Genomic DNA, 57,671 nt, shown 5'->3' on the forward strand with positions numbered 1-57,671 from the left:
ACTCCCTTGCACGTCTTGCATTGTTTCTGGCAGTTGGTGATGACCGATTTCTGGAGAGGGCAAGTTATAGCACGGTTACTACTGTGGGGCCTGGCATTTCTTTTGTGGTTCAACATGAAATGATCATTAGAGAATCATCGTGAGATAGCTAAAGAATTTCACAACTTGCCGATTGAAATATGAGAGGAATTTGAAATGGTGAATAAGCAGGCTGAGAAAAAAACATCTCTGGATGACGTGCGTGAAAGAGCAAGAAAATTGGCCGCACTTCTAGATGGGCCCGCAGATAAGGAGAGTGGGTCATGTAAGCCTGAACACCCTAGACCTCAGTTTGCTCGGAAGAATTGGGTCAATCTCAATGGTCAATGGGAATTTGAGGTTGACCCTGGAGACTCTGGCCGTGAGCGGGGTTTGCTGGATCGGCAGTTAGCTGATTCTATCGAAGTCCCATTTGCGCCTGAGTCGAAAATGTCGGGAATTGAAAACACTGATTTCTTGAACGCGGTCTGGTATAGAAAAACGCTGACAGTTCCATCCGAATGGAAAGACGATGATATCCGACCGGTTTTGCATTTCGGAGCGGTCGATCACGATACGACGGTTTGGGTTAACGGAGTCGAGGTGGCACGGCATCGGGGCGGCTTTACACCATTCGACGCAGACTTGGATGGTGTGGTTGGTGCCGGTGAAGAGGCGACTGTTGTTGTTCGAGCTCGCGACTTACGCGGCATGCCTCAGGCTCGCGGAAAGCAGGCTACGTGGTATGACTCGACACACTGCCAATACACGCGTACGACAGGAATTTGGCAGACTGTTTGGCTGGAAGGCGTCCCGCGGGAGCATATTAAGTCAGTTAAGGTGTTTCCGAATATGGGAACGCAGAGCTTTGAAGTGACAGCTTCAGTTTCGAGGAGCGTATGTGATGGTCAACTGAAGGTCGTTGTGAGTGAACCTGAGGGAGACTTTGTCGCGTCGGCCCACGTAGCAGTTGGGAAGGATCTATCTCCAAAAGTCGTAGTGGAGATTCCTGCTGAAAAAGTTCGTATATGGGGACCGGGAGATCCAGAACTATACCGACTGACGATACTGCTGGCAAACGAGGACGGATCGATCAGGGATGAAATTTCGTCGTATTGCGGTCTTCGTTCTATCTCAATTAAGGGCAACGAGTTCCGGATAAATGGGAAGAAGATTTTCCAGAGACTGGTCCTGGACCAGGGATATTGGCCAGATTCCTTGATGACTGCACCGAGTGATGATGCAATTGTCGAAGATATTCAACTGGCTCTTTCTGCCGGGTTTAACGGTGCGCGGCTTCATCAAAAGGTTTTCGAAGAGCGCATGATGTTTTGGGCCGATATGTACGGCTATCTTCTCTGGGGAGAATTCGGAGACTGGGGAGTTTCTGGTCGAGGACCTCTTGGATACAATCAGGAGCCTACTGCGTCGTTCGTTACGCAATGGATTGAAACACTTAACCGGGATATTTCACACCCAAGTATCATCGGATGGTGCCCATTAAATGAGACGCACCAAGTGCTGCATGACCACATCACAGTGCTGGATGATGTCACGCAGGGAATGTACTGGGCCACAAAGCTGGCAGATCCGACTCGCCCCGTGCTTGATGCATCCGGGTATTCGCATAGAGTCCGCGGCGCAGATATCTATGATTCGCATTCTTATGAGCAAGATCCTGCAGCGTTTAAACGTGAACAAGCAGGTTTGAAAGACGGAAAACCGTATGTCAATCGAGTGGTCTTGGAAGACAATACGATGCCCTTTGCAGATGGGCGTTTTTCGATTGATTACGACGGCCAGCCCTTCTTCGTGTCGGAATTTGGCGGCATCTGGTGGAATGAGGAAGAGGCAAGAAATCGACGAGGAAACAACGATCAAGCTGAATCGTGGGGCTACGGAGATAGGGTGAACAGTCTGGAGGAATTTTACGAACGATTCGAGGGATTAGTACAAGTTCTCAGCTGCGACAGCAACATGTTTGGGTACTGCTACACCCAGCTGACAGATGTTTTCCAAGAGAAAAACGGAATCGTCAATTTCGATCGCACGCCCAAATTCGATCATGAAAAGTTGCGTGCCATTCAAGAAAGAACGGCAGCATATGAAAAAGAGTGAGGCCACCGGAACCTTTGAGGTTATAGGACATTTTCTGTTGCTTTTGAGTTCCACGCGTTGTGGTGGGCGTATCGGGGGACGATCAGTGCCCTGTACTGGAGTGTCCTAGATTTCGCTCTGCTCCTTATGGGGATGCCTGGATGGTGGCACGGCGCTGAGTACATTTTCATGATTGGACGGTGTCCATCTTCGGATTGGTCAGATGACACGCGACCAAGGAGTTTTCCCGGATTGGCCCTCAGCCGGGAAGGTAACATGAACGTGACAGTTCGCAACCCAAAGCCACTACTGAGCCTGCCCGCATGTCCACTGCGCATGGCCAACAAGGGGAGCCCGACATGAGCATGCATCATCTTGCAGGCGTTCTCGTGCTGGCAGGCGGAACCGCAGCCCGCATGGGTGGAGTGTCCAAACCGGACGTGATGGTCGCGGGAAAGAGGCTTCTCGATCATGCGCTTGCCGAAATCAGCCGCACCGCCCCTCGCGCACGCATCGTCGTCGTGGCGCCCCCCGAAGTGTCAGTGCCGCCCAGCGTCATTCGCATACTCGAGGATCCGCCTTTTGGCGGGCCGCTGGCCGGTTATGCTGCGGGATTCCATGCGCTCACGATTGACGAGGGCGCCCTCGTGGCATTCATGACGTGTGATGCACCACTGTCGGCGCGATTAATCCCGGCGCTGCTAGAAGCGTTCGAAGCAGAATCATGCGACGGTGCAGTACCGGTTCAGCACACGCCAGAAGGCGACATTCTGCAACTCACCCAGGGAATCTATCGATCCGAATTCCTGCAAGATGTCATGCGCGATCACGTGCGCAATAAGTCCTTGCGGCGAGCGTTTTCAGATGCGCATCTTGTCGGCGTACCGGATCAGTCGCAATGCGGGTTTGACGTGGACACGTGGGAAGAAGTCGCAACGCTCGAAGAATACCTGCTTTCCGATGACGGGCGGGAGGCGCGGTCTGATCTTTGATGCCGAACAGACTGCCTTAGTTGTGCGCAAAGAGTTCGCTGATCTGCGCTGCTAAACTAGGCTCCTTACACTAGGTGCATTGCGGAGGAGGTTTCTTGAGCATCGCATTGAATATGCCACTGATGCAGGCACGTCTTGATCCGGCAAAGCGCCCGGATGTTCCCGTGTTACTCGATCAGTTTGGGCGAGTCGCCAGAGATCTACGCATCTCGGTAACTGACAGGTGTAATTTGCGATGCCAGTACTGCATGCCTGCAGAAGGTGTGGAGTTTTCTTCCCCTGACCGAATCCTCACAGATGATGAAATCAAACGGATGATCCATATTGGCGTTCAGCAGTGCGGAATAGAAAAAATACGCTTCACCGGCGGCGAGCCGTTGATGCGCCGCAGCCTGGAAGAACTTGTGTCATACGCGGCGAGTTTGTGTACCTGGAAAGGGACGCGGCCAGATCTATCCATGACGACCAATGGTCTGGGCCTGACGCACCGAGCTGAAGCGCTGGCGCGCGCCGGCCTTCAGCGAGTCAACATTTCAATGGATTCGGCGACTCGCCAGGGCTATCGCATGATGACCCGACGGGACCGATTCGATGATGCGGTTCAGGGAGCTGCTGCGGCTGCCCAGGCCGGCCTTCGTCCAGTCAAGTTGAACGCGCTGCTGATGCCGGGTGTGAACGAGGATCAGGCGCCAGAGCTGCTTCGGCATGCGCTGCGTAACGGATACGAACTGCGTTTTATCGAATTCATGCCTCTTGGACCGCGCGGATCGTGGAAGTGCGAAGATATGATCACTCGCGACGACATTCTGGACACATTGCGCCCACACTTTGATTTGGCTCATCGGTCCGATCGGGAACGAGGAGCCTCCCCGGCAGAAGAGTGGGATGTGATGTCAGGTGCCGATCACCCAGGCGGCAGATTCGGCATCATTGCGTCAGTGACACGACCTTTCTGTGGCGAATGTGACCGCACACGCCTGACCGCAGATGGGAATATCCGAACCTGTCTTTTTGCCCGCTCAGAAACTGATGTGCGCACGATGATGCGCACAGGCGCCACCGACGAGGACATCGCGCAGACGTGGCGACTTGCCATGTGGGGTAAACAACCGAGTCACGGGATCAATGACCCAGACTTCTTGAAACCGCGCCGCCCCATGAGCGCGATCGGAGGATAAATGACTCGAGCTCACGTCACGTACTTCGCTGGTGCAGCAGAAGCAGCTGGCACGCGCACCGAAACTGTTGACGTGCCGCAGTCAATAGACGCGGCCGAATTGCGGGCCTGCTTAGCCGTAGGAAAGTCAGCGCATTTTGCAGACCTCGTCGGGGTGTGTGCTCTGATTATCGACGGCCAGACCATCAGCGAGGCGGAGCGTTGTCAGCTCGGAGACAACATTCAGATCGAAGTGCTGCCACCATTTGCCGGCGGATAATTCTGACTCCGCGCCACGGGCGCAGCTGTTGGCACACGCACGCCGTCAGGATTCCGGTAGCTCAAGACTTCGCGCCACGTGCGCAGCTGTTGGATAGAGCGAGGACGGGACCTGTGCGTCACGCGCGCAGCCTTCGCACCCTACGTTCCCTATGCGCTGCCTGTCCACTCGTGTGAGCCGTCGACAAACTCCTGCTTTTTCCACACCGGCAACTCGGCTTTGACCTGTTCAACCGTACTTTCCAGCAGGGCGAACGCCTCGCGCCGGTGCGCCGCCGACGCCGCAGCCGCAAACGCCACGTCACCCACCTCAAGGTGACCATAGCGATGCTGAATCGCCAGCTTGATCGCACCTGACCCGTGCGCACATCTTCGGGCAATCCGTTCAATCACCATGCCGGCATCGGGATGCGCTTCATAGTCAATCGACACAACGCCCTTGCCGTCATCATGGTTGCGCACCCGGCCATCAAAAAGAACCACGGCACCAGCTTGAGAATCGCGCACCGCTTCCTGCAACGCTGTCACATCGATAGGCTGATCCGTGACTTCTGCGATCACAACGCGCGCATCTGAACCGTCGCTGACCCCGCGGCTCTGGATCGCATGGGTGGCACGCTGATGAGCCGACTGGCCGATCTGCTCGGCGGGCGCCGTGTGGTCAGCGTCAGCAAGTTGCTCGGTGATGTGTGAGATCAGCGGACCGACTACGGCCACAGCATCGCGCACTCCGTCCGTTGACCCAGGAGCGTTGACAACGAAAGCGCGCCGCCCCTCACACTCGATGACGCCTGACACCCCGCGTGACAACGCGGCAGCTGGAACCTCCGGATTGGAACGCAAAGCCGCCTCGATGCCCTCGGCCCGCTTCGACAACAGTGGCATGGTCGCCTCGGGAGTGACGTCACGCGTGGAAAAGCCTGTGCCGCCCGTGGTGAACACGATGTTGGCTCCGCCGGCAACAGCATCCCTGATCGCGGCGGTAATTGCGTCAGCGTCGTCAGGGACGATCACCACACCGCTGACTTGCGCATATTCGCTCAGCAGTTTCTGTGCGAGCGGCCCGGAACGGTCGGTTCGCACTCCGGCCGCAGACCTGTCAGATATCGTGACCACCGCAACATGAGGCATGAAGGCAATCATACTCACGCGCCTCGAAGAGGCCAACAACCCGTCCGTCGGGCACCGCCGCTCCGCGTTTTCTTACGCGCATGTCCGAGGGCGACTGGTCTGACATGGTAAGCGTTGCAGCGCCAGCTCATCAGCAATTCGACTCGCGTACAGTAGGTGGGTGATGATCACACCGCTTGGACGAGCCGGCACGGCACTGACCGACGAACAACGCGAACGCTATGCGCGCCCGATGTTGCTCGACGGCATGGGAGAAGAAGGCCAGCGCCGACTGCTGGGCACGTCGGTTTTGGTGATCGGGGCCGGAGGGCTCGGCTCGCCGGTGCTGATGTATCTGGCAGGTGCCGGCATTGGTCACATCGGCATCGTGGATTCCGATGTACTGGATACGTCGAATCTGCATCGCCAGGTCATTCACTCCATGAGCGAGCTCGGACAAGCGAAAACAGACAGTGCAGCGCGACGGATCGCTGATCTCAATCCGGACGTGGACGTGACGTGTTACCACCTGCGTCTGACGGCTGAAAATGTTGATGACCTGTTCGAGCCATTCGACATCATTGTTGACGCCACGGACAATTTCGCCACCCGTTACCTCATCGACGCGGCGGCCACACGCTTGGGTAAACCTGAAGTGTGGGGATCCGTGCTGGGAGCTGCCGGGCAAGTCTCAACTTTCTGGAGCGGTCCTGCTGCGCGTACAGCGGGCGTACCCGTCGAGGTTCGCCTCACTGACCTGTATGCGTGCGCGCCGCGAGAAGACGTGGTCGCAGAGGGAGCGAGCTCGCCTGTCATCGGTCCGATCACCGGGATGGTCGGATCTCTTATGGTAGGAGAGGTGACTAAACTTGCCGCCGGATACGGGCAGCTCCTGCTGGGGCGTGTCGCGTTCATCGACACAGCTGCGGGGCAGCTACGGGACATGACATTTAAGCGGCGGACTTCAACGCGCATCTCCGGTCACCCGGAGTAAGCCTGAAATGCCGTAAGGAACCGCACGCGCAGAGGAAAGGAACAAGCAGATGAAAGACGTTGCCGATCATTATCGCGACGTGATGGCCTTGGGCGCGCCTCTTCCGGAAAGTACTGTTCCCATCGACGAAGCTCTGGGGCGAGTTCTGGTTGAGGACATCCGCGCACGCTTCGCCGTCCCACCGTTCACAAACTCCGCGATGGACGGTTTTGCCGTGCGTGCTGACGAGGTACGCGAGGGCCACGCACTGCGTGTCTCAGACGATATTCCCGCCGGCCGCACTGATATTCCAGTTCTTCCCGCGGGCTGCGCCATACGCATCATGACAGGTGCGCCGATGCCGGAGGGCGCCGACGCCGTGATCCCGGTTGAAAACACACAGAACCCCGGAGCCAATATGGCGCCAGATCCGCCCGCCCGGATTGTTCCAACCGCGACAGTTCCTGCAGGCGCAAATGTGCGCAGACGCGGTGAGGACATCAACGAGGGCGACCTGCTCTATCCTTCAGGAACGCACCTGACCGCAGCTCACCTGTCCGCCCTCGTCTCTGTGGGATACGGGCAGGTGGCGGTACGTTCACAGGTGCGTGTCGGAGTGATCACGACGGGGGAGGAGCTGCGCGAGGCTGGAGCTGACCTTGCCCTCGGACAGATCCCGGACTCCAACTCAATCCTGTTGGCAGGCATGGTCCGTGAAGCCGGTGCGGTGCCGTTGGTCCGCGCATTCCACGCCGATACAGTGGAAGATTTCATGAGGGATCTGCAGGATATCCTCGACCAGGTTGACCTGCTCATCACGGCAGGCGGCGTTTCGGCCGGCGCGTTTGACGTGGTCAAAGCCGCTTTGCGGGCATACGGCGTGGAGTTCGTGAAGGTGGGGATGCAGCCGGGTAAACCCCAGGGATGTGGTGTGCTCGAGCCTGCGGGTCATCCCGCGCGCCGCATCCCGATTCTGTGCCTGCCTGGCAATCCCGTCAGTGTTTTCGTCTCCTGGCACCTGTTTGCCGTGCCGTTGATGCGCGCGCTCGCCGGTGAGCCTCCCGTCGATTTTGATGCACTGTTTACCACGGTTCGTGCAGGTACCGGTTGGTCACGCAAACCTGGCCGCGTACAGTTCCTGCCGGTCACTGCCCGCGAGCGGGAGGTGATGATTGGGGATAGCAACAGGGACGAGCGTGGCACTGTCACACCTGATGGCGTGCTGATCCACCCGTCCAGCCACGGCGGCTCGAAGTCTCATTTTGTGGCCTCCCTTGCCGGTGCAACCGGTCTGGCGCGCGTGCCGGCTGAACGTGCGAAGGTGGAGGCTGGCGATCTGGTTGATGTGATGTGGTTAGGGAGGGCGCGATGAAACTGACGCATCTGAATGAAGACGGCAGTGCTTTCATGGTGGACGTCACCGCCAAGAAGCCAACCGTTCGAGAAGCAACAGCTATTGGCGAGGTTGAGTGCTCACCGAAGATCATGCAGACGCTGCGCGACGGAACCGTCCCCAAGGGCGATGTGCTGGCAGTGGCGCGCATTGCGGGAATCGCGGCGGCAAAGAAGGTGCCTGACTTGCTGCCGTTGGCTCATGTCATCGGCGTGCACGGCTGCGAAGTGGATCTTGAACTGGGCGCGGACCGGGTGCTGATTCGCGCAACGGTCCGAACTGCAGATCGCACGGGAGTGGAGATGGAGGCGCTTACCGCTGTTTCGGTGGCCGCATTGGCGATTATTGACATGGTGAAAGGCGTTGATCGTTCAGCCAGAATCACCAACTGCCAGATCATCCACAAGGCAGGCGGGCGGTCGGGCGACTGGTATCGCCCCGGATTTGAGCCTGACGCTGGCTGAACGATAGTCGCTGGGTCGTGCGACAGGCAGCTAGCCGCTGACCCGACGGACGTTCAAGCAATGGCCGGACGCCAGTTGGCTGGGTATTGGAGGGCCCAACGCCCCGGCTGGACGCTCAGGAAGCGGAGTCGACGGATTCTGCACGATCGACACGGCCGTGGCGAATCAGCACGTTGAAATCAGCGAGCTGTTCGGCATCCTCTGGATCATGCGTTACCAGCACGCCGGTAAAGGGAGAGGTGCGCATGCGGCGTTCCAGCTCAGTGCGCACCGACTGCGCTGACCGCTCATCCAGCCCGGCCATTGGCTCATCGAGCAGCACAATGTCCGGATCCAACGCCATGGCGCGGGCAATGGCAGCCCGCTGAGCCTGGCCTCCCGACAGCTGCGTGGAACGACGATCCGCCAGTCCATCCATTCGCACCGCCCGCAGCTCAGCCATTGCGCGCCTGCGTGCATCGGCGCGCGACGCTCCGCCCGAACACAACCCGAACTCCACGTTCTTAAGCACACTCATATGCGGGAACAGCAACGGTTTTTGCTGCAGCAGGACGATCCTGGGTGACGGCTTCGAAAACGTGACTCCACCGCTGGACGCAGTCACTGTGCCAGAAATCAGCCCCAGCAGCGTCGATTTGCCTGAACCGTTCGGCCCCATGACGGCCGTCATCTGACCGCCGGGAATGTGCACCTTCAGCATTACTCCACGTTGAGCCACTTCCGCATCGACATCGATGTCCGTGCTCGATGAGGGACGCGCAGCAGTGGCAGTGGCCGAATCCACCTTGGAGTGGTCAACGCTGTCCGTCTTGTTTTCGTCGGGAAGAGGAGTGTCGAGGGCATCCTCGTCAATTCGCTGCGCGTGATCGCTGTATGGTTTCCGCTCGGTTGCAGGGCGGCCACCGGGAAGGTGCACAGCGAGGAGATTCGCTCCGAACAGAATGACGATTGCCATGGTGAGAAGGACGACTGACAGGGCGAGCGCTTCTTCTGTGGAGGACTGACGCTGCAGGTAAATGGCGAGCGGCATGGTTTGGGTGGTGCCCTGCAGCGAGCCTGCGAATGTGATCGTCGCACCGAATTCGCCCAGCGCGCGAGAGAACGACACGGCAGCTGCTGACAGGATCGACGGGAACATGACGGGCAAGGTGACGTGGAAGAACGTACGGGTACGCGAGGCGCCGAGCGCGCGGGCGGCTTCGTCGTATTCGTTTCCACGGGTGCGGATCGCACCCTCAAGAGAGGAGATGAGGAACGGCATGGCGACGAAGGTCTGCGCCATGATGACCGCGATGGAGGTGAAGCCGATTTCGATGCCGATCACCGACAGGTGCTGGCCGAGCAGGCCACGCCGCCCCCAGGTGAGCAGCAGCGCCAAGCCAGCCACCACCGGCGGCAACATCATCGGCAGGGTGACGATTGTGCGCAGCAACCGCGCCCACCACACATCCGGCAGATTCGCCAGGACGAATGCGAGGGGAACGCCCAGACACACGCACAGCGCGACCGATACTCCGCACGTTTTCAGTGACAGCCAGAGGGCATCCTGAGAAATATCAGTGGAAATGAAGCGGCCAAAATCAGTCCACGGCGTCTGGACAAAGATCGTGAGCAGCGGGAATACCAGGAACACCGCGGCCAGGATCCCCGGTGCCGTCAGCCACGGCGCGTATTTCAGTTTCACGAATGCCCCTTACGTGAGTGTGGCCCGCCGAAGCGGGTCACACATGGATGTCGGTATGTACTGCTTGCTTCGTAGTCGGAGCAGTGAATCCGTAGGCGTCGAGGACCTGCTGACCCTTGTCGGAGAGGATGAAGTCGATGAACGCCTGTCCGCCTTCCTTGTTCTTCGCACTCTTCGTCAGAGCCACGCGGTAATCGTTGACAACCTGATCGGCGTTCACGATCTCAATGACGTCAACCTTGTCTGATGACATGGCATCGGTCTTGTACACGAGTCCGGCATCAGCTTCACCGGTTTCAACCTTGGCGAGCGTGTCGCCTACGTTCTGCTCCTCGGACACGGCCTGGAAAGTGACGCCGTTCTTTTCAGCCAGAGTCTTGGTGGCGTTGCCGCATGGGACGCCCTCGGCGCACACCACGAGCTTCTTACCTTCGAGCGCCTCAGTAGTGAAGCCTTCGACCTGGCCGGGGTTGCCCTTGGGAACCACCATGACCAGCGTGTTGGTGGCGTAGGAGGCATCAGCTTCGACGTCGCCATTTTCAGCGGCCTTGTCCATGTTCTTTTGGTCGGCGGTGAACAATGCGTCGGCGGGGGAGCCCTGGTGAATCTGGTCGACTAGGTTCTGTGAGCCGTCAAAGCTGAACGTCACTTTCGAGCCTGGGTTCTCCGCCTCGAACGCTTCACCGAGTTCGGTGAAGGACTTCGTCAGAGATTTTGCGGCGAAAATAGTGATGTCACCGTAGTTCTGACCCTCTGACGCGGAAGCGGCCTCGGAGCTTTGCGAAGTTTCTGACTGAAGGGCAGCTGCGGGTTCGGACTGTTCAGATTCTGTTGAGCCGCCACCGGAGCATCCTGCCAGTGCACATGCTGCCGTTGCCAGCAGCGCAAAACTGGTACCAAATTTGCGAAGCATTGTTCATCTTTTCATTGCGGCATGGCCGCGAGCGAGTTACGTGACGATCGCGACGTTCGTTGCTTTGATCTGCGCACGCGCGATGACGCCAGGTTTCAAATCGAGGTCTCGTACTGCCTCGGTTGAAATCAGTGACACGACTCGAAAGGGGCCACACTGCATGACGACCTGGCTCATGACTTTGTCTGATTCGACTTCCAGAACCAGGCCTTTGAGTAGGTTACGGCTCGACGCCGTGTGACTACCTGACAGGTTGTTAGTGGACATCAAATAACGCGCCAACGACTCGCCCGTGATCTCACGGGGTGACGAGCCTTCGGCTGATTCGATGCGTCCATCGTCAATCCATCGACGGATCGTGTCGTCAGAGACTCCCAACAGCTCTGACACTTCCGAGATACGATAATTCATCTTCATCATCCTATCGGGTAATAGCGGAACTATCTCGTCACTAATGCCGCATTTGCGGAAGTGGTACGGCAAACCCCCGCATTGCGGGACTCTACAGGCTAGACGACCATGCGGCTCAGATGCCGCGCAACTGCGTGCGCACGTCCTCAGGGAAGGTTTCCCGCACGTCGCGAGGAATCGCGGCATCAAAGGGGTGCGCCATGCGGAATGTGCACAGCGCGCACAGAGCGCCCTCCGACGCGGGATGCAAGTTGTGGCATTTTGTGCACGGCGTCAGGTCAGTCTGCTCGCGTCGCTGTTCGTCTGCTTCGAAAGGTGCGAGAAGCGCCGCGCCCTGCTCGTCCTGAGTGGTGTGCGCGGGACAGTAATGGACAGCGACCTGGCATGCCGGACACAGCGCCGAAAAATCGTGGAACGCCTGAGAGGCATCGATGCCTGCGGACTGGTTGACCTGACAGTGAACGACCTGAGCCGAACATGTCGAACAGCGCAGCATGTGCACCCGGTCGGTATCGGCGAATACCGCGGGCCGGACGATGGCGCGCTGGTCAGCCAACTCATGGAAAGCTTCGAAGCTTCTCCACTCGTTGCTTGCTGAGATTGTCAGCGCCGAATCCGAGGGCACAGGAAGCAGGGCACGTCGGGGCATCTGCACGTGTGCCATCCAAGTGACACGTGGACGATGGGCTGCGCGCCGGGGAGTCTTATAGGCGCCGAGCAGGTCACCGAAAATGTTGCGCAAATGCTTCAAAGTGTCCTGGCACTGCGATGGGTGCTCCGAACAGGGGACGAAGCGAACAGCCTCGGCACCTTGGACCAGCAGCTGTGCTGTATCAGAAGCGGTCACGGTGTGTAGGCAGCTATCCCACACCAGCGCCGCATCTCCAGAGCTGATCGGGGGAACCGCCTCATGGTCACACACCAGCACCAGGTGGTGCGCCGGATCGAAGGCGCCGAGCCACCGCAGCACCGCCTGCATCGCGCTCATGAGATGTCGGTTTCGCTGGAAGTCGCCTGGCCTGGATCCGCGTGCACGGCAAAATCGGCGAGCGCCACGCTTTCCTTGAGCATCCCAGTGAGCAGAAGAGCCGCCGCACGATACGTCGCAGTTGCGCACTGTGTGCGGATCCCGTGAATGACACGCGCTGCAAGTGGGCCCAGGTGGTGATCGAGAAAATCGCCAAGACTGTGAGCCTGCTGCGCGCATGCGGCGGCGTCGCGCGTGCGCCACGCCAGGGCAAGAGCAGTCGCCAGGTGCCCGGCGAAGGCGACCTCCACGCCCACGTGATCAAGAGGCACATCGCGCAACATGACGGTCGGGAATTCGTGGCGGGCATATAAAGCGTCGAGGTCTGCGCACGCGTTACGCTGCGCCAACCCCGCAGCGCGTTCCGTCATCGGGATGGGGCCGCCAAAGCCCAGAACCAGCAGATACTCATCGCGAATCTGGCGGGCACTCTCATCGGCAGCGGCAAGTTGTCGCGCCGCTTCCAGTGAGTCGTCATCTCGCAGCGGCCACAACCGCAGCATCTCGGGGTTCGCAACGTTATGCAGAACGCCTGTCTCGGGTGTGGATGCGAAGAGCATCGACAAAACGGAGGCGGCTGTGCCCACTCGTGTGCCCCGGCTGATCACATCGGATGTGTCAGGCGCGCTCAACGGATCGAAAGCGGTCATCACAGGTCGCTCAGCCAACTGTGTGAGGCGGAGTGCGACGGTGCCGGCTGAATCTTCACCGGCACCGGGCCACCGCTTCGCTGTGCGTCCTGGCATGCAGTCAGGTCGCCCTCGTGCAGGGCAGCCTCATCCGGCACATAGCGTTCGAGAGGATGACCGTCATCTTCAAGAGCCTGTTTCCACTGCTCGAGCGTGCCACCGGTCAGCTCGATCAGGCCGCGTACCCAACGTGTCCGGGCAAGCTCGACCGCACTTTCCAGCATCTGAGGCGCCCACTGTAGCAGGTGCGTGTACGTAAAAGATGCGGCAAGGACGAGGGCGTCTTCTGCCTGATCACTGTCGCCCTGTTCAAGGTGATCGAGCACGACCAGCAGCGCTTTTGATATGAAGTCGAGCTCAAGACCGATGTGGTCATCGGGTTCTTTGCCCAGTCGTGGCGCCTCATAGCCCAGAGCCGCGTAATACTGACGCACCTGCAAAGTCTCCACGCCAAAGATCAGGCCGTCAGTGCCGCGGTGAACAGACTCGTAGGGTGGGATCTGTGCACGCGCGGAGATGCCGTAGAGCGCATCCTGATCCGACCAACGCGAATACTCATCTTCGTTACAGCTGGTACGCAGCAGGTCAATACCCGTTGCTGAAGCGCCGCTGGCAGGCAGGGGCCAGTCGCTAAGCATGCCTCGAATGCTGCGTGCCGTCGTGTCGCGCGCCGGCACGCGGTGCAGAGCGCCAAGTACGGAAAAGGCGGCGCTGAAAGCGTCGAGTGAATCAGTATCAAGCATCAGTGTCTTATCGTGGATGAATCAGCGTGTCGGATACGTCATGTTATCCGAAGACGGTGTTGATTCCGACTCGGACGAGCCCTTCGTAGTGCAGACCGCGGCCGAGTAGCTCGGTCAGAACGGCCAGGACGAAAGCTCCGGCAAGCAGCCACACCAGCGGCTTGGACGGGCTGGTTGCCTTTTCCAGTTGTTTGCGCACAACCAGCACAATCAGCACGACCACAACGGCCAGTGACACCAAGCGTATTGCGAGGTATCCGTGTGAGGCAATGTGGTGAGCGACGGTGCGTTCCACTTCGCTGCCTAATCCCAGAGACGTCATGTAGAAGGGGTAGGCGACCATCAGGACGATCCCGGCAATGGCTGCGATCGCGGTGGACAGGCGCATGGAACGCTGCGCAAGTGTCACGGTTTCATCGGAGAGCTGGCCGTCAGGGAACACGCCACGTTTGACGATATCCAGCACCTTGGTCATCAGGCCTGTCTTCTTGCCGGCGCGAGCCTGTGGCGCTGGCTGCGTGGCTGAAGAATTCGGTGAAGCGTCGGTGATGGGTGAGTCGACTTCGTCAATGAGGACGGACGAAGTGCCGGCGTAGGCACCTGCACGAGCTGGCTCGCGGACTTGCTTGCGTGCGGGGGCGGCGTTGCCGGACTGCATACTCCATGCGATGAACAAGGCTAGCGCAACAGCGAGGGAGCCGGTAAAGAACGCTGAGGAGAAGAAGGAAACCCACGTGAAGATGTTGTGCCAGGCGGGAACCGTTTCGGTGAAGTAGTAGACACCCGTCATAGAGATGATCAGAGCCAGACCGGCAAGTGCGGTCAGTCCTGCGAGGGTGTCTCGGGCAGTGCGGCTGAGGATGTTGAACCATTGAGCGATCGCGAAACAGGCGCCGAGACCGGCGTACAGAACCCCGGAGATGAGTTCGCGCGAGAGCCACGAGGATCCGATATGGAGCAGTGTGAAGGGCGCATGGAAGGGATCATTGAGGTGGAAGAACGCCGCGAAGAAACCGAACAGCAACAGTGGGCCGGCCGCATACATGCCGGCATTCGTGATGCGGTCAATCGTGGTGTTACTCATGCCTGAGCGCCGTCCGATCAACTGAATGAGGCCGAGAATCCAGAATGCTCCGACCGACATTTGAGCCACGACAGTAAATATGATCATGGGGAGTTCGCCGATGTGCATGATGCTCCTTCGTGCCGATGTAACGGGCCTAGATCTCTTCAGGATTCTGGATCATACCGGTGCCTTCATCCCACTTTTGGGCATCACGGTGCGGTTTGATGACCAGGTGCGGTTTCGTGATCGACGGATCCGGCAGGGGTGCGATACCTGATTCGGACCCGAACTCCTTGCGCAGAGCTTCGATCGGTCCCCATCCGAGCGCGCGGGTCGGGCAGGCGTCGACACATGCCGGGTTCTGACCCTGCTCGCGGTAGTCATAGCACAGGTCGCACTTGGACATGTGACCGGTGCGTGAATCGAGCTGCGGCGCGCCGTAGGGGCATGCCCATTGGCAGTATCGGCATCCCACGCACTTGCTCTGATCAACGTAGACGGTGCCGTCGTCGCGTCGGCTCATCGCAGTGGTGGGGCATACGCGCATACAGATCGGGTTCTCGCAGTGGTTGCACGAGATGGAGGTGTAGTAGCTGAATACGTTGGGCGTGAACGTGCCGTCCTGCTCGTTGGTGCTCCACGTGCCACCGGTGTATTCGATCACGCGGCGCCAGTTCATGCCGACAGGCAAGTCATGTTTGTCCTTGCATGCGATCTGGCAGGCTTTGCACCCATTGCACATGTTCTGATCGAAAAAGAATCCGTAACCGGCGTCCTTTTGCGTCAACGGCTGATCAACCGTGTCGTGCCTGCCTGGCTGTGGGATCGCGTCCTGATCCATCGGTCCTCCTCGTGGCGATCTGTTCAGTACTGAACGGTCAAGTCTGTGAAAATCTGTGGTTGGCGGGTCGTGGGGCTTGTGCGGAGCCGCCGCTTATACGGGCAGCCTCACGGGCGTTGTCGAAGCCGGCTTCGCGAATGGCAGCGTCACGTCCATGTGCCTCACACCTTCTCCACTTGTGCAAGATTCGTGTGCTGACCGTTGCCCTTCGACAGGGGAGTGGGGTGCTGAGATGTCAGAACGTTGACTGCACCGCCGTGATCCACACCGTTCTCGTCCCATTCAACCCATGCGCCCTGCGGAACAGAGACAACGCCTGGTGCGATGCGCGCTGAAACGAACGCCTGCGTCTGGATTGTGCCGCGATCGTTGAAGATGCGGATCTGGTCGCCGTTTGCGATCCCTCGTTTGCGGGCATCCTGAATATTGATCCATGCCTTTTGCGGGTGAGCCTCGCGGTTCTTCGACAGGTTGCCGTACGTCGAGTGCGTACGTGACTTGTAGTGGTGTCCAATGACCTGCAGCGGATACTTCTTGTTGGTGCGCGCCTCCTCGACGCCCTCACGAGTGGGGACGTATTCGGGGATCGGAGTCAGTCGGTCACCGGGTAGTGGATCGGGGAACTCCCACGTCTTGGCCATCTCGGCCAGCTGGCTGGAATACAGTTCGATCTTGCCCGACGGCGTCTCCAGCGGATTGGCCTCCGGATCTTCGCGGAACTCCTTGAGGGGCACCACATGTTCGTCGGGGTTATAGCGGTAGACGCGCATATCGCGCAGTTCGTCGAATGTCGGGAACTGCGGCTGATCCTTGCGTGTCATCTCGTGAACGTCACGCGCCCAGTCTTCCGTGGTTTTCTTGCCGTGCGCGAACTCTTCACCAATACCCATACGTTCGGCGATCTCCGTGGTCACCTCGATCGAGCTGCGAGCTTCATACAGCGGGTCGATAGCCTGTTCGACCATAATTTCGTAGGCGAGCTCACCGGTGTATTCGCTGGGAACCAGATCCCATCGTTCAGCAGTGGTGGTATCAGGCAGCACCAGGTCGCACAGTTTCATCGACGCTGTCATCTGGTTATCCATCCCGACGATGAACTCGCACTTGGTGTCATCGTCAAGGATTTCCCGCGTGCGATTGATGTCGCCGTGCTGCGAGGAGAGCATGTTGGAGCCGTACACCACCATGAACTTGATGCCGACATCGAGCTTGTCCTTGCCGTGCACACCATCTTTGAGAGCCGTCATCTCCGGTCCGTGGTCAATCGCGTCGGTCCACTTGTAGCAGCTGATCGACGTTTCCACCGGGTTCGTCCCGTCGTCAAGCCACTGGGACAGTGGCCAGTAATAACCGTCACGCCCGCCGGTACCGCCGCCGGGAATACCGACGTTGCCGGTCACGCAGGCCAGCAGATAAATCGAGTTCGCCTGGTTTTCACCATTGGCGTGGCGTTGCGGACCCCACCCCTGGTTGATGTTGACGGGCGTGGAAGTGGCCACCTCACGTGCAAACTTGCGGATGGTGTCGGCCGGGATCCCCGTAATCTGTGCGGCCCACTCCGGAGTCTTTTCAATCCCGTCTTCGCCTTTGCCTTCCACATACGAACGGTAGGAGGCGTTCTTCGGGGCGCCCTCGGGCATGTGCTGTTCGTCGAACCCGATGCAGTACTTGTCGAGGAAAGCCTGGTCGTGCAGGTTTTCGGACAGCATGACGTGCACCATTGCAGCGACGAGGGCGGCGTCGGTTCCGGGACGGATCGGGATCCACTGATCCGCAATCAGGGAGGCTGTATCGGAGTAGCGAGGATCAACCACGATGATCTTCACACCAGCTTTCTTCGCACGCGTTGCCGTGTAGGCGATGCCGCCGCCTGACATTCGTGTTTCCAGAGGATTGTTGCCCCAGAACACGATGAGTTTGGAATTGTCGATGCAATCTTCGATCGAGTTGGAGATCTGCTCATCGGGTGAACCGTACACGTACCTTGTGCACTGAGAAATCTGCAGGTAGGAGTAGTTTCCGTAGTAGTTCAGGTGGCCGCCAAGCAGATTGAACAGGCGGTGCCAGCCTCCCGAATAAGCGACGAGGGCGTTCCACACTCCTGATCCATAGTTCTTGTAGATCGCTTCGGGGCCGTAGGTGTCATAGGTGTAGCGCAGTTTCTCAACGATCAGGTCGATGGCTTCGTCCCAGCTGATGGCTTTGAACTCGCCGTCGGAGCGCTTGGCTCCCACGCGCAGCAGCGGTGTCTTGATACGGTCGGGGTTGTAGATACGCTCACGCATGTTGCGGCCGCGCACACATGCCAGGATATTGCGGTTCATCAGTGTCTCGTCGCCGGTGTTGTCCGGCAGGACGCGAACGACCGTGCCGTCCTTGACCTGGAGGCGTAGTGGGCAGCGCGAACCGCAGTTGACGATGCATGCCGACGAAACTGTCTTGTCGACATCCAGGCGTCCCGTGCCGTTGGGGACGAGTGTGCCTGAATCGTCTGTGTGGGAGTACTGCACGTTGGAGTTTGAACATCCCACTAGACCGACGCTGGCCCCAGCGATTGCCGACCACTGCAGGAACGAACGTCGGGACGGTCCCGACGCGGTCTTGACTGCTTTCACTGCAACCCCTTTGTCTCACTAGCTGACACCTGTCAAATAACGAATAATCCAATTATGCCTGAAGACTGCGAAATGCCTGATAATACGCCATTCGAAGTGGTGAATATGATGGCATCTGTGTTGCATAAATGGCGGGGCGTTTCCTAGGTGTTTTTCGGCGTGTGTAACCCCCGACGAAGTGGTCCCCGTTGACGCCATTGCCGACATGGCGGACCACGGAGTACTTGATCGCCTTGCCGCTCCTGCTGAGCACATCAACCCATGTTGTCGGGAATTGTGTATGGTCACTTAAAAGCGCCTGATGCGCAATCAGGACCGAGGTGCCAAGGAGGATGCGTGAACGCTACTGGTCGTGCTTCAAAACAGCGCAGTCCTGAAGAAGACCCTCGCTATCAGCGCACCCGCGCTGCTCTAGTTCACGCAGTTATCGAGCTGGCTCGCACCACTCCTGCGGACAAGATTACGGTTTCAGAGCTGACAGCACGCGCCGGCGTCGCGCGGCAAACCTTCTACAAGCATGCGTCCACACCAGCTGACCTGCTGGCGAATTATCTGATTGACCAGCTCCAGCCTGATTTCGCCGACCTCGCCACTTTGCTGTCGTCGGTGACACAGGATCCGCGCCAACGCCTGACTGACGTGTATGTGCGGATGATGAGCACAATCAGCCAACAGCCCGAGATCTATCACAAGATTTTCGCCACCAACGCGCCTTCGGTTGTGCGCTCACTGTTCGCGCAGCGTCTGGAAGAAGTTTTCAGCCAGTATGTGACCGATTTTGCGCAACGCCTGGAATGGAACGCGTCGCAACTGTGGATCGAAATGGCTGTTTCCCAGCAGCTTCACAACATGATGGCGATGATTACGGCGTGGCTGCGCACAGGAATGACGGCGAACGCTCAGGAAGTGGTCGCCACGTATCTGACGCTTGCACCGCCGTGGCAGCTGGTGCATTTCTCGGAAAGTGGGAAAGCGCCCATGCCGCGTCGCGGATTCATCGACGAAACGGCGTCGAAAGCTGAGGACGAAACCTGAGACCTTACTTCATCTGCCAGGTGTCGGCCTGCTCGGCAACCGCGCGCGCAGCCTCAGCTGCATCCACGCCGAGTTTTCCGGCAGCGTATCCGACCAGGAAATTCGTCAGCGGAGCACCTGGACGGCTCGGCCCGTGTGCAACACTGCTGGTCATATCCAGCAAAGCCTCCTGAGCACCAGGAAGCGGGTTGTCTTCAATTTTGAGGGACTCAGCGACGTCCTTCAACCAGGCCGCCATTTCAGGGCTCTTTGCAGCGTCTGCCATGTCATCTCCTCCGGTAGCGGATGCCGATCAGTCGGCACCGATTCAATTGCTCAGTGCGCCATGTGTGACCTACGGTCAGTCTACGCGTTTGCGTGGAATCCGCCGTCTGCGTGGGAGTGAGACGCCCTCGCCAATGTCGTTGGAGGACTGGGCGGATGGACGAGGGCGGAGCTTGCGGCCGTATTTGATGTAGCGCTCGCGAATCCAGCACACCAGGACGGCAAGCAGATACAGCGCGATCAGCACCAACGCCTGGATTGTCATCGGCCACGGGCTGGGGAGTGGATTGGCGATTGCGGCGAACACAAAACAGATCATGGTGACCCATCGCCATGCGCGCAGCATTGCGCGAACCGGCAGCAGGCCGAGGAAGTTGAGCAGAACCAGGACCTCCGGGAACAGATACGACAGGCCGAAAATGATGACCAGGCGCATGTAGAAGCTGACGTAGCTGGAGGCCTGCAGCAGGGATACGCCGCCGTCGGGTATGAAGGACTGCAGGATATGGACGGCTTTGGGCGCCACCCACACGCCGGTTGCAGCGCCCGCACAAAACAGTACGACGCCGACCAGGCCGAAGACGGTGATATAGAGTTTTTCGCGTCTGCGCAGGCCGGGAGCGATGAAAGCGCCGATCTGGAAGATCCACCACGGGCACGTGATGATCGTGCCGATCCAGATCGCAACCTGCAGTTTCAGATCGAACGCAGCGCCGATCGTGTGGAAGTTAATCTGGGTGGTCGCCGAGTCGAGAGCGCGCAGCGGCTCTGTCATGAACGCCATGACGGGGTCATACAGGTACCATCCTGCGATGGCTCCCAGGACGATTCCCACCAGCACCATCACAAGGCGTTTGCGCAGTTCACGCAGATGGGCGCTGATGGGCATCCGGCCTGCGGGATTGGACTTCTTCATGCCCGCAGCTCGGACCTAGTTCTGGGAGGGCGCTGGGCTCTCAGGCGTGCCGTTGTCTGGCTGCTGGCCGGTTTGCGGTTGCTGAGATTGCTGCGGGTACTGCGGCATGGGAGCCTGCGCAGATGTGCCGTGCTGCGGAGCCTGCGGCTGCTCGGCCGGGGGCTGCTGAACCGGAGCCTGCGGTTGCGGAGCCTGGGACTGGGGCTGCGCAACCGGCGTGGAGCCATCGTCGTCAGACAGCTCGCGCATCTCTTTCTTGAGAACCTTGGCTGACTGCCCGATCGAGCGCGCAATATCGGGAAGCTTCGAGGCGCCAAACAAAATAATGAGAACGACGATGATGATGACGATGTGGCTGGGCCTCATGGCGTACCTCCAGTGGGATTATCTGCATCCAATTGCTGTATTGAAAGTTTCGTGTCATTGGTCGAGGGCGTCCCATCCGGCACGGACTGCACGGCGTCCTTGAGTGAGGTGGCTGACAGGCCTGCCTGCTTCATCCACTCGTTGATTTCGTCTTGGACAGCTTCTCGAACCATCTGTTTGGGGGAGTACTGCGACAGGTCAAATTCGCGTAACATCTGCAGATTCTTCAGATCCTGAGGCGTCAAGGCAGATGATTCGCTTAACGCGTCGGCTCGAAGCCGGGCCGACCACTGCCGAAACATTGTCAGAGCCTTTTTCAAACCATGCAGAGCCTGTGCCACCGATCGGGGTCCCAGCAGCAACGCCGCCAGTAGTAAAAGAATGACGAATTCAGCTCCGTTGATCCCGAACATGGCACACCCCCTTCAGCTTCTATCCGTTCAGTGTAGACGGTTAGGCCATTTTTCAGCGCCTCAAGACAGCCCGCATTGTGGTCGATGCTCGTCATGAATTAGGTCACGGGCCACGGAACTGACACACTGTATCCATGAAAGAGCACGTATTCACATATGACACCACGTTGCGTGACGGTGCCCAGCAGGAAGGCATCAGCCTGTCAGTTGCTGACAAGATCGAGTGCGTGCGAATTATGGATCGCCTGGGGATCGACTTCATTGAATGCGGATGGCCCGGAGCGATCCCGAAAGACACCGAGTTCTTCAGGCAGGCAGCGCGTCTTGACCTGTCACATTCCTCCCTCGTCGCGTTCGGAGCAACGACGAAAGCCGGAATGAAGGCCAGCAAAGACCCTCAGATTGCGGGGCTCGTTGACAGCGGCGCCAGCGTCATCACTGTCGTTGCCAAATCCGATCCCAGACATGTCACCAGTGCTTTGCGCACAACGCTAGAGGAGAATCTGCGCATGGTGCGCGACACCGTTTCCTACCTGTCGTCACCCGACGCGGTGGGGCGTCCCATCACCGTTATGGTCGACCTGGAGCACTTCTTTGATGGCCTGGCGTGGGACTCACGCGAACGATACCCGATTCAGGTCATGATCGAGGCGGCACGTGCCGGCGCGGCAGCCGTCATTCCCTGCGACACGAACGGCGGAAATCTGCCTGCCACTATTGCGCAGATGATTGAACAGGCTCGGGACGCCCTCGTCAATGACGGACATGAAGATGTGGTGCTGGGAATACATGCCCACAACGACACCGGCTGCGCAGTGGCCAACACGATGGCAGCTGTCGGGGCAGGCGCGCGACAGATCCAGGGAACCATCAATGGTTACGGAGAGCGAACCGGGAATGCAGACCTGCTGACCTGTCTCGCAAACCTGCAGCTCAAGATGGGGTTTGACCTGCTTGGTGACCACGCGCTGACGCACCTGACCTCAACGGCACGCAGCATCGGACACATCGTCAACATTGCGCCGTTCTCGCGCACTCCATACGTGGGGGCTTCCGCCTTCGCGCATAAGGCTGGACTGCACGCATCAGCCATTCGGGTCGATCCTGACCTGTATCAGCACATCGATCCCGAGCAGGTAGGCAACGGCATGAGAATGCTGGTATCGGAGATGGCGGGACGTGCATCGATCGAACTGAAAGCGCAGGAACTGGGCATTGACCTCACCAGTCCTGACGTTGCCACACGACTGGCTCGCATTGTGAAAGAGCGCGAAGCGGACGGCTATATGTACGACGGCGCAGACGCCTCCTTCGAGTTGCTGCTGCGCAACGAGGTTGGAATGCTGCCCCCGTTCGTGGACGTTGAATCGTGGGACGTGTCGACGGGTCAGCGACCTGCTGAGGGACAGCCGCTCTCGAGCACACGCGCTACCGTCACGATCCGCACCCACGCGCGCTACATCCACACCAGCGAAGGAAATGGTCCGGTCAACGCCCTTGATCGTGCGCTGCGCGCCGTACTCACACAGTACAAACCGGAAGCCGCGGTGATTGAACTGAGTGACTTCAAGGTGCATATCCTCGACCAGCATCACGCCGGGACGGCCTCAACGATCCGCGTCCTGATCACCATGAGTGACGGGGAGCGCGAATGGTCCACAGTTGGAATCGGCACCGACATTATCGAGGCGTCATGGGAAGCACTATTCGACGGATACCGCTGGGGACTTCTGCCGCGCTGAGTAAATGACCGGTTTCGCTTTCCGGTTGCCGAGCGTGGATCGCTCCGAACAGCGACAATAGAGACATGCATGGAGAATACAAAGTTCCTGGAGGTAAGCTCGTCGTCCTCGACGTGGAAGTCGACCAGACGGATTCGGACGCCATACTGCGCGATGTACAACTGTCAGGAGACTTCTTCCTGGAACCAGACAGCGCACTGACGCGTATGCGCGATGCCCTGGAAGGCGCCCCAGCCGACATGAGCGCGGCACAGGCCGCTCAGCGTGTTTCTGAAGCCCTGCAGCCCAGCGACAACCTGCTGGGCATCACTCCTGAAGGCGTTGGCATCGCGTTGCGGCGTGCACTGGGTAAAGCACTGAGCTGGGATGACATTGACTTCGACGTCATCCACGGGCCGGTGGTACCTCCAATGGTCAACGTCGCGATGGACGAAACGCTTGCTCAGGATGTCGCCGAAGGGCGCCGCAAACCGTTCATGCGCATCTGGGAATGGGACGATCCGGCTGTTGTGATCGGATCATTCCAGTCCTATGCCAACGAACTGTGGCAGGACGGTATCGACAAATACGGCATTACAGTGTGCCGCCGCATCACCGGGGGCGGCGCAATGTTTATGGAAGCCGGCAACTGTGTGACGTACTCGCTTGTGGTTCCCACCGCCCTGGTCGACGGACTCTCGTTCGCCCAGTCATACGAATTCCTTGACCAATGGGTGATGGAAGCCCTCGAAAAGGTCGGCGTGAAAGCGCGGTACGTACCGCTCAATGACATTGCGTCCGAGGAAGGCAAGATCGGCGGTGCAGCGCAGAAACGATTCGCGAACGGCTACATGGTGCACCACGTGACGATGTCGTATGACATTGATGCAGCCAAGATGCTGGAAGTGATCCGCATCGGCAAAGAAAAGATCCACGATAAGGGGACGCGTTCAGCGGTCAAGAGAGTCGACCCTATGCGCTCGCAGACCGGTAAGGCGCGCGAAGACATCATCGATGCGTTCCTGGGGCATTTCCGCGACAAGTACCACGCGACGGACGGCGAAATCACGCAGCATGATATTGAGATCGCTGAGAACCGGTGCCGTACCAAGTTCGCGACCCACGAGTGGACGTACCGTCTTCCGTAAACTGTCACTATGTACTACCAGTGTGTGCGGTGCAGCAGCACCGCGGAGGCGACGCCCGCGACCTCGATAAAATGTCGATGCGGCGGACTGTGGGATCTGCACGGCGATCTGGAACCGTTCGCGCTCGACACCGTGGATTCCTCGCAGTGGTCACAATTCCGGTATCGTGCGTCGATGATCGGAGTTGGGTCAGATGATTCCACATGGCAGCGCGTCAGCATGGGGGAGGGGATGACCGGCCTCGTCTTTATTGACGAGGGTGTCCTCGGCAAACTGGAATACGCCATGCCGACCCTGTCATTCAAGGATCGAGGGGCGGCCGTGCTGATCACGTGGTGCGCTTCGGTTGGAATCACGCGCGTGGTGCAGGATTCAAGCGGAAATGCCGGATGCGCGATCGCAGCCTACGCTGCACGAGCGGGGATGGAGTGCGAGATCTTCGTGCCGGAAGCGGCATCCGACAAGAAAATCGCGATGATTGAATCCTTTGGCGCGATGGTGCACATTGTGAAAGGCTCGCGCGATCATTGCGCAGATGTCGCGCGAACCTACGTTCGGGAGCGCGATGATGCGTTCTATGCGTCGCATGTTTTCAGCCCCTTTTTCTATGAAGGCACGAAGACCTATGTGTACGAGATCTTTGAACAGTGTGGCGGGAGGCTTCCTGAGGTCCTGCTCATTCCGGTTGGCAACGGCACGCTACTGATCGGCGTGGTTAAGGCGCTTGAACATTTGATGACATCAGGATGCATCGATCATTTTCCGCACATTGTGGCGGTGCAAAGTGAGCGCTGTGATCCGCTGCGCCGTATGGCGGCAGGTGAGGATCTCAGCGATTTCCATGCCACAGCGACGCTTGCCGATGGAATCGCAATTGCAAGGCCTGCACGGGCTGAGCAAATCATGAGATATGCGCGCGCCTGCTCGATTGAATTTCTTGCCGTACATGAGCAGGACATTGTGCGTGCACACAGCGACCTTGCGCACCGCGGAATTTACTGTGAAATCACGTCAGCCGCCAACTATGCGGCATACCGTCAGTATGTCTCGAGTGGTCGAGGTCCGGCTTCATGCATCATTCCGCTATGTGGTTCCGGTGTGAAAGACCACGATCCGGCAGCAGGCTAGTCGCGACGAGGGCGCGGGCCGAACACGTCGGTTCCGATCCGAACGATCGTGGCACCTTCTGCAATTGCCCACTCCAGATCGCGTGACATCCCCATCGACAATTGCAGATCAGGTTCAGGTACACCCAGCTGCCAGGAGGCGGCGTCGCGAATGTCGCGCAGCAAGCAGTATGAGCGACGCACGTCAGATTCGTGATCCGAATTCAGTCCAACCGTCATGAATCCTTCGAGCGTGAGCGCGCTGGACAATTCGATCGCATCCAGCAATGCTGGAACATCGTCAGGTCGGCACCCGCTCTTGGAGTCTTCACCAGACACGTTGACCTGGATAAACACGGGGCGCAGCCCGTTGGCACGTTTATCGAGGTGATCGACCAGACGCTGCGAATCAACCGTTTCGATCAAGTCGGTGCAGGCCAGCGCCTGGTTAATCTTATTGGTCTGCAATGAGCCAATCAGATGAATGCTGGCGCCCGGAACAGTGCGGATCGCCTCCGCGGTAGCGCGGGCTTCCTGAACGCGATTGTGTCCGAGGAGGACAGGCAGGCCTGCCTCGTACAAAGCACGAGCCGCAGCCTGGCAGGTTTGTGCGTCCTGGGTCTTGACAGCAAGCTCGAGTGTCGCAGTATCGGATCGGCCTGCAGCTTCGCAGGCACGGTCGATTCTGTCGCGGACTCGGGCAATGTTGTCGTTGATGCTCACTTGGTCGATACTACGCACTTTGTCCTCGCTATGTAGCCGGTTCTGTTGGAGAAGAACGCCGTGGGACAATAAAGGAAGCAGATAAGGTAAAATGAGCGGGTTTAACTCTAGGAGATCACAGTGCGCACACTCTTGAATATCATCTGGTTCCTGTTGGCCGGTTTTTGGCTCTTCCTCGAATACATCTTCTTCGGCATCATCGCGTGCATCTTTATCATCACGATCCCAGCCGGCGTGGCATGTTTCCGTATGGCGTCCTACGTGATCTGGCCATTTGGCCGCGAGGTCGTCAAGCGGCCGGACGCCGGCGCAGGCTCAACATTCATGAACGTCGTGTGGTTCCTCGTGGCAGGACTATGGCTCACCATCGGACACATCACCACCGCAATCGCACAGTTCGTCACCATCATCGGGATCCCGCTGGCAATTGCCAACCTCAAACTCATCCCCGTGACATGCTTCCCCTTCGGCAAAGAGGTCGTCGATTCGCCTGACGCGAGCATCATCTGACGATGGCGAAGAAAAAGCATCACGGCACCGGCCCGACGCGAGCTGTCGAGGAGCTGACGCAGGCAGGAGTCAACTTCACGCCCCTGCACTATGAGCACCACGCGTCGGCAGCCTCATATGGAGGAGAAGCCGCCGACCAGCTTGATCTGCCGGCACAGCAGGTCTTCAAGACCCTCATGGTGGAAACTTCCGACGGTGAGTTCGTCGTGGCGGCGATTCCAGTAGACCACCACCTGTCACTCAAACTCATTGCGCGTGCAGCGGGCGCTCGCTCGGCAAAGATGGCAGATCCTGCTGTCGCGCAGCGCCGAACCGGGTATGTGGTCGGTGGAATCTCCCCGCTGGGACAGACCACCCGGCACCGCGCCTTCATCGACGAGTCAGCGCTCGCCTACGATGCGATCGCGGTCAGCGGCGGCAAACGCGGATTTTCCGTACTGGTTGCCGCCACTGATCTGGCAGAACTGACAAAAGGCGAATTCGCTCCGCTCATCGCGCTCGACTAGGCGGGCGCGATTCCCGTTGCCCCGCGCCGCTGAGATGCTCAATCCCTGAGCTCCGGAGCCCTGACCTACTGGGCAAGTACGTCACGCAGGTGACGCAGACGCTTGAGCGAGGATTCCTTACCAAGGATTTCCATCGACTCAAACAACGGGGGAGACACCTGCTTGCCGGTCACAGCCACTCTCATGGGTGTGAACGCCAGGCGCGGCTTAATTCCCATTTCATCGACGAGGGCCGAGCGGAGCTTTTCTTCCAGCTTTTCCGTCCCAAAGTCAGCCTCAGTAACCTTTTCGCACTCCTCGATGGCACGGCTGAGGACATCTGCCGCATCATCTTTGAGTTTGCCCTGCGACTTTTCATCGATCTGAAGATCTTTGTCAGCCACAAACAGGAACCCGAGCATGCCGGACGCTTCAGAGAGCACCTGAATGCGTGTCTGGATGAGCGGGGCAGCAGGAACCAGGCGGCGTTGTTCCTCATCGGTGAGTGCATCGAAAGTGTCCGCACTGACTACGCCATCGCGATGAAGGAACGGCACGATGCGGCGGGTGAAATCGTCGATGTCGAGCATGCGGATGTGCTCGGCGTTGATGGCGGTGCACTTCTTCTGATCGAAGCGCGCCGGATTCGGGTTGACATCTTCGATGTCGAACGCCTCAATCATTTCCTCAGCGGAGAAAATGTCATTATCCGGGCTGATCGACCAGCCCAGCAATGCCAGGTAATTCAGCAAGCCTTCACGAATCATGCCGTTTTCGCGGTGCAGCAGCAGATTCGACTTCGGGTCACGCTTGGACAGCTTCTTGTTCCCTTCACCCATCACATAGGGCAGGTGGCCAAAACGCGGCGTGAATGAGGCGATCCCCAGCTCCTCAAGTGCACGGTAGAGCACGATCTGGCGAGGAGTTGACGAGAGCAGATCCTCACCGCGCAGGACGTGTGTGATCTCCATCAGTGCATCGTCGACAGGGTTGACCAGCGTGTACAACGGATGACCGTTGGCACGAACGATGACATAGTCAGGAACCGAACCCGCCTTGAAGGTGATATCGCCGCGCACCAGATCCGTGAACGTGATGTCCTCATCCGGCATGCGCATACGCAGAACAGGTTTGCGCCCTTCAGCACGGAACACCTCTTTCTGCTCCTCGCTCAGATCACGGTCGAAACCGTCGTACCCGAGTTTCGGATCTCGGCCAGCGGCACGGTGACGTTCCTCAACTTCCTCGGGCGTTGAAAACGACTCGTACGCGTATCCGCCTTCCAGCAGTTTCTGTGCGACGTCACGGTAGATGTCCATACGCTCTGACTGACGATAGGGCGCGTGCGGCCCGCCCTTACCGATACCTTCATCCCAGTCCAGTCCCAACCATTCCAGGGAGTCGAGGATCTGCTGGTAGGACTCTTCGGAGTCACGCTGCGCGTCCGTATCTTCAATGCGGAAGACGAACGTTCCGCCGGTGTGACGCGCATACGCCCAGTTGAACAGGCAGGTGCGTACCATTCCGACGTGCGGAGTGCCAGTTGGTGAAGGACAAAAACGGAGGCGAATATCGCGCCCAGTTGCATTCGTGACAGTCATAGTGCTGCCTATTCTACCGTTGAAACGGTGCCCAGGAAAATACCAGGTCACCGGTTGCGGATCGTCCTTTATGCCTGCGATGTGCCAGGTATGGAGCGGCGCCCTCGTATCATGTAGACCACTGCGACGATCACAGCCAACAAAATGAATCCAACGACCAGAGCCTGGGCTGAGGCGAAGCCGCGGAACCATTCGCTGGGCGTATGTCCCACAGCAGCTCCGCTGGCGAAGAAGACGGCAGTGACAACAGCATTACCGATGGCAGTCGTGATGCGCTGGGCGGTCTGGACCATGCCACCGGCCGTACCTCCGTGAGCCGCCGGAACTTCCAGCATGGACTGTGTCTGGTTGACCGAGCCCATCATGCCCAGTCCGATACCGACGGGCGTGATGGGCAGAGTCAGCCATGCCGGGTGCCACCCCAGATTGGCCACACCGTACGCTACAGCGACGGTGGCCAGAACCGAGCCGATGACGATCAGCAGCGCGACGACCTGCAGCACGCGACCCTTCTCGATCGCGTGGCGTGAAGCGAACACCGCGAAGTAGGCTGAAATCACGGCGTTGGGTAGGCCGATCAGGCCGGTGAACAGAGCAGTCTGCCCCAGTCCCTGCTGTACGAACAGTGCGATGAGCACGAAGATGGAGGTGGAGCCCAGGAACTGCAGTGCGGAGATTGCCGTGCAGTAACTGAATGAGCTGATCTTGAACAGTTTGAGGTTCACCATCGGGATGCGGCCGCGGCGCTCGTAGGTGTGTTCCCACCACACCCATGCAGTCAGAACAAGCACGGCGGCAGGCAGCAGCCACATTCGCCAGGACGCGTGCATCGTAAACGGCATCATGATCAGGAATACGCCTATGCACAGTGTGATCATGCCGACAGGGTCGAGATCCAGGGTGCGACCGCGTCGCTTCGAAGCAGGACGCCCCGCGACAATTTCCCGACGGCGGTACTCTTCGCGTGCTTTCTTGCGATTCGGGCCGATGGTGCGTCGCTCCTTTGAGAAGGCCAGCCACCGGAAGGCAAGGAAAAGTCCGAGCAGGCCGATTGGAGTGTTGATCGCGAACGCGTAGCGCCACCCTGGATCATTGCCAAAGATCGCTACCGTAGCGCCGGAAATTAGCGGTCCGGCTGCAACCGATGCAGAAATGGTCAACCCCATCAGGCCGAAAGCTTTGGCGCGCGCACGTCCATCGAAGTACTGCTGGATCATTCCGTTGACCTGAGGCGAAAATACTCCCGCTCCCACCGCCTGAAGAATCCGCATGGCGTTCAGCATGACGGTGTCAGTTGCCAGTGCGCAGGCCAGGCAGCCAGCGCTGAAAATCGCCAGCCCGATGACGAACATCATGGAGCGTCCGACAAGGTCACCGATACGTCCTGCGGGCACCAAAATGATGCCGTAGACCAGCGCGTAGCCAGCCAGCACCCACTGAATGCCTGACGAGGTGGCTCCCAACGTCTCCTGGATAGCGGGGAGCAGCGTATTGACTGCTGAAACCTGAAGCAATGCCATGACCAGCGGTATAAGGATGGCAATGAGCATTCTGTTGCGGTCATATTGTCGATCTGATCCCGGTACCGTGAAATAGCGTGAAGTCGCCACTTAACCTTCTTCCACACACAGTAATCTGAACGGCTGATCAACGAGGGCCGACCATCCATTTTAAGGCGCGTCCAGGAAGGTGACAATGAGGAAGAACAAAACGTTGTCAGTCTGACATTGTGCATGACACGGTTCACTGTACATGTCAGGTGCGCGCAAGCAATTGAGCGAGTACCCGCACAGGCAGCGACACTGAGTCCGGTGGCGGGGGACAGAAGCAGACGACGGGGACAGCATCGAGTGACGGGCGTGAAGTGCGTGAAGAGCATTAGCATGGTGCTGAATGAATGAAGGAGTATGTTCCATGAAACCTGTGCTGCCTGACCGCTCACCTGAAGAGAACTGGACCATTGGATCGCTCAAATGGACAGGCATTCGCACTGCCAGCGGTGAGCCAACACTGGGTGCATGGGTCGCTGAGATGGATTTTGGTACCGCTCCACCGGTTGTCGAGGCGATGAAGAAAGCGATCGATGACGGCTTGCTCGGATACCAGCCGACATGGCTGGATGGCGCGGTGCGAGACGCCCTCGTCGATTTTCAGCAACGCCGATTCGGCTGGACACTTGATCCAACATGCGTGCGCACGGTCCAGTCCGTCTTGCCAGCCCTTGATGTCGTGTTGCGCTCGATGATCCCCGAGGGGAGCCGAGTCATTGTACCGACCCCTGCCTACATGCCCTTCCTGACGATGCCCGGTGTCGCTGGGCATCCCATCGTTGAAGTCCCCGCTGTTCGTGTTCCATTCAGTGACGAGGGAGACCTGCGCAGTGGGGGTGAATGGCAACTCGATGTGGAAGCGATCGGCCGAGAAGCCCGTCAGGGTGGTGCACTGCTGATCTTGTGCAATCCGTGGAATCCGACGGGGCGTGCCTTTCGGCGTTACGAACTGGAAGCGTTGTGGGAAGCGATTCGCGATACGGATGTGATGATTTTTGCCGATGAGATCCACAGTCCGCTGGTCCTGACAGATCCCACGAGTCACTTCTCATGTGCGCGCTTGAATGATGAGGTGGCGGCGCGCACGATCACGGCGACAGCTGCATCGAAGGGATGGAACATTGCGGGACTTCCCTGCGCACAAATCATCGTGACTGATGACGCTTTGCGTGAACAATGGGACGAATCCTGCGGCCAGATTGGTCACCTGACAAACTCATTGGGGGCGATCGGAACAATTGCTGCCTACCGCGACGGTGACCCGTGGCAGGACGTGGTGCGTGAGGAGGTTGCGTCGAATATGACGCTCGCGCATGAAGCACTGTCAGACACTCTGGTCGACTTTGTCAGTCCTGAAGCGACATACCTGACATGGTGGGGGCTGGATGCGTATGACTGGTCAGGCGTGCATAGTCCTGCTGCTTTCCTGCGTGAGAACGCTCGGGTGGGTGTCAATGCCGGTGCGACTTTGGGAACCGGATACGAGAACTGGATCCGCGTCAACCTGGCGTGTTCGAAGGCGAATGCGCGTCGAATAATCGACGCGATTGTTTCAGTGCTGCCTCGAACACGGTGAGGTTAAGTCTTAACAAACACCTGCTTATGCACATGAGATGCTCTGCACTTTTCCGAGAAAGTGCACTCGTGTGCTGACCGTCAATTTCATTGAGGCCTAGATTGTTAGGATAAATGTGATTGCAGCGTCGCAGTTAGGCTGTTGGGCGATGTGGTGGCCGCGCGCGAAGGAGCAGATATGAGCAAGAAGTCAATCGGCGTAGGTGTCATCTCACTGGGATGGATGGGGCGTCTTCACACACGGTCGTTCAAGGCGCTTCAGGAGAAGTATCCGGAAATTGAAGTCGATATCAAGCTGGTGGTGTGCTGCGATGTTGTGGAAAGCAACCGTCAGTTCGCAGTTGACAACTTGGGATTTGAAAAGGCTGTGGAGGACTACCGAGATGTTCTGAGTGACCCGGAGGTCGACGTTGTGTCGATCTGTGCGCCCAACTTCCTTCACCACGAGATCGCGATGGCCACGATCGAGGCAGGCAAACCTTTCTGGATCGAAAAGCCGATGGGGATCTCCGCTCGGGAATCCAAAGAAATTGCGCGAGGGGCTCAATCTGCAGGCCTGATTACCTCCGTCGGATTCAACTACCGCCATGCTCCTGCCATTGAAATGGCGCGCGCGATCGTTGCGGAGGGCGCAATCGGTCGTATCACGAATGCCCGCGTGTGGCTGATTGCAGACTATGCCTCGAGTCCCGACGGGCCGCTGACGTGGCGTTACGCGAAGGAAAAGGCCGGAGCAGGAGTCATCCTCGATTTGCTCGGACACGGAGCCGACCTGGTGCAGTACGTTTTGAAGGACCGCTTTACCGCTGTTACAGCGCAGACAGGACTGTTCATCACGGAGCGTCCGATTCCCCTTGAACAGGGTATGGGACATGCCACGGTGCAGGTATCCGACCAGAAAGGTCCAGTGGGCAATGAAGACTACGTCGCAGTTCTGGGCATCCTCGAATCAGGCACCCTGGTCACGATGGAGTCCTCGCGCGTGAGCGTGGGACCGCGCGCCGAATACATTATCGAGGTCTACGGCACCGACGGCTCATTGCGGTGGAACTTTGAAGATCTGAACAGACTGCAGATCTGCATCGGAAACGATCATGGATTCCAGCAAGGATATGTCGACGCGATGACCGGCCCCGATTACCCCGGATTTAGCCGCTTCCAGCCGGGAGCTGGAACATCAATGGGCTTCGATGACCTGAAAGTGGTCGAGGCCGCGCAGTTCATCCAAGGTGTGCTCGACAATAAGCAGTACGGGCCATCTGCCGGTGATGGTTGGGCGGCAGCTGAAGTCGATGATGCCATCGAAAAGTCTGCTGCAGACCGGACATGGCATGAAGTAGCGCCAGTTGATGCTGTGACGACCTTTGACCAAGACGGCGTTCTGCATCTTTGATCCACGTACCGCGGATAGCGGCGACGAAGTCACGCGCAACTCACTGGAGAGAGCGGCCGGTGGTGTGCTCTCACGATCATGCCGGAAACCTCCAACCGGTCACTGGAAGAGATCGAAGAGCACATGCAGAAGATCTACTCGTGAGAACAGATCGCTCTGAAACCTGATTCAATCGTTGTTGAGGCAGCTGCGGCTGCCTCAACAACTGCGTTCGGGTCAGTGGGGGCGTCAGCAAACGACAGGTCGGATACGACACTCATCCCGCACACGCGCACACCCAACGCATGCAAAGTGATCGCCTCCATCACCGTCGACATGCCCACGCAGTCGGCACCCGTCGACATGAGCCAGCGGCCCTCGGCAAGCGTCTGATACTCGGGTCCGCGCATACATGCGTAGATACCTCGGCGCTGACAATGCTGAGCGAGGATATCGGTCAGTTCACGATTCCACACGCTGGTCACATCCACGAATATTGGCCCGTTAAACGGGGAATATCCTGAGAAATTCAGGTGATCATCAATGGCCATGACGTCGCCCAGCTGCCACTGGCGCACACATCCGTTCGCGTTGCACAACAGGGCAGTGTGAACACCGGTTGCGGCAGCCGCCCTCGAACATGCGGTGACACACGCGGGGGAGACGCCCTCGTACAAATGCGTACGACCCAGAGCAATAAGCACATTCAATGCGCCGACTCGCACCGAGTGGATCGTGTTGACGTGTCCATCAGCCACGGGAGCCTCAACCCCCGGAATGTCGGAAAGTGCGAACGAGCGGCACTGAGAATCCGGCGCGTCGATCACAGCATCCAGTGCATGTGCCAGACCCGAGCCGAGCACCACGAACAGGTCATGGTGGTCACGCCCCGACAGCTCCGCAATAGCGCGGGCCCCGTCCTGGGCCTGCTGATCCAGAAGAACGCTGCGGATCGACTCGTCAGACATGGTCAGTCCTCACTTTCCTGAGCGCCGTCAGCGTAAGTGCGGGCACCGGCCTCCTCCTGTTTGCGCACACGCGAACGACTGGTCAGCAAATAGCCGGCAAAACCGATCAGCATGGCCAGCAGGATCCCGATATTCGAGTACGCCCAGTCGCCCTCGCGGCCACCGATCGGGCCGAGCAGGTAGCCCTGCCATGACAGCCAGCTGGCGGCGTTGTTGACCACCAGGCCCCAACCCACGAATGTTGCAGCAGCCAGGGAGGCGATCGCGCCCCAGTTCACGGACCCGTACACGCCGGAGGAGCGGAACAAATCAGGTTCGTTGTAGTCGGAGCGACGCAGCAGAATATCAGCGATCATGACGCCACCCCAGCCCGCGATGACCACGCCGAGCGTGGTGAGGAAGCCGGTGAATGGGTCAATGAAGTTCGCGGAGAAGAACACGACGGCGATTGTGCCAACCAGCATGATGGTGCCGTCCAGAGCGGTGGCAACCGGACGCTTGATGGGCACACCCGTCGCCAGCAGCGACAGGCCCGACGAATAGATGTCCATGACGATGCCTCCGACCAGACCAAGGATCGCGACAAGGGCGAACGGAATGAGGAACCAGGTCGGCAAAATAGTGGTCAGCGCGCCGATCGGATCCAGGTTGATTGCCTGTCCCAGCGACTCATCGGACCCAACGAGCAACAGACCGAAGATCACGAGGACAACAGTGGGCAGAGTGGCACCGAAGGTGGTCCAGCCGACCACGCCGCCGGTAGATGCCCGACGGGGAAGGTAACGCGAGTAATCGGCGGCCGCGTTGATCCAGCCGAATCCGAAACCGGCGAGAAGCATGCACAGTGCGCCGAGCATTGCGGAGAACGGGCCGGACGGCAGAGCGGAAATCGCGCTGAGATCGATGGTGGGAATGGTCAGTGCTAGGTAGATGACAGTCAGGATCGCCGTCAACCAGGTGATCCAGGTCTGCACCTTCATGATGGTGTCGAACCCGAGGATGCCGGCACCGCCTGCGATGGCGACAACGAGTACCAGTGAAATGATCTGCGCGGCAACATGATTGTGCATGCCGAGGGCACCCATCACCGTCGCGGACGCCTGCGTGGCAATGATGCACAGGAACATTTCCCAGCCCACCGTCAGAATCCATGAAATCGCGGCGGAAATGCGGTTGCCGTTCACACCGAATGCCGCGCGTGACAAAACAAGTGTCGGGGCAGACCCACGCTTACCTGCAATGGCGATGACACCGCAGGTCAGGAATGAGAACGTGATGCCGACGATGGAGACGATAACGGCCTGTGTAAAGGAAATGCCGAACCCGAGCACCCATGCGCCCCATGAGATTCCCAGGACGGAGATGTTCGCAGCGAACCACGGCATGAACAGATCTGATGGTTTGCCTTTACGATCCGACTCAGGAATGACATCCAGGCCGGCCATCTCAACGGACAGGCCCTGTTCCTTCTGTGTCTGTACTGCATGCGGTGCCCCAGCGTTGGGTGCGATTGGCTCAGTGGAACTCACGATTGCTTCCTTCAACGTGACCAATGGGATGCGAAAGAGTCAGGACCGGAACTTACGTGTGAGGTATCGGCCTCAGGCGATCGGATTCGTCAGCGTTCCAATCCCGTCTATTTCGACACTGATCGTATCACCACGCTGTAGCTCTCCCACCCCTGCTGGCGTGCCTGTCAGTACAACATCTCCCGCCTTGAGGGTGATGGATTGGGAGATGAACGAGATCAAGTCGTACACCGGACGGATCATGAAAGAAGTTGAGACGTCCTGCACAACTGTGTCACGCAGAACGGTGCGCAGATGAGCGTTGCCGACTGAGAACTCATCATCTGCCTGAGGAATCAGGATCCACGGACCCAGAGGACACGAGGTGTCAAAGCCTTTCGCACGCGTCCACTGCCCGTCGCTGCGTTGCTTATCGCGTGCTGTCACATCGTTGGCGCAGGTGAACCCCAAAATATGTGCCGGCACATCCTGGGGTGCGACCTGTGAACATGTCGACCCGATAATGACAGCCAGCTCCCCCTCGTAATGCACATTTGATGACCACGAGGGGTACTTGATCGTCTCACCAGGCCCGATGATGGCGGTCGATGGCTTAAAGAACAGCAGTGGCTCCTGTGGTGCCTCCCCGCCCATCTCCTGAATGTGGTCAGCGTAGTTCTTCCCGACAGCAACCACCTTGGCCGTGGCTACCTCAGTGGGAGCGAGCAGGCGAACCGACGTCACATCGTAGTTCGTGGCTTGCAGCGGGGGAGTCAGCTCCCCCTCGAAAGGCGCACCCGCCAGGCGAGTGATTGTTGTGCAATCACCATTCAGGACCCCCCAGGCGGGGGAGTGGAAATTCGGATCAATGTAGTGTGCAATGCGCATACTGTACTGTAACGTACATCACGCCTGAATCTTCCTGGATGACGCGTCCTACTCCTGACGCGACTTGGTCCACACGTCGGTGGGAACGTCCGCAGGAAGGTGCGGATTATCCACTCCGACAAACACCGGGTCCTTGACGCCCGCCTTGCGTTGGTCCTCATAGTCGCTTAGCGCTCCGAACGCCCATTTACCCAGAACGACGAGGGCGACCAGGTTCGTCACTGTCATGATCGCCATTGCAATATCCACGGCGTTCCACACCAATGGAAGCTGGGCAACTGCACCGATGACGACGGAGGCCACTGACACGGTGCGCACCATCCACGTGGCCCAGGGGCGCTTCGTCACGAACGCCATGTTGACATCGGAGTACACGTAGGCCGCGATGATGGAGGAGAACGCCAGGACAAAGATCATCAGTGCCATCGGCACGGTGTTCCACGCGCCGAGCTTGTCGGCAACGGCCAGAGCAGTCAGGTTCGAGGGGTTGACGCCTTCAGCGCTCCACACCGAAGGTCCTGCAATGAGGATGACGAATGCGGTTGCCGTACACACGATGATTGTGTCGACAAAGACACCCAGGGACTGGATCAGGCCCTGCTTGACAGGGTGGGAAACGGTTGCGGTTGCGGCCGCGTTCGGCGCGGTGCCCTGACCGGCCTCGTTGGAGAACAGGCCGCGTTGAACACCGTTGATCACTGCAGCCATGATGCCGCCGGCCAGGCCGCCCACCACAGGTTGAGGTGCGAATGCGGAACGGAAAATCATCGACAGCACATTGCCGATCTCGCCTGCGTTCATGATGCAGATAATGAAGACCATCACCAGATATATCAGAGCCATGATCGGTGCCATCCACTCGGTCACCCGAGCCACGGAGCGGATGCCGCCGTAGATGACAGGTGCTGCAAATGCCAGCAGGAATGCTGCGATGACCCACTTGCTCATCGGAGTGGCGGCGGCCATTGTCTCCGCAATCGCGTTGGACTGAACGGATGTAATAACGAATGCGCAGGTGAGCAGCGTGATGATGGCGAAAATGTTCGCCAGGGGTTTGCTCTTCATACCCAGATGCATGTAGTAGGCCGGGCCACCGCGATACGTACCATCAGCGTCCCTCACCTTGAAGACCTGCGCGAGGGTCGCTTCCACGAATGCGGTGGACATGCCAACCGCTGCCACGATCCACATCCAAAAGATTGCGCCTGGTCCGCCCAGCAGGAGTGCTGCGGCTACGCCGAAGACGTTGCCGACGCCGACGCGGGCTGCCAGTGAAATGGTGAAAGCCTGGAATGATGAGATCCCGCCTTTGGAGTCCTGACGGGATGACCCCACGGTCTTGACCATGTGACCAAAGAGGCGAACCTGCACGGCGCGGGTGCGAACTGTCAGGTAGATACCGACACCAATAAGGATCCACATGGTGATGTGACCGGTGATCCAATCCGCAACGACCTTGATCATATCGGCAATTTCCACGTCGAGCTCCTCTCTCATCTCATCGCGTGATGGGCACTTTAGTTAACAAAGCGGTTCTCATCTTTCCACAGGACGCGGATATCATGTTTGCGTCATCCTCCATGTGAGACTGCGGCAAGTAATGACACAATGGCGTGTATGAGTGCCCCGCTGAACGAACTGCTCGACGACCTGGAAGATGCCGGACATCTGGACGACCCCGATGAACTGGTGCGCGCGTTCCAGTCGTGGGCGGCATCAACGGGCAGACCCCTGTACCCGCATCAGGAGCAGTCACTGCTGGAGATCGTGATGGGCAATCACGTCATCGCAGCCACGCCCACCGGTTCAGGTAAATCCATGATCGCCCTGGCCGCACATTTCGTTTCCCTGGCTCATTCGGGCCGCTCCTATTACACGGCACCGCTCAAAGCGCTGGTCTCAGAAAAGTTTTTCGACCTGGTCGAGCTGTTCGGTGCGCACAACGTCGGCATGGTCACGGGGGATGTCTCGCTCAACCCGCTTGCACCGATCGTGTGCTGCACCGCCGAAATTCTGGCGAACCAGTCCCTTCGCGAGGGCGATGCGCTCGATGCCGACATGATCATCATGGATGAGTTCCACTTCTACGCCGACCCGGAGCGCGGCTGGGCCTGGCAGGTGCCGCTGCTGGAACTGACCGCCCCACAGTTCATTGCCTTGTCGGCCACACTCGGTGACACCACCCGTTTTCAGGAACAGTGGAAAGAACGCACCGGTCGGGACGTCGCCCTCGTCGACAATGCGCAACGACCCGTGCCACTCGAGTTCGACTATGTGGTCGAGGACGTGCGCACCTGCGTGGAGCGCCTCCTGAAAGAGGGACGCTGGCCGGTCTACATTGTGCACTTTTCGCAAAATGACGCCGTCTCAACTGCTGCCGCGTTTGATCGGGCCTCCCTGATCAGCGACGATCAAAAGAAGCAGATCAGCCGCATCCTCAGGACTGTCTCCTTTGCACGCGGATTCGGGCAGCAGTTGCGCGGACTGCTCGCACAGGGGATCGGTGTGCATCATGCGGGGATGCTGCCGCGCTACCGCCGACTAGTCGAGCGCCTGACGCAACAGGGACTCCTGGCTATTGTGTGCGGCACTGACACGCTGGGTGTGGGGATCAACGTGCCGATCCGCACCGTGCTGATCACGTCGCTGGTGAAATTCGACGGGCGGCGCATGCGCCACCTGTCGGCACGCGAATTTCATCAGATTGCCGGCAGAGCAGGGCGCGCGGGATACGACACCGTTGGATTTGTCCGCGTTCTCGCTCCCGAACATGAGGTGGAGGCTGCGCGCGAAAAGGCTCGGCTCAGCGCCGCGCAGGAAGCGGCCCGTCAGGCGCGCGATGAGGCAGCTGCGAAGAAGGCCGCCAAGAAGTCGGCTAAACGCTCCACGAAAGCACCCGCGAAGGGTCAGATTTCATGGACGAGGTCAACGTTTGAACGTCTGCGTGATGCAGAACCCGAACGTCTCCAGTCACATTTTGCGATCAGTCACTCGATGGTGCTTAACGTGCTGGCAGGGCAGCGTCATGACCCCGCTGCGCACCTCATTGAACTGGCTCGCACGAACGACGACCCGCCGCGCGACTCCAATCCGCATATGCGCGCACTCGCAGACATTTACCGCTCCTTGCGGCAGGCCGGCGTCATCGACCATGTCTCCACTGAGCAGGCTGAATCTGATGGGATGGCGCGTGTGCGTCTGGTGCGTGACCTGCCTGATGACTTCGCACTCAACCAGCCCCTCTCGCCGTTCGCGCTGGCAGCGCTGGACCTGCTGGACGCGCAATCACCCACATACGCCCTGGATGTCGTCTCAGTTGTCGAATCAGTGCTGGAAGATCCTCGTCCGCTGCTGGCCGCTCAGCAGCGCATGGCGCGCTCGAAGGCGATGGCCGCGATGAAGGCAGAGGGCCTCGAATATGACGAGCGGATGGAAGCGTTGGCCGAGGTGACGTGGCCGCAACCTCTGGCTGATCTGCTTGAAGACGCGTTCCGTACCTACGTGCAGACGAATCCGTGGGTCGGGGACCAGCACATTTCACCCAAGTCTGTTGTGCGCGACATGATCGAACACGCGATGACATTCACGCAGCTTGTCTCCCGCTATGACGTGGCGCGTTCCGAAGGCGTGATCCTGCGGTATCTGACCGATGCATACCGTTCATTGCGGCAGGTGTTGCCCGACCGGGTTGTCACCGAGGAAGTGGCAGCGATCATGGAGTGGCTCTCGCACCTCATCCGCGCCATTGACTCTTCTCTGCTGGACGAATGGGAATCCCTGGCATCTGGGCAGCGTCGCGAGGAGGGTGAGGATGATGCGTCAGGACAGGAAGTCGCGTTTGGAGCCAGCGAGGACGGAACAGTTGCCTTCAGCGCCAACCGTCATGCCATGCGCACCGCCGTGCTGCGTGCACTGTTCGAACGCGTGGAGTTGATGAGTCGAGACGATGTGGACGCTCTGGCGCGTCTGGACAGCTGGTGCGGATGGGATGAGGAGCGCTGGGATCATGCGCTGGAACGATACTGGGCGGAGTACGACTGGATCGGGATTGATCAGAATGCGCGGTCAGGCGCCCTCGTCAATTTGAATGAAAATCCGAGCGAGGCTGAACTACTGGCAGTTGGCGTGCCTGACGAACTGGTGGGGTCGAACCTGTGGCTGGTTGAGCAGACGTTGGATGATCCCAACGGTGATGGCGACTGGCGCATCGTGGCCGTCGTGGACGTGGATGCGACCGACGAGGCGAACCGGGTTGTCCTGCATATTGTGGACGTAGGGCCGCGGTAGGTGAGCTGTTCCACGTCCGTAGGATTTGTCAGGAGAGCCCGCGTCGGGTAGTGTTTTCTTTCGTTGCAGGCATAGTTTCAGTACTGTGAGTGCAACCAACGCCATGGGGTATGGTGTAATTGGCAGCACGAGTGATTCTGGTTCACTTAGTCTAGGTTCGAGTCCTGGTACCCCAGCGGATTCGGCCATTTTCTTGCCGTCCATTCACAGGCCCCCATCGTCTAGCGGCCCAGGACATCGCCCTCTCACGGCGGTAACATCGGTTCAAATCCGATTGGGGGTACAAGTGCGTCATAACTGAACAGAGCCCCTATCGTCTAGCGGCCTAGGACATCGCCCTCTCACGGCGGTAACATCGGTTCAAATCCGATTAGGGGTACGAAACGTTGGAGGACGGACCTGACAGCGGGTCCGTCCTTCCCCTGTTTCAGGGTCGCCGGGTGGCAATCCGCTTGTCGGCGGCTTGTCGGTGAAACACCCCCTTTGGAGGACTCATGGCCCGTAGTGGATTCGATCGCGAAAAATACATCACTTTACAGTCCGACCACATCGCCACTCGCAGGAAAGAAATAGGCGGCAAGCTTTACCTGGAAATGGGTGGCAAGCTTTTTGATGATCTGCACGCTTCGCGTGTCCTGCCCGGATTCACACCGGATAACAAGATCGCCATGTTGGAACAGCTCAAGGACGACCTGGAAATCCTCATCGTCTTGAACGCCAAAGACCTCCAGCGCAACAAGGTGCGCGCCGACCTGGGCATTTCCTACGAACAGGACGTATTGCGGTTGGTCGACGTGTTCCGCGAACGTGGGTTCCTGGTTGACAACATCGTGATGACGCAGATGGAAGATGACAACAAGTCGGCCAAGACGTTTAAACGCAAGCTGGAGAAACTGGGCTTGAAGGTGGCGCGTCACCGCGTTATCGAGGGATATCCAGCTGCTGTGCACACGGTGGTATCGGACAAGGGATTCGGGCGTAATGACTTTGTCGAAACCAGCCGCGACCTGATCGTCGTAACGGCCCCGGGGCCGGGATCGGGCAAGATGGCCACGTGCCTGTCGCAGATCTACCACGAATTTGCTCGAGGGAACAAGGCCGGATACGCAAAGTTTGAAACCTTCCCGATCTGGAACCTGCCACTGGACCATCCGGTGAACCTAGCCTATGAAGCGGCAACGGCTGACCTGGATGACGTCAACATGATTGACCCCTATCACCTGGCTGCCTACGGCAAACAGGCCGTTAACTACAACCGTGACGTGGAAGTCTTCCCGTTGTTGCGTCAACTGCTCGAAGAGCTCGTCGGCGAGAGTCCCTATGAATCGCCCACAGACATGGGTGTCAACATGGCTGGCTACTGCATCAGCGATGACGAGGTATGCCGCGAAGCTGCCAAACAGGAAGTGATCCGCCGTTACTTCAAGGCTCTGGTCGCTGAAAAGCGTGATGTCAAGGATCCAGTTGAATCTCAACGCATTGCCATTGTGATGAGCAAACTGGGCATCACGCGCCAGGACCGCCCGGTGGTGGTTCCCGCACTGGAGCTGGCCAGAAAGACGCATCTGCCGGCCAGTGCGCTGCAGCTCGATGACGGACGAATCATCACAGGGAAGACGTCGAAACTGCTGGGATGTTCGGCCGCGATGCTGCTGAACGCGTTGAAGGTGCTGGCGGGGATTGATAAGAAGATCGACCTGCTGGCGCCCTCCTCAATTGCGCCTATTCAGACTCTGAAGACTGAGCATCTGGGCAGTCGCAACCCGCGCCTGCACACAGATGAAGTGCTGATTGCCCTGTCTGTGTCGGCTGATACTGATCCGAACGCTGCGAAGGCGTTGGAGTATCTCAAACAGTTGCGCGGATGCCAGGTTCACACCACCACGATTCTGGGATCCGTGGATGAAGGAATTTTCCGCAATCTCGACATTCAGGTCACCTCTGAGCCGGAGTACTGGCGCAAGAGTTTGTACCGCAAGTAAGAGGCTGTACATGGCGGCGGTTGCGTCAGCGCCGTCGCCGCCTCACCGCTGCAGTCATCCGCCTCGCCGCACGAGGCCAGCTAATCTGCTGAGCGGTCACCCCGATCGCCTTCCACGCTGCGGCGGGATCCGAAGACACCCGCTTCTAGTCTTCAATGAATCGGGTGAGCGCCGGGCGGCCGTCGGGGTCCAGGAAAGAGTCAAGAAGGTCTTGGACCGGAATGTCCCAGATATAGGAGAAAAGCACTGTGTCTGAATAGTCGTTGACCAGATCGTCATCCATGCGCATCGGTAGGACCTGGCCAGCTGGCGTCTTAAGAGTGTACGTGTACTTTTCTACCTCCACCAGTTCGTATCCGGGCCGCTGCTCATAGGTGTAACACGGAAAGTACAAGGGCGCGTAGCCGCGCTGCGCCCAGCGGAATGATTCGCCCGCCTGGTAGATGAACCAGCGCGTCACCAGGTCAAGATCTGGGGAAAAGAACGAAAAGAAAATCCTCTCATTCCGCGAGCTGCCTCCATACGCGAACTGCCCGTCCTCAAGCTGAGCCAAGTGGTAAATCGGATCACCAGCATGACTGATACTGATCGAACGAGGATGGAACACATTGCGCATGAAAAGAGCGTCCGAACTTTCCGCCAGCGGCCTCAGCTCTTCGAAGAACGGCTCGTCAAGACTCTTCAACGACACAGCCTCACACCACCCGCACACACGCTATTCCTCGACAACGAATGCTTCGAGGGCTGGATGACCATTAGGATCCAGAAACGAGTCAAGAAGATCCCGAACCGGAATATCACAGATATAAGAAAACAGCACAGTCTCTGAATAGTCGTTGACCAGATCGTCATGCATACGAAAAGGCAGGACCTGGCCAGCTGGCGTCTTAAGAGTGTACGTGTACTTTTCTACCTCCACCAGTTCATATCCGGGCCGCTGCTCGTAGGTATAACACGGAAAGTACATGGACGCACAGTCAGCTCTTACGCGGAACGCCTCGCCTGCTTGGTAAATAAGCCAGCGCGTCACCAGGTCAAGATCCGGGGAAAAGAACGTAAACTGGATACCCCCGCTTCGGGAGCTTTCCCCGTATGCGAACTGCCCGTCCTCAAGCTGAGCCACGTGATAGACAGGGTCCTCGTCGTTGTAACTGAGGCTGACTGAATTCGGATGGAACACATTACGCATGAAAAGAGCGTCCGAACTTTCCGCCAGCGGCCTCAGCTCCTCGAAAAAAGGTTCATCAAGGCTTTGAAACGGCATCGCTTCGTGCTTTCTTTACGGGCAATTTCATTCGCAACGATTGCTTCCAGGTTGGAGGCACCCTCTGGCTCCAAGAAGAAGTCGAGAAGATCGCGAACCGGGATATCGCATATGTAGGAAAACTCCACTGTGGGTGAATATCTGTTGACGAGGTCGTCATGCATCCGGATAGGCAGAACGTGGCCGGTTGGAGTCTTGAGCGTGTAGGTGTTTCGAGCTACTTCCACCAGAGAGTACCCGGGCCGTTGCTGATCCGTGTGCCAGGGAAGATCAGCCAGCGAATAGTGCTTTTCCGAGCGGTACGCCGTTCCTGCCTGGTAGATGAACCAGCGTGTAATGAGGCCGAGGTCCGGCGAGAAAAGCCTGAACGAAATGGGTTCGTTTCGCGAGCTGAGCCCGTATGCGAATTTTCCTTCATTGAGCTGGACAAGGTGATAGAGCGGATCCCCGCAATGGCTGATACTGATCGAGGATGGGTGAAGCGCATTACGCATGAAATGAGCGTTACTGCAGTGCGCCAGTTGCTGCAGCTCTTCGAAAAAAGGTTCATTAAGGCTGTTGAACGACATCACGACAAGACCCCTTTGATGAGTGCTTCCAAGACTGTCAGCAGTTCGCCGTCTGCGTCAAGGATCTGTAACTGTGTCGCGCCGCCAGAATAGCCAAACCATGGCGGCGCTGTGCTGACTTCAATCGAGTAGCCTTCCGGCAGACTGGAGAGCTTGTATGAGTAGTGCGGCTCTTTGAGTGCGCTGTGCGGCAGCGAACGGCTCTCGAATGAGACGGGCACACCGTCAGGTGCTACAGCCAACCATGTGCCTCGTGGTTTGCCGATCCGATCCACATGGCAACCGTATTCAGCTATGAATGCGTCAAGAGACATTCGGATTTTTCCGCCTGGCACATGGCTCATTTTGTCTTCCTTCATCGGATACCAATTTCCTCCTCCGCTCACTTTCGGTGTACGGAGTACGCTCGGATCCCTTTTCCAATCTCCAGGATCCGTGCCCCGGAAGAAGCGAATACTAAGGGCTTAAACCCTGATTGTACTGCTCAAACTGTTCTTCGGATCAATTTGATCAATGTCTGAGCACCTCACAAGCAGATCCACATGTGCGGGCCTGTGCCTTCAAGGCATCGTCTGCACGCACAAACACCGAAACGCTCAACGACAGGAATGATGGTTAGAGCGAACATCCTGGTACAGATCAGTGACGACTCGTGCTCCACGCTCCCACGTCAGCGGCGTAGATTCGGACGTGGCAGCGCGCCGCAGTTCAGCCAGCTGTTCGGGTCGGGTTGCCAGAGTGAACAAAGCGCGCGCCATTTCGCCGTCGCTGGCTGCAGCAAGTCCGTCCACACCGTCGGTACAGAAGTCAGCGATTCCGTTGCCGCTGCGGTAAATGACCGGCAGGCCGCTGGCGTGAGCTTCCAACGCCGCAATGCCGAACGCCTCGTGAACAACAGGGGAGACGAACACGTCGGCATCGCGGTACGCATCGGCCAGCTCGTGAGCGGTTTTGCGTCCGCACCAGTGAATAAAACCGGAACCTGCCGTGCATCGTTCCAGGGATGAGCGCATCGGCCCGTCACCATACACGTTCAGCTCAATGTCAGCTCCACGACTGCGAGCAGCCCGCACGCATTCGACCAGCTGCGTGATGCGTTTGCGTGGCGCCAGTCGCGTAGCAGTCACCGCTCGCAGCGGTCTCGACGGTCGTGAGGACGGTAGCGGCACCGGCATCGCCGCCCGCCCTCGTGCCCGTTCTGCCTGGAGCAGCCCGGCATGCGCTGCATGGGACACTCGGGTGGTCTCCCAGGGTTCAGCGGTGATGAAATTGGGCAAAATTCGCACCGATACAGGCCCGCGGGCGCAGCGTTCAACGGCCCGCGCTGCGCTGCTCGAGACGGCACTCAGAACAATGCCGGCACGCTGCCAGTCATCCAACGGATTCGCCCACCCGTACCACAGGCGCTGATCGTCAAGCATGCAGTGCCACGTCACCACGCAGGCGATCTCATGGCGCGCGCAGATATTCGTTGCCATCCGCGCGAAAGGCGAAACCACGCCGGTGTGGATGTGTACCACGTCGAAAGTAGGAAGAGCGCGCGTGAGAGTCGCCCTCGCCAATGGGTTAATGGGAATGTCCCACGGAAGACGCATCGTGAGGCGGCGAACGTGTACCCCGTCCTCAACTGACGTGTGATCGCCGCGTTCAGATCCAAGCGGTGTGGCAGTGATGACGGTGACGTCGTGCCCGGCAGCAGAGAGCGCTCGAGCCAGCCCCGCCACCTGCGTTTCGATCCCGCCCAGTCGCGGTGGGTAGCAGTCAGAGACGAGGGCGACTTTCACAGCGCCCTACAGTTCCATTTCCTCAACTGAACGCAGGTACTCGGACAGGCGGTTGGCAGCAGCAACCACTGACGGGCCGTGCTGACGACCAGGCTGACGTCCCATGCGTTCAATCGGGCCGGACACGGAGATCGCGGCGAGGACGCGCCCAGATGGTCCACGCACCGGAGCGGACACCGACGCGACGCCGGCTTCGCGCTCACCTACAGACTGAGCCCACCCGCGGCGACGCACCTGTGCCAGCATCGTCGCGCTGAAGGAAGCGTTGTACAGGCCGCGGTGCATGCGGTCCGGCTCTTCCCAGGCCAACAGAACGTGGGCGGCGGATCCGGCTTTCATGGACAGTGTTGCGCCGACAGGAATGGAATCGCGCAGACCCATCGGCGGTTCGCTCGCTGCCACACACACGCGTGATTCGCCCTGGCGGCGATACAGCTGCGTGGATTCTTTGGTGTGATCGCGCAGTGCAATCAAAACGGGCATAGCGGCTGACAGCAGACGATCCTCGCCCGCTTGGGAGGCCAGTTCTTTCAGGCGCGGCCCCAGGACGAATCGACCCTGCATGTCGCGGGCCACAATACGGTGAAATTCGAGAGCTACAGCCAGGCGGTGGGCAGTGGGCCGCGCCAGGCCAGTGGCGGCGACGAGATGGGCAAGAGTGGCAGGGCCTGCCTCGAGTGTGTCAAGAACCAGCGTCGCCTTGTCGAGAACCCCGACGCCTGATGAAGATGCGTCGTCCATATAGTGATCCTCTCATCTCAAGTCCTGAGATTCAAAATCTGCAGACACGTGTTGTGTCTAACCATAGACACTGTCGACGTATTTATGCACCCAGTTCGACGGCGGTGCTGAAAATTCGCTGAATCAGAGGGAACTGACGGTGATGACACACGTGAAGGAGGAATCATGAGCGGCACATTGGCTGAAAAAGTGTGGGCAGACCATGTTGTGACGAAAGGCGAGAACGGTGCCCCGGACCTTCTTTACATCGACCTGCAGCTGTGCCACGAAGTCACCAGCCCTCAGGCATTCGAAGGGCTGCGCCTGGCCGGACGCAAGGTTCGCCACCCTGAATTGACCATCGCGACAGAGGACCACAACACTCCGACAGTCAACATTGACCTGCCGATCGCAGACCTTACCTCGCGCACTCAGATCAACACGCTGCGAGCCAACGCCGAAGAATTCGGCATTCGCCTGCATTCACTGGGAGATTCGGATCAGGGAATCGTGCACGTGGTCGGCCCGCAGCTGGGTCTGACTCAACCGGGTATGACAATCGTGTGCGGCGATTCGCACACGTCCACACACGGTGCATTCGGCGCCCTCGCATTTGGCATCGGAACCTCTGAAGTCGAGCATGTCCTGGCTACCCAGACACTACCGCTGGCCCCTTTCAAGACAATGGCGATCACGATCAACGGCACGCTGTCACCGAGTGTGACAGCCAAGGACATCATCCTCGCGATCATCGCGAAGATCGGCACAGGTGGCGGGCAGGGATACGTCCTCGAATACCGAGGCGAAGCCATTCGCGCACTGTCAATGGAAGGCCGCATGACCATATGCAACATGTCCATTGAGGCCGGTGCGCGCGCCGGAATGATTGCTCCCGACCAGACCGCATTTGACTACCTGAAGGGCCGCCCTCACGCGCCCGAGGGCGAGCAATGGGACGAGGCTGTGGAATATTGGTCCACACTGTATTCAGATGACGACGCAGTATTTGACGCCGAAGTGGTGCTGGAAGCTGAAGAGATCGAACCATTCGTCACATGGGGAACGAACCCCGGTCAGGGCGTCCCGCTGTCAGCAAGCGTGCCCGATCCGGAGAACATGGGTGACGCAACCAAGCGGCATGCAGCTGAACGAGCCCTCGAATACATGGATCTGCGTGCAGGAACACCAATGCGGCAGATCCCCATCGACACTGTTTTCCTGGGATCATGCACCAACGGACGTATTGAAGACCTACGGGCTGCGGCGAAGATTATCAATGGGCGCCACAAAGCTGACGGCCTGCGAATGCTCGTCGTCCCAGGATCAGCGCGCGTGCGACTGCAGGCTGAAGATGAAGGCCTGGACAAGATCTTCAAGGACTTTGGAGCCGAGTGGCGAAACGCCGGATGCTCGATGTGCCTGGGGATGAATCCCGATCAACTGTCGGTCGGTGAACGCTCCGCCTCCACATCGAACCGCAATTTTGAAGGACGCCAGGGCAAAGGTGGACGCACCCACCTCGTCTCGCCACTGGTGGCAGCGGCGACTGCCGTGCGCGGAACACTGTCCAGCCCGGACGATCTGGAACCGCTGGCCTGACCGGAACGACGCGCGCACCGTCCTTACGCGCAGCGCACGAGCCCCGGTCAGATAGCAGCCTACGTACCGGACCAGCAATCGTAGAAAAACACTTGTGGAAGAAGAGTGAGATGGAAAAATTCACCACCGTCAGTGGCGTGGGCGTGCCGCTCGAACGGTCGAATGTTGACACCGACCAGATTATTCCGGCCGTTTACCTCAAGCGCGTTGCCCGCACGGGCTTCGAGGACGCATTGTTCTCGGCGTGGCGCTCAGACCCGAACTTTGTGTTGAACAACCCGGCCTACGAACACGGGTCGATCCTGGTGGCGGGCCCTGATTTTGGCACTGGCTCTTCGCGTGAGCATGCGGTGTGGGCGCTCAAAGATTACGGGTTCCGAGTCGTTCTGGCCCCCTCGTTCGCGGACATCTTCAGAGGAAACGCGGGCAAACAGGGATTGCTGGCCGGGCAGATCAGCGAAGACGACTGCCAGCGACTGTGGAAGCTTCTCCGCAACGAACCAGGCGTCATGATGACCGTGTCACTGGAGAACCGCACCGTGACATGCGGCTCGTTCACCTGCACGTTCGACATCGACGATTACACGGCGTGGCGTCTGCAAGAAGGCCTGGACGACATTTCATTGACGTTGCGCAACGAAGATGCCATCAAAGCGTACGAGGCGCGCCGCCCCTCTTTCAAGCCGCGCACCCTGCCGGTGCGGACCCTGCCGAAGGAAACAGTCGTGTCGGCTCGCCCCGGCGACGAGCAGGAGCAGTGAGAGATTCCTAGCAGTGCGCTCCCTGAGACTCCGTTGCGCACTCGACTGTCATAGAGTGAGACAATACGGATTCTTCCACGAGGAGCTTCAGATGACGTCGATACTTGAAGTTGAAGGGGGACACCCGCTCACGGGCAGCATTACCGTGCGAGGGGCAAAGAACTTTGTTCCTAAGGCCATGGTTGCAGCCCTCCTTGCGACCACGCCCTCTGAGCTGTACAACGTTCCGCTGATCCGTGACGTGGATGTGGTGTCGAATCTTATGCGCCTGCATGGTGCGCACGTCGACTTCGACCAGGACCGCGGCGTCATGAGAATTGACTCCTCGAACGTTGAAGTGGCTCAACGCTCTGACATCGATGCTCTGGGCGGATCCTCACGCATCCCGATCCTGTTTTGCGGCCCGCTGCTGCACCGCATGGGTGAAGCGTTCATCCCACAGCTGGGAGGATGCAACATTGGGGGACGCCCCATCGATTTTCACCTGCAGATCCTGCGCCAGTTCGGTGCGATTGTCGACAAACGATCCGACGGCATCCATATGTCACGGCCAGCCGAAGGGCTGCGCGGAACAGTCGTGGACCTGCCGTTCCCATCAGTGGGAGCCACCGAGCAGACACTGCTGACCGCGGTTCGTGCTGAAGGCGTCACGATCCTGCGCGGCGCGGCCGTTGAACCGGAAATCATGGATCTGATCAACGTGCTGCAGAAAATGGGCGCGATCATCTCACCGGATACCGACCGTTCCATCCGTATTGAAGGTGTCAAGGAACTGGTTGGATATCGGCACACCTCGCTGCCCGACCGCATTGAAGCAGCATCGTGGGGCGCGGCAGCACTGGCAACCGGCGGCGATGTGTACGTCCAGGGTGCGCGCCAACCCGACATGCTCACATTCCTCAACACCTTCAGGAAGGTCGGCGGCGCCTTCGACATCGAGAAGGAGGGTATCCGCTTCTATCATCCTGGTGGTTCTCTGCATTCGATCGCGCTGGAAACGGCTGTCCATCCCGGGTTCATGACGGACTGGCAACAGCCACTGGTTGTCGCCCTGACGCAGGCCGACGGGCTGTCCATCGTCCATGAGACGGTGTACGAAAACCGCTTCGGGTTCACTCAGGCGCTGCGCCAGATGAAGGCGAATATTCAGGTGTATCGAGAGTGCCTGGGTGGGACTCCCTGCCGTTTTGGTCAGCGTAACTTCTACCATTCCGCAGTGATTTCGGGACCGACGCCGCTGCAGGCAGCTGACATCACCGTGCCTGACCTGCGTGGCGGTTTCTCCCACCTCATCGCAGCATTGGCTGCGACGGGAACGTCCCACGTGGCCGGTATCGACGTGATCTCGCGCGGATATGAGCATTTCCTGACCAAACTGCGCCAGCTGGACGCCCGCGTCCAGTACGTTGACGACTGAAGCGACTCCTCGGCAGTGCCCAAGAATCAAGCGGCACCGACAGCTCGGATTGAAGACGCCTTATTGACCGACCCCTGTGATTAAGCTGGTGAACTGTGAGCAGAATTCAAGGCCTGTACAAGAATGCGGTGGCGGCGGTTTCACCGATCATGCACACGTGGATCAACTTTGACGTCACGGGGGAAGAAAATCTGCCCGAATCAGGCGGCTTCCTGGTGACCCCGAACCATATTTCGAACACCGACCCGGTGTGCGTGGCGTTTGTCCTGGGTGAGCTAGGAATTCCGACCCGCTTCATGGCCAAGAACGAGCTGTTCAAGGTGCCGGTGCTGGGCGCTGTGATGAAGAAGCTTGGCATGGTGCCGGTGCTGCGTAATTCCTCGCATTCTGTGGACTCGCTGGCAGGGGCCCGTAAGGCGCTCGACGCGGGTCAGTGCGTTGGCATCTATATTGAAGGTACTCTTACACGTGACCCGCAGTACTGGCCGATGCGTGGCAAGACGGGTGCTGCTCGCCTTGCCCTGGATACTCGCTGCCCGGTCATCCCGATTGCACAGTGGGGTCCCCAGGCGATCCTGGAGCGTTACTCGAAGGCGCTGGACATTCGTCCCGGGCGCAAAGTGCGCATGACAATCATGGAACCGGTCGACCTTTCCGATCTGTATTCCGATCAGGGATCGCAGGACCGCGAAGCGGTGGTGGAAGCGACTGAGCGCATCCAGAAGGCCATCACTCGTGGCGTAGAGGAATTGCGCGGAGAGAAGGCTCCTGAACAGCCGTGGGATCCTGACAAGATGCAGGGACCAGCCAAGAAGACGCTGGGACGGTTCGGGCATTGGCGCAGGGGCGTCCAGGGACGCTGATTTCATTGCAATGCGGCGCCTGTGCCCCGTGTACTCATAATCGACGAGGATGACTCTTCCGCCCGCTGCCCCCTGACCACCTGAGCGATGAGGCGGCTCATTTGCGTATGTCGATCACCACGCGCATCGGGTCTTCAAGAATTCCAATCTGATAGACGCGCTGTTGATCCATACCGATCACAACATGCGTGCGCCCTTCAAATGTGCCGTCCTCAATGATCGACAGCGGCCCGATATTGAGCAGAGGAGGCCCCGAGTAATACACGTTCTGATCTTCTTCCTCCAGCGGCATGGCAGTGCCCTCGATGCCCACATCCAGGAAGGTGGCGCCGCGGATCTTCAGCGGCAATCCGCGTCCTTGTTCAAGAGGCTGAGCCGCACGGTCAACGTACCAGCCGGGTAGGCCCTCACCTGAAAATTCGATGACGAACCGGTAGAAGTTCTCATGTTCTCCCACTCGCATGTCATGGAAGATGAGCTGGCTGCCTTCAACAGGAGCGGATTCCTGATGAGTGGGACCGTCAATCCATTGATCGACGTTCACTGGCAACGTTGCATCTTTTTCGTCTGAGAGGTTCGCTTCCGGCTCATTGGGTGTCGCGGATGAATCCGTGTCGCTGCCGGAGTCGGAAACATCCGATTCATCCGGTGTCTGCGGCGTGTCGGGTGTGCTTTGCTGAGAATGCTCGCTGGCACCGGATGCTGAGGCACCCTCGTCAGGAGTTGATGAACAACCGGCGACAAGGAGGCTGGCTGCGGCAATCCCTGCTGCGACAGCAGGCAGAAAAGCACTGTCACGTTTTGATCCCTCGTTGTGCGGTCCGGGCAGCACCATGATCACAATCTCCTTACAGGGCGTCGCTTATGCGCACTCGTGCGCATGTGGCAGTACCCAAAAGCTTATCTCCCATTTTTCGTACTTGTGGCTCAACCGCGATCTGAGTGCCCGCGCAGTAGAGTTGATGTATGACACCTCACGCAACGACCGGCTACGACGCTCACTCCCACACGCCTCCGGCGGACAGCTCCGAGGAACGGGCAGGCGCACCTGAACAGCGCTTCACCCACGCCAGCGTGCTGGGCACCGGAGCATGGGGAACAACCTTCGCGCACATCCTGAGCCAGGCCGGCCTCACCGTGTCGATGTGGGGTAGGAACGAGGGTGTCGTCGACTTCATCAACTCTCATGAAAACTCAACCTACCTGCCTGGTGTCACACTGTCCGATGCGATTAACGCGACGACCGACATCCGGCAGTGCATTCAGGACTCGAACCTGTTATGCATCGCCGTGCCCGTGGGGGCGGTGCGCGCCACTTTGGAACAGGCCACACCCGCACTGGACCCCGATGCCACATTGCTGTCCCTGGCCAAGGGTCTTGAACTGGACACGCTGCGCACAGTCCATTCAGTGATCTGCGAGGCAACCGGCTTCGCACCGACCAGCGTGGCCGTCATGTCCGGTCCGAACCTGTCGCGCGAAATTGCCGACCGTCAGCCGACGGCAACGGTCGTGGCATGTGAGGACATCGAGCGCGCCACGATGATCGCACGCACCTGCCACACGTCAACATTCCGCCCCTACGTGAGCGGCGACGTACTTGGATGCGAAATCGCCGGTGCTGTCAAGAACGTCATCGCCGTTGCCATTGGAGCCGCCGAGGGAATGGGCCTGGGAATCAACACGCGTGCCACACTGATCACCCGCGGCCTTGCTGAAATGACCCGTCTGGGTACGACACTGGGAGCCAGTGCCGACACCTTCGCCGGTCTTGCCGGTATCGGTGACCTTGTGGCGACCTGCTCATCGAAACTGTCGCGTAACTACTCGCTGGGTGTGCGCATGGGGCGCGGAGCTTCCCTGGACGAAGCGCTCGAACTGTCTCCCGGCGTGGTGGAAGGTGTGCGCTCCGCACTTCCGATCCTGCAGCTGGCTCGCGCTCACGATGTGGATATGCCGATCACGGAGAGCGTGGTGCGCGTGGTCCATGACGGTGACTCCATTGAGCACATGGGTCAGATGCTCATGTCGCGCCCTCAGAAGATGGACGGGTGGCGCATCGAACTGCTGTGAACCGAGGCATCAGGGGGCGCCCTCGTCAATAAACGCGGCAGACGGCGGTAGGCTTAACGCCATGACGACTCAAGCCCGACCCCGTGTCCTCATGGTTTTTGGAGGACAATCAAGCGAACACGAGATTTCGTGCGCCACTGCCGCAGGGATCCTTTCAGCGATCGACCGCGACGTGTGGGACATTGTGCCGGTGGGCATTACGAAGGATGGCCAGTGGGTGCGCGTCAGTGACAACCCTGATGACCTTGAATTCCACGACGGGCATGGGCACGAAGTCACCGCGACGGGCGCACATGTGGTGTGGGGGCCGCACGGACACCTCTTTGAACTGTCAGACAGTGACGAGGGTGGCCAAGGCCTGCGGACGGCACGCGATCTGGGAGCAATCGACGTTGTGTTCCCGCTGCTGCATGGCCCCTACGGTGAGGACGGCACAATCCAGGGGCTCCTAGAGATGGTTGGCGTGCGCTACGTGGGATGCGGTGTGGCAGCTTCTGCGGTGTGCATGGATAAGCACCTGACTAAGACAGTGCTCAGCCAGGCTGGCGTAGACGTAGGGCGCTGGGAGTTGGTGACGGCCGAGCAGTGGTCGCATCACAAGGACGATGCGCACGAGCGGATCCGTGCCCTCGGATTGCCTCTGTTTGTCAAGCCATGTCGCGCTGGATCCTCCATCGGTATCACGCGTGTGGACCAGTGGGAGCAGCTGGACCAGGCGATCGAAGAAGCACACGCGCACGATCCGCGCGTCATCGTCGAATCAATGTTGCAGGGGCGCGAAGTTGAATGCGCCGTCTTGGCCACCCGCGCTGAGACAGGGGAGCGGGCTCCGGCTCGTGCCGCAGTTCTGGGTGAGATTATCGTGCCTGACGGCGAGTTTTACGATTTCAACTCCAAGTACGTGGACGCGGAAGCTGCCACGCTCAAGTGTCCTGCAGATTTAAAGAAGGCAGACGCCGACCGGATCCGTGATGTTGCGATCCAGGCGTTTGCCGCGGTGGGTGGTGAAGGACTCTCACGCGTTGACTTCTTCTTCAACGACTCAACCGGCGCCATTACCGTGAACGAAATCAACACCATGCCGGGGTTCACTCCCATTTCGCTGTACCCGCGCATGTGGGAGAGCTCCGGAGTGGATTACGGTCAGCTGCTCGATACTTTGCTGCGCGAAGCACTTGCACGCCCGCTTGGGCTTCGCTGAGATCCGATCGGGGTAATGTGGAGTCATGTCGAAACCGAAGGTAACGCTCGTAACGTCAGCGGAGATGCCTGACCTGTACACCAATGATGCCGGACTTCTTGATGCACTGGTCGAGCGAGGTACCGATCCGCACATCGCAGTGTGGAACGACCCGAACGTGAACTGGGATGATGCCGGTGTTAGCGTCGTCCGCTCAGTGTCGGACTACGCCACTGACCGTGATGCCTTCATCCAGTGGAGCCGCTCGGTTCCACGTTTGCTCAACCACCCCGATGTACTGGAGTGGAACTCGGATAAGCACTACATGATTGAGTTGGAGAAGCGTGGCCTTCCGGTGATTCCCACGATGTGGTTGGAGCCGGAACAGAACCTGTCGAAGCATCAGGTGCATGCACGTTTTCCCGCCTCGGGTGACTTCGTCGTGAAGCCGGCTGTGTCCTCGGGTGTGCGCGATGTGGGTCGGTACTCCGCCAACGACACGAAGCAGCGTCAGGCCGCGATCATGCACGCGATGACGATGCTGTCGGAGGGCCGTTCGGTCATGGTGCAGCGCTACCTGGAGGACATCGATATTCACGGTGAGATCTCGCTGCTGTTCTTCAACGGCCTGGTTTCGCACTCGGTTGAAAAAACCGCAATGCTGTCCCCGGACACCATGTCGGCACCTGTGTTCCGTGAATCAGTGGTCGAGGCGCGTGACGCGAGTGCCGAGCAGTGGCAGTGGGGCGAGTTGATCCGCTCGGTCCTGCATTCCTATGTGCGTGATCGGATGGGCCGCGACGAGCTGTTCCTGTATAACCGGGTTGATCTTGTCCCCGACGGGCAGGGCTCGTTCAGGGTGATGGAAGTGTCACTGGTGGACGCGGACCTGTATCTTGCCTCGTCACCTGCCGCCATGAACAACTTTGCTGACGCTATTGCGATGCGCGCGTTTTGGTGAGCATTGCGGTGCTGCGGGCAGGTGCGCTCGCAAGATCCTGTGAGGGCGGCCGGCGTGAGCGTTGACGTCAGCTTTGATGAGTTTGAACAGATGGTGGCGCGTGCAGTCGATGAGATCCCCGAAAGACTGTGGCGAGCAATCGACAATGTTGCATTCATTGTCGAGGACGACCCACCCGAAGATTCACTGCACCTGTTGGGTTTGTATGATGGCGTGCCTCTGACTGAGCGCAGCGACTACGCCGGGATGCTGCCGGATCGTATCTTCATATTTCGTCGCCCCACCCTGGCCGTGTGCGACACGCTTGAAGAAGTCGAGGACGAGGTACGAACAACGGTCATCCACGAGGTCGCCCACTATTTCGGTGTTGACGACGAAGAGCTCGACCAGTGGGGGTGGGGCTGAGCGAGTCGCCCTCGTCTATTGTTTGGGAACAAGCAGAAGTGGGTGGTCACCGAATTCGTCGACGAGCAGGTGTCGATCGAAGATCCTGTACGTTTCGTCCGGAAGCTTAATCTGTGTCTTCCCATCAGTGCTGATGAGCTGATCGCCGGAATCAAGGCCTTTCACCAGTGCGAAGCTCCCATCGGCCGCTGATCCGCCGATATAGCCACTGCGGTCGATCTCAACACCAGTTGATGCGAAATAGCCATCATGGTCGTACTCGATCGTGGTGACCTTACCCTCGACATCTATGCTGGTAGGGCCGTCTTCTCGGTCGGGATAGAGGGCGCTCGTGGGCAGGACGCCGTGGACGACGGTTTCATAGAGATCGGGTGACGGGTTCCCGCTGAAGGTACCCATCTGCGTGCCGTCGTACGAGTAGATCGGAATCTCAGGTGATTCTTCCGGGTCGGCGCTCAGGCCGGCAATAATGTATCCGTCGCTGAACGGGTAGAAACCGTCGTTTTCTCCGAGTTTGACGGGATCTATTGTCGGCTTTCCTGTTTCAATGTCGAAGGCCATCGCCTCGTTGTCTTCGCTCTGGCACGCCACAGCTTTTTCGGCAAGCGCACAGTCTCCCAATCGTGTCTTTGCATCAGTGGACCACTTGGCGCCGGAGCCATCCAAAGCGAGTGCACAGATGTCGTCGGTGTCTCGATCGGTGTATTCGAATGCTGCGTAAAGAATGTTGTCGCGCACGCCGATCACATCGATGCCAAAAATCGTGGCACCTTCAATATCGACAAGGTTCGTTCGTTTTCCTGTTGCGCCATCGAACAGGACTGCGTGGCTGACGTCGCCGTTATTGTCGTCTGTGCCGTAGTAGCAGACCACGTCGCCGCCGGGGGAGTGGCCCTTAGGTGTATCGCACCCTATGTATTTTTCTGTATCGCTCCACATGACTTTCCCGTCTGGGATACTGATGCCCTGAATCGCAAGGTGCTCATCCATATTCCAGACGACGTAGTAGGACGAATCGGGTGCTACTGCAAGAATCTTGGTTGAACCGTTTGTGTCATACGCGATTTCATCGAATCCATTGATGTAAGCAGGGAGGAGCCATCCGCCTTCGCCGCCGAGCACGGGAATCGGGTCATAGGTGGGAAGACTGCCGTTGCTGGAGGCTGTCGCGCCGGCGTTGTCGGCG

55 protein-coding genes and 3 tRNA genes (2 of these 58 cut by a window edge) are annotated in these 57,671 nt (G+C 58.7%); 29 read left to right on the forward strand and 29 right to left on the reverse strand.

All coding sequences use genetic code 11. The annotated features are described in order from the left end of the window. The 5 genes from QP093_RS02045 to QP093_RS02065 form a co-directional block, all read left to right on the forward strand. On the forward strand, positions 1–143 hold the 3' portion of the coding sequence (locus tag QP093_RS02045; RefSeq protein WP_285014378.1) for a LacI family DNA-binding transcriptional regulator. It extends 901 nt beyond the left edge of the window; only the last 143 of its 1,044 coding nucleotides appear in the window; its start codon lies off the left edge, out of view; its stop codon occupies positions 141–143. A gap of 52 nt (positions 144–195) precedes the next feature. Beyond that, positions 196–2,136, forward strand: a complete 1,941-nt coding sequence (locus tag QP093_RS02050; protein ID WP_083314311.1) for a glycoside hydrolase family 2 protein — start codon at positions 196–198, stop codon at positions 2,134–2,136. Between the two features lie 338 nt (positions 2,137–2,474). Then, positions 2,475–3,107 carry a molybdenum cofactor guanylyltransferase gene (gene mobA, locus QP093_RS02055; protein WP_285014380.1) on the forward strand — a complete coding sequence of 211 codons (633 nt, stop codon included), beginning with the start codon at positions 2,475–2,477 and terminating at the stop codon, positions 3,105–3,107. 95 nt (positions 3,108–3,202) lie between these two features. Beyond that, positions 3,203–4,285, forward strand: coding sequence for a GTP 3',8-cyclase MoaA (gene moaA, locus QP093_RS02060; RefSeq protein ID WP_285014381.1), 1,083 nt, complete (start codon positions 3,203–3,205; stop codon positions 4,283–4,285). Further along, positions 4,286–4,543 carry a MoaD/ThiS family protein gene (locus QP093_RS02065; protein WP_058236289.1) on the forward strand — a complete coding sequence of 86 codons (258 nt, stop codon included), beginning with the start codon at positions 4,286–4,288 and terminating at the stop codon, positions 4,541–4,543. A gap of 149 nt (positions 4,544–4,692) precedes the next feature. On the opposite strand, the gene QP093_RS02070 is transcribed toward QP093_RS02065, so the two are convergent. Further along, on the reverse strand, positions 4,693–5,673 hold the full coding sequence (locus QP093_RS02070) for a molybdenum cofactor biosynthesis protein MoaE (protein WP_285014383.1): 981 nt from the start codon (positions 5,671–5,673) through the stop codon (positions 4,693–4,695). A gap of 163 nt (positions 5,674–5,836) precedes the next feature. Between QP093_RS02070 and QP093_RS02075 the strand changes: the two genes are divergently transcribed. Genes QP093_RS02075 through moaC form a run of 3 tightly spaced genes read left to right on the forward strand, consistent with a single transcriptional unit; the run spans position 5,837 to position 8,482 of the window. After that, entirely contained in the window at positions 5,837–6,646 is an 810-nt protein-coding gene (locus tag QP093_RS02075; protein WP_285014710.1) for a HesA/MoeB/ThiF family protein, read from the forward strand. 49 nt (positions 6,647–6,695) lie between these two features. Further along, positions 6,696–7,997 (forward strand): molybdopterin molybdotransferase MoeA, encoded by a 1,302-nt coding sequence (locus tag QP093_RS02080; RefSeq protein ID WP_285014385.1) that lies wholly within the window; start codon positions 6,696–6,698, stop codon positions 7,995–7,997. Beyond that, positions 7,994–8,482: a cyclic pyranopterin monophosphate synthase MoaC gene (gene moaC, locus QP093_RS02085; protein WP_058236293.1), complete on the forward strand. Its 489-nt coding sequence runs from the start codon at positions 7,994–7,996 to the stop codon at positions 8,480–8,482. Before QP093_RS02080 ends, moaC begins: the two co-directional genes overlap by 4 nt. A 115-nt stretch (positions 8,483–8,597) precedes the next feature. On the opposite strand, the gene QP093_RS02090 is transcribed toward moaC, so the two are convergent. The 9 genes from QP093_RS02090 to QP093_RS02130 form a co-directional block, all read right to left on the reverse strand. After that, positions 8,598–10,166: an ABC transporter permease gene (locus QP093_RS02090; RefSeq protein WP_285014386.1), complete on the reverse strand. Its 1,569-nt coding sequence runs from the start codon at positions 10,164–10,166 to the stop codon at positions 8,598–8,600. A gap of 37 nt (positions 10,167–10,203) precedes the next feature. Next, the gene (gene modA / locus QP093_RS02095; protein WP_285014387.1) at positions 10,204–11,079 is read right to left on the reverse strand and encodes a molybdate ABC transporter substrate-binding protein; all 876 of its coding nucleotides are present in this window, start codon (positions 11,077–11,079) and stop codon (positions 10,204–10,206) included. Positions 11,080–11,115: 36 nt separating this feature from the next. Next, positions 11,116–11,490, reverse strand: a complete 375-nt coding sequence (locus QP093_RS02100; RefSeq protein WP_070725133.1) for a TOBE domain-containing protein — start codon at positions 11,488–11,490, stop codon at positions 11,116–11,118. Positions 11,491–11,605: 115 nt separating this feature from the next. Next, complete coding sequence (locus QP093_RS02105; RefSeq protein ID WP_285014388.1) at positions 11,606–12,478, reverse strand: hypothetical protein; 873 nt, start codon at positions 12,476–12,478, stop codon at positions 11,606–11,608. Beyond that, a complete protein-coding gene (locus tag QP093_RS02110) occupies positions 12,475–13,167 on the reverse strand; it encodes a TorD/DmsD family molecular chaperone (RefSeq protein ID WP_285014390.1) in 693 nt (230 codons plus the stop codon). Before QP093_RS02110 ends, QP093_RS02105 begins: the two co-directional genes overlap by 4 nt. Further along, on the reverse strand, positions 13,167–13,949 hold the full coding sequence (locus tag QP093_RS02115) for a TorD/DmsD family molecular chaperone (protein ID WP_285014391.1): 783 nt from the start codon (positions 13,947–13,949) through the stop codon (positions 13,167–13,169). The genes QP093_RS02110 and QP093_RS02115 overlap by 1 nt, the downstream gene beginning before the upstream one ends. A 43-nt stretch (positions 13,950–13,992) precedes the next feature. Further along, positions 13,993–15,141 carry a dimethyl sulfoxide reductase anchor subunit family protein gene (locus tag QP093_RS02120; RefSeq protein ID WP_285014393.1) on the reverse strand — a complete coding sequence of 383 codons (1,149 nt, stop codon included), beginning with the start codon at positions 15,139–15,141 and terminating at the stop codon, positions 13,993–13,995. A 28-nt stretch (positions 15,142–15,169) separates the two neighbouring features. Next, positions 15,170–15,856 (reverse strand): DMSO/selenate family reductase complex B subunit, encoded by a 687-nt coding sequence (locus tag QP093_RS02125; protein ID WP_070725083.1) that lies wholly within the window; start codon positions 15,854–15,856, stop codon positions 15,170–15,172. 161 nt (positions 15,857–16,017) lie between these two features. Continuing rightward, entirely contained in the window at positions 16,018–18,471 is a 2,454-nt protein-coding gene (locus QP093_RS02130; protein WP_070725086.1) for a DMSO/selenate family reductase complex A subunit, read from the reverse strand. Positions 18,472–18,807: 336 nt separating this feature from the next. On the opposite strand from QP093_RS02130, the gene QP093_RS02135 reads away from it, so the two are divergent. Beyond that, entirely contained in the window at positions 18,808–19,506 is a 699-nt protein-coding gene (locus QP093_RS02135; protein ID WP_285014394.1) for a TetR/AcrR family transcriptional regulator, read from the forward strand. A gap of 4 nt (positions 19,507–19,510) precedes the next feature. Here QP093_RS02135 and QP093_RS02140 read toward each other — a convergent pair whose 3' ends face one another. From QP093_RS02140 to QP093_RS02155, 4 genes are all read right to left on the reverse strand, one after another. Further along, positions 19,511–19,771 carry a DUF6457 domain-containing protein gene (locus QP093_RS02140; protein WP_058236302.1) on the reverse strand — a complete coding sequence of 87 codons (261 nt, stop codon included), beginning with the start codon at positions 19,769–19,771 and terminating at the stop codon, positions 19,511–19,513. Between the two features lie 75 nt (positions 19,772–19,846). Continuing rightward, positions 19,847–20,686, reverse strand: a complete 840-nt coding sequence (gene tatC / locus QP093_RS02145) for a twin-arginine translocase subunit TatC (RefSeq protein ID WP_285014397.1) — start codon at positions 20,684–20,686, stop codon at positions 19,847–19,849. 15 nt (positions 20,687–20,701) lie between these two features. Beyond that, entirely contained in the window at positions 20,702–21,052 is a 351-nt protein-coding gene (tatA, locus tag QP093_RS02150; RefSeq protein ID WP_285014399.1) for a Sec-independent protein translocase subunit TatA, read from the reverse strand. Further along, entirely contained in the window at positions 21,049–21,465 is a 417-nt protein-coding gene (locus QP093_RS02155; protein ID WP_285014401.1) for a twin-arginine translocase TatA/TatE family subunit, read from the reverse strand. The genes tatA and QP093_RS02155 overlap by 4 nt, the downstream gene beginning before the upstream one ends. A gap of 134 nt (positions 21,466–21,599) precedes the next feature. On the opposite strand from QP093_RS02155, the gene cimA reads away from it, so the two are divergent. From cimA to QP093_RS02170, 3 genes are all read left to right on the forward strand, one after another. Beyond that, on the forward strand, positions 21,600–23,207 hold the full coding sequence (gene cimA / locus QP093_RS02160) for a citramalate synthase (RefSeq protein ID WP_058236306.1): 1,608 nt from the start codon (positions 21,600–21,602) through the stop codon (positions 23,205–23,207). 65 nt (positions 23,208–23,272) lie between these two features. Beyond that, the gene (gene lplB, locus QP093_RS02165) at positions 23,273–24,334 is read left to right on the forward strand and encodes a lipoate-protein ligase small subunit (RefSeq protein ID WP_285014403.1); all 1,062 of its coding nucleotides are present in this window, start codon (positions 23,273–23,275) and stop codon (positions 24,332–24,334) included. Positions 24,335–24,508: 174 nt separating this feature from the next. Continuing rightward, the gene (locus QP093_RS02170; RefSeq protein ID WP_285014405.1) at positions 24,509–25,462 is read left to right on the forward strand and encodes a pyridoxal-phosphate dependent enzyme; all 954 of its coding nucleotides are present in this window, start codon (positions 24,509–24,511) and stop codon (positions 25,460–25,462) included. Here QP093_RS02170 and QP093_RS02175 read toward each other — a convergent pair. Then, complete coding sequence (locus QP093_RS02175; RefSeq protein WP_058236309.1) at positions 25,459–26,163, reverse strand: YggS family pyridoxal phosphate-dependent enzyme; 705 nt, start codon at positions 26,161–26,163, stop codon at positions 25,459–25,461. The genes QP093_RS02170 and QP093_RS02175 overlap by 4 nt on opposite strands. Before the next feature lie 120 nt (positions 26,164–26,283). Between QP093_RS02175 and QP093_RS02180 the strand changes: the two genes are divergently transcribed. Then, positions 26,284–26,673: a YccF domain-containing protein gene (locus QP093_RS02180; RefSeq protein WP_058236310.1), complete on the forward strand. Its 390-nt coding sequence runs from the start codon at positions 26,284–26,286 to the stop codon at positions 26,671–26,673. 2 nt (positions 26,674–26,675) lie between these two features. Then, positions 26,676–27,179: a Cys-tRNA(Pro) deacylase gene (gene ybaK, locus QP093_RS02185; protein ID WP_058236311.1), complete on the forward strand. Its 504-nt coding sequence runs from the start codon at positions 26,676–26,678 to the stop codon at positions 27,177–27,179. Positions 27,180–27,244: 65 nt separating this feature from the next. Here the strand turns inward: ybaK and gltX are convergent, their stop codons facing one another. Then, positions 27,245–28,759, reverse strand: a complete 1,515-nt coding sequence (gene gltX, locus QP093_RS02190) for a glutamate--tRNA ligase (RefSeq protein WP_070725099.1) — start codon at positions 28,757–28,759, stop codon at positions 27,245–27,247. A 68-nt stretch (positions 28,760–28,827) separates the two neighbouring features. After that, positions 28,828–30,369, reverse strand: coding sequence for an MFS transporter (locus tag QP093_RS02195; RefSeq protein WP_285014409.1), 1,542 nt, complete (start codon positions 30,367–30,369; stop codon positions 28,828–28,830). Between the two features lie 304 nt (positions 30,370–30,673). On the opposite strand from QP093_RS02195, the gene QP093_RS02200 reads away from it, so the two are divergent. Together QP093_RS02200 and QP093_RS02205 are read left to right on the forward strand one after the other, a co-directional pair. Beyond that, the gene (locus tag QP093_RS02200; protein ID WP_285014411.1) at positions 30,674–31,885 is read left to right on the forward strand and encodes a MalY/PatB family protein; all 1,212 of its coding nucleotides are present in this window, start codon (positions 30,674–30,676) and stop codon (positions 31,883–31,885) included. Between the two features lie 177 nt (positions 31,886–32,062). Next, complete coding sequence (locus QP093_RS02205; RefSeq protein WP_285014413.1) at positions 32,063–33,277, forward strand: Gfo/Idh/MocA family protein; 1,215 nt, start codon at positions 32,063–32,065, stop codon at positions 33,275–33,277. Between the two features lie 134 nt (positions 33,278–33,411). Here QP093_RS02205 and QP093_RS02210 read toward each other — a convergent pair whose 3' ends face one another. From QP093_RS02210 to QP093_RS02225, 4 genes are all read right to left on the reverse strand, one after another. Continuing rightward, positions 33,412–34,224, reverse strand: a complete 813-nt coding sequence (locus QP093_RS02210) for a purine-nucleoside phosphorylase (RefSeq protein WP_285014414.1) — start codon at positions 34,222–34,224, stop codon at positions 33,412–33,414. A gap of 2 nt (positions 34,225–34,226) precedes the next feature. After that, on the reverse strand, positions 34,227–35,669 hold the full coding sequence (locus tag QP093_RS02215) for a purine-cytosine permease family protein (protein WP_285014712.1): 1,443 nt from the start codon (positions 35,667–35,669) through the stop codon (positions 34,227–34,229). A gap of 156 nt (positions 35,670–35,825) precedes the next feature. Further along, a complete protein-coding gene (locus QP093_RS02220; protein ID WP_285014416.1) occupies positions 35,826–36,620 on the reverse strand; it encodes a fumarylacetoacetate hydrolase family protein in 795 nt (264 codons plus the stop codon). Between the two features lie 48 nt (positions 36,621–36,668). Continuing rightward, entirely contained in the window at positions 36,669–38,117 is a 1,449-nt protein-coding gene (locus QP093_RS02225) for an alanine/glycine:cation symporter family protein (RefSeq protein WP_285014418.1), read from the reverse strand. A 120-nt stretch (positions 38,118–38,237) separates the two neighbouring features. Here QP093_RS02225 and QP093_RS02230 point away from each other — a divergent pair, with 120 nt between their 5' ends. From QP093_RS02230 to QP093_RS02250, 5 genes are all read left to right on the forward strand, one after another. Continuing rightward, entirely contained in the window at positions 38,238–40,907 is a 2,670-nt protein-coding gene (locus QP093_RS02230) for a DEAD/DEAH box helicase (protein WP_285014420.1), read from the forward strand. A gap of 104 nt (positions 40,908–41,011) precedes the next feature. Continuing rightward, a tRNA-Gln gene (locus tag QP093_RS02235) sits at positions 41,012–41,083 on the forward strand. Positions 41,084–41,117: 34 nt separating this feature from the next. Next, positions 41,118–41,190 (forward strand) — tRNA-Glu (locus QP093_RS02240). Positions 41,191–41,213: 23 nt separating this feature from the next. After that, positions 41,214–41,286, forward strand: a tRNA-Glu gene (locus QP093_RS02245). A 115-nt stretch (positions 41,287–41,401) separates the two neighbouring features. Then, a complete protein-coding gene (locus tag QP093_RS02250) occupies positions 41,402–42,889 on the forward strand; it encodes a DUF1846 domain-containing protein (RefSeq protein ID WP_058236321.1) in 1,488 nt (495 codons plus the stop codon). 145 nt (positions 42,890–43,034) lie between these two features. On the opposite strand, the gene QP093_RS02255 is transcribed toward QP093_RS02250, so the two are convergent. The 6 genes from QP093_RS02255 to QP093_RS02280 all read right to left on the reverse strand — a co-directional run bounded on the left by QP093_RS02255 (position 43,035) and on the right by QP093_RS02280 (position 47,247). Beyond that, entirely contained in the window at positions 43,035–43,580 is a 546-nt protein-coding gene (locus tag QP093_RS02255) for an Imm61 family immunity protein (RefSeq protein WP_285014421.1), read from the reverse strand. A 24-nt stretch (positions 43,581–43,604) separates the two neighbouring features. Further along, a complete protein-coding gene (locus tag QP093_RS02260) occupies positions 43,605–44,078 on the reverse strand; it encodes an Imm61 family immunity protein (protein ID WP_285014422.1) in 474 nt (157 codons plus the stop codon). A 32-nt stretch (positions 44,079–44,110) separates the two neighbouring features. Continuing rightward, the gene (locus QP093_RS02265; protein WP_285014423.1) at positions 44,111–44,647 is read right to left on the reverse strand and encodes an Imm61 family immunity protein; all 537 of its coding nucleotides are present in this window, start codon (positions 44,645–44,647) and stop codon (positions 44,111–44,113) included. 74 nt (positions 44,648–44,721) lie between these two features. After that, positions 44,722–45,066, reverse strand: coding sequence for a glycohydrolase toxin TNT-related protein (locus tag QP093_RS02270; protein WP_058236326.1), 345 nt, complete (start codon positions 45,064–45,066; stop codon positions 44,722–44,724). 252 nt (positions 45,067–45,318) lie between these two features. Continuing rightward, positions 45,319–46,506 carry a glycosyltransferase family 4 protein gene (locus QP093_RS02275; protein WP_285014424.1) on the reverse strand — a complete coding sequence of 396 codons (1,188 nt, stop codon included), beginning with the start codon at positions 46,504–46,506 and terminating at the stop codon, positions 45,319–45,321. A gap of 6 nt (positions 46,507–46,512) precedes the next feature. Beyond that, positions 46,513–47,247 carry an IclR family transcriptional regulator gene (locus tag QP093_RS02280; protein WP_058236328.1) on the reverse strand — a complete coding sequence of 245 codons (735 nt, stop codon included), beginning with the start codon at positions 47,245–47,247 and terminating at the stop codon, positions 46,513–46,515. Between the two features lie 165 nt (positions 47,248–47,412). Between QP093_RS02280 and leuC the strand changes: the two genes are divergently transcribed. The 4 genes from leuC to QP093_RS02300 all read left to right on the forward strand — a co-directional run bounded on the left by leuC (position 47,413) and on the right by QP093_RS02300 (position 51,866). Then, positions 47,413–48,825 carry a 3-isopropylmalate dehydratase large subunit gene (gene leuC, locus QP093_RS02285; RefSeq protein WP_285014427.1) on the forward strand — a complete coding sequence of 471 codons (1,413 nt, stop codon included), beginning with the start codon at positions 47,413–47,415 and terminating at the stop codon, positions 48,823–48,825. Positions 48,826–48,935: 110 nt separating this feature from the next. Then, positions 48,936–49,586 carry a 3-isopropylmalate dehydratase small subunit gene (leuD, locus tag QP093_RS02290; RefSeq protein WP_285014429.1) on the forward strand — a complete coding sequence of 217 codons (651 nt, stop codon included), beginning with the start codon at positions 48,936–48,938 and terminating at the stop codon, positions 49,584–49,586. 91 nt (positions 49,587–49,677) lie between these two features. After that, positions 49,678–51,003, forward strand: coding sequence for a UDP-N-acetylglucosamine 1-carboxyvinyltransferase (gene murA / locus QP093_RS02295; RefSeq protein ID WP_285014431.1), 1,326 nt, complete (start codon positions 49,678–49,680; stop codon positions 51,001–51,003). Positions 51,004–51,098: 95 nt separating this feature from the next. Continuing rightward, entirely contained in the window at positions 51,099–51,866 is a 768-nt protein-coding gene (locus QP093_RS02300; RefSeq protein WP_141757377.1) for a lysophospholipid acyltransferase family protein, read from the forward strand. 97 nt (positions 51,867–51,963) lie between these two features. Here the strand turns inward: QP093_RS02300 and QP093_RS02305 are convergent, their stop codons facing one another. Beyond that, positions 51,964–52,701: an AMIN-like domain-containing (lipo)protein gene (locus QP093_RS02305; RefSeq protein WP_285014433.1), complete on the reverse strand. Its 738-nt coding sequence runs from the start codon at positions 52,699–52,701 to the stop codon at positions 51,964–51,966. A gap of 131 nt (positions 52,702–52,832) precedes the next feature. Here QP093_RS02305 and QP093_RS02310 point away from each other — a divergent pair, with 131 nt between their 5' ends. From QP093_RS02310 to QP093_RS02325, 4 genes are all read left to right on the forward strand, one after another. Continuing rightward, positions 52,833–53,939 carry an NAD(P)H-dependent glycerol-3-phosphate dehydrogenase gene (locus QP093_RS02310; RefSeq protein WP_285014435.1) on the forward strand — a complete coding sequence of 369 codons (1,107 nt, stop codon included), beginning with the start codon at positions 52,833–52,835 and terminating at the stop codon, positions 53,937–53,939. 61 nt (positions 53,940–54,000) lie between these two features. Then, complete coding sequence (locus QP093_RS02315) at positions 54,001–55,140, forward strand: D-alanine--D-alanine ligase family protein (RefSeq protein ID WP_285014436.1); 1,140 nt, start codon at positions 54,001–54,003, stop codon at positions 55,138–55,140. 25 nt (positions 55,141–55,165) lie between these two features. Next, the gene (locus QP093_RS02320) at positions 55,166–56,080 is read left to right on the forward strand and encodes an ATP-grasp domain-containing protein (protein WP_285014438.1); all 915 of its coding nucleotides are present in this window, start codon (positions 55,166–55,168) and stop codon (positions 56,078–56,080) included. Positions 56,081–56,134: 54 nt separating this feature from the next. Next, a complete protein-coding gene (locus QP093_RS02325) occupies positions 56,135–56,485 on the forward strand; it encodes a metallopeptidase family protein (RefSeq protein WP_227469349.1) in 351 nt (116 codons plus the stop codon). 15 nt (positions 56,486–56,500) lie between these two features. Here the strand turns inward: QP093_RS02325 and QP093_RS02330 are convergent, their stop codons facing one another. Beyond that, on the reverse strand, positions 56,501–57,671 hold the 3' portion of the coding sequence (locus QP093_RS02330) for a hypothetical protein (protein WP_285014440.1). The gene runs 125 nt beyond the window's last position; 1,171 of the gene's 1,296 nt are visible here — the last part of the coding sequence; the start codon falls outside the window, past its right edge — the gene reads right to left on this strand; its stop codon occupies positions 56,501–56,503.

It is taken from the genome of Pauljensenia sp. UMB10120 (assembly GCF_030212035.1).
Taxonomy (GTDB): Bacteria; Actinomycetota; Actinomycetes; order Actinomycetales; family Actinomycetaceae; genus Pauljensenia; species Pauljensenia radingae_A.

Coding starts and splice junctions, on each gene's coding strand:
- QP093_RS02050 (WP_083314311.1), top strand. CDS start 196: ATGGTGAATAAGCAGGCTGAGAAAAAAACATCTCTGGATGACGTGCGT.
- mobA (WP_285014380.1), top strand. CDS start 2,475: ATGAGCATGCATCATCTTGCAGGCGTTCTCGTGCTGGCAGGCGGAACC.
- QP093_RS02065 (WP_058236289.1), top strand. CDS start 4,286: ATGACTCGAGCTCACGTCACGTACTTCGCTGGTGCAGCAGAAGCAGCT.
- QP093_RS02070 (WP_285014383.1), bottom strand. CDS start 5,673: ATGCCTCATGTTGCGGTGGTCACGATATCTGACAGGTCTGCGGCCGGA.
- QP093_RS02075 (WP_285014710.1), top strand. CDS start 5,837: ATGATCACACCGCTTGGACGAGCCGGCACGGCACTGACCGACGAACAA.
- QP093_RS02080 (WP_285014385.1), top strand. CDS start 6,696: ATGAAAGACGTTGCCGATCATTATCGCGACGTGATGGCCTTGGGCGCG.
- moaC (WP_058236293.1), top strand. CDS start 7,994: ATGAAACTGACGCATCTGAATGAAGACGGCAGTGCTTTCATGGTGGAC.
- modA (WP_285014387.1), bottom strand. CDS start 11,079: ATGCTTCGCAAATTTGGTACCAGTTTTGCGCTGCTGGCAACGGCAGCA.
- QP093_RS02100 (WP_070725133.1), bottom strand. CDS start 11,490: ATGAATTATCGTATCTCGGAAGTGTCAGAGCTGTTGGGAGTCTCTGAC.
- QP093_RS02105 (WP_285014388.1), bottom strand. CDS start 12,478: ATGAGCGCGATGCAGGCGGTGCTGCGGTGGCTCGGCGCCTTCGATCCG.
- QP093_RS02110 (WP_285014390.1), bottom strand. CDS start 13,167: ATGACCGCTTTCGATCCGTTGAGCGCGCCTGACACATCCGATGTGATC.
- QP093_RS02115 (WP_285014391.1), bottom strand. CDS start 13,949: ATGCTTGATACTGATTCACTCGACGCTTTCAGCGCCGCCTTTTCCGTA.
- QP093_RS02120 (WP_285014393.1), bottom strand. CDS start 15,141: ATGCACATCGGCGAACTCCCCATGATCATATTTACTGTCGTGGCTCAA.
- QP093_RS02125 (WP_070725083.1), bottom strand. CDS start 15,856: ATGGATCAGGACGCGATCCCACAGCCAGGCAGGCACGACACGGTTGAT.
- QP093_RS02140 (WP_058236302.1), bottom strand. CDS start 19,771: ATGGCAGACGCTGCAAAGAGCCCTGAAATGGCGGCCTGGTTGAAGGAC.
- tatC (WP_285014397.1), bottom strand. CDS start 20,686: ATGAAGAAGTCCAATCCCGCAGGCCGGATGCCCATCAGCGCCCATCTG.
- tatA (WP_285014399.1), bottom strand. CDS start 21,052: ATGAGGCCCAGCCACATCGTCATCATCATCGTCGTTCTCATTATTTTG.
- QP093_RS02155 (WP_285014401.1), bottom strand. CDS start 21,465: ATGTTCGGGATCAACGGAGCTGAATTCGTCATTCTTTTACTACTGGCG.
- cimA (WP_058236306.1), top strand. CDS start 21,600: ATGAAAGAGCACGTATTCACATATGACACCACGTTGCGTGACGGTGCC.
- lplB (WP_285014403.1), top strand. CDS start 23,273: ATGCATGGAGAATACAAAGTTCCTGGAGGTAAGCTCGTCGTCCTCGAC.
- QP093_RS02170 (WP_285014405.1), top strand. CDS start 24,509: ATGATCGGAGTTGGGTCAGATGATTCCACATGGCAGCGCGTCAGCATG.
- ybaK (WP_058236311.1), top strand. CDS start 26,676: ATGGCGAAGAAAAAGCATCACGGCACCGGCCCGACGCGAGCTGTCGAG.
- gltX (WP_070725099.1), bottom strand. CDS start 28,759: ATGACTGTCACGAATGCAACTGGGCGCGATATTCGCCTCCGTTTTTGT.
- QP093_RS02200 (WP_285014411.1), top strand. CDS start 30,674: ATGAAACCTGTGCTGCCTGACCGCTCACCTGAAGAGAACTGGACCATT.
- QP093_RS02205 (WP_285014413.1), top strand. CDS start 32,063: ATGAGCAAGAAGTCAATCGGCGTAGGTGTCATCTCACTGGGATGGATG.
- QP093_RS02210 (WP_285014414.1), bottom strand. CDS start 34,224: ATGTCTGACGAGTCGATCCGCAGCGTTCTTCTGGATCAGCAGGCCCAG.
- QP093_RS02215 (WP_285014712.1), bottom strand. CDS start 35,669: ATGGCCGGCCTGGATGTCATTCCTGAGTCGGATCGTAAAGGCAAACCA.
- QP093_RS02220 (WP_285014416.1), bottom strand. CDS start 36,620: ATGCGCATTGCACACTACATTGATCCGAATTTCCACTCCCCCGCCTGG.
- QP093_RS02225 (WP_285014418.1), bottom strand. CDS start 38,117: ATGAGAGAGGAGCTCGACGTGGAAATTGCCGATATGATCAAGGTCGTT.
- QP093_RS02230 (WP_285014420.1), top strand. CDS start 38,238: ATGAGTGCCCCGCTGAACGAACTGCTCGACGACCTGGAAGATGCCGGA.
- QP093_RS02250 (WP_058236321.1), top strand. CDS start 41,402: ATGGCCCGTAGTGGATTCGATCGCGAAAAATACATCACTTTACAGTCC.
- QP093_RS02260 (WP_285014422.1), bottom strand. CDS start 44,078: ATGCGTAATGTGTTCCATCCGAATTCAGTCAGCCTCAGTTACAACGAC.
- QP093_RS02265 (WP_285014423.1), bottom strand. CDS start 44,647: ATGCGTAATGCGCTTCACCCATCCTCGATCAGTATCAGCCATTGCGGG.
- QP093_RS02270 (WP_058236326.1), bottom strand. CDS start 45,066: ATGAGCCATGTGCCAGGCGGAAAAATCCGAATGTCTCTTGACGCATTC.
- QP093_RS02280 (WP_058236328.1), bottom strand. CDS start 47,247: ATGGACGACGCATCTTCATCAGGCGTCGGGGTTCTCGACAAGGCGACG.
- leuC (WP_285014427.1), top strand. CDS start 47,413: ATGAGCGGCACATTGGCTGAAAAAGTGTGGGCAGACCATGTTGTGACG.
- leuD (WP_285014429.1), top strand. CDS start 48,936: ATGGAAAAATTCACCACCGTCAGTGGCGTGGGCGTGCCGCTCGAACGG.
- murA (WP_285014431.1), top strand. CDS start 49,678: ATGACGTCGATACTTGAAGTTGAAGGGGGACACCCGCTCACGGGCAGC.
- QP093_RS02305 (WP_285014433.1), bottom strand. CDS start 52,701: ATGGTGCTGCCCGGACCGCACAACGAGGGATCAAAACGTGACAGTGCT.
- QP093_RS02310 (WP_285014435.1), top strand. CDS start 52,833: ATGACACCTCACGCAACGACCGGCTACGACGCTCACTCCCACACGCCT.
- QP093_RS02315 (WP_285014436.1), top strand. CDS start 54,001: ATGACGACTCAAGCCCGACCCCGTGTCCTCATGGTTTTTGGAGGACAA.
- QP093_RS02320 (WP_285014438.1), top strand. CDS start 55,166: ATGTCGAAACCGAAGGTAACGCTCGTAACGTCAGCGGAGATGCCTGAC.